The following is a 51,475-nucleotide window of genomic DNA, read 5'->3' on the forward strand; positions in this document are numbered from 1 at the left end:
CTGTCGGCTATATGGACCCCGGCAACTGGGCCACTTCGCTCGCGGGCGGATCACGCTTCGGCTACACGCTTTTGTCAGTCGTGCTGCTTTCAAATCTCATGGCCGTTCTGTTGCAAGCGCTGTGTACCCGGCTTGCGGTTGCTACGGGTCGTGATCTTGCGCAGGCCTGCCGCGATGCCTATCCGCGTTTTCTCGCCTGGCCTTTGTGGTTTCTGGCAGAACTTGCCATCTGTGCCACAGACCTCGCCGAAGTGATCGGAACGGCAATCGGTCTTAATCTGCTTTTCGGTATTCCGCTGGAAATCGGTGTCATCCTGACTGCCGCCGACGTGCTTCTTGTACTCTATTTGCAGAACAAGGGCTTCCGCCGTGTCGAAGCACTGATCATCACCTTACTCGGTGTGATCGCTGTCTGCTTTCTGATCCAGATACTGATGGCACAGCCCCATTGGGGTGAGGTGATCCGCGGGTTTGCACCAACCACGGAAATCATACGCAACCCGGATATGCTTTATATAGCATTGGGCATTATCGGTGCGACGGTCATGCCACATAACCTGTATCTGCATTCAGGCATTATCCAAACCCGTGATTACGGTCACACCTTACCGGAAAAGCGGGAAGCCATTCGCTATGCGACACTCGATTCGACAATTGCACTGACCTTCGCTTTGCTGGTCAACGCATCGATCCTCATTCTTGCAGCGGCCAGCTTCAATGCGACCGGCAATACAGGCGTCGAGGATCTCGATAAGGCACACGCGTTGCTCAATCCGCTGCTCGGTTCAGCGCTTGCCCCGACGCTTTTCGCAATCGCATTGCTTTGTTGCGGGTTAAACTCGACCATCACCGCGACAATGGCTGGCCAGATCGTGATGGAAGGCTTTATCGACATCAAGCTCAAACCATGGCTGCGCCGCGCCATCACCCGCTTTGTCGCCATCGTACCAGCAGCCATCGTCACCATTATGTATGGCTCCGAAGGAACGAGCGAACTTCTGATCCTGTCGCAGGTCGTGCTCAGCTTGCAATTGCCTTTTGCGGTCATCCCGCTGGTTATGTTCACGGCAGAAAAGAAAAAAATGGGGGCGCTCACAGCGCCACGCTGGGTGACCTTGCTTGCCGCAATCACAGCAGCCATCATCGTCGTGCTGAACATGAAACTGATCTACGATTTCTTCACCGGAGCACCGATCTGAAATGGGAAGCGGCTTTCCAGCCCGGAAAGCCGCTGACTTTTTATTTGACGGCTGAATTGCCGCCATCAGCATAGAGTGCTGAACCAGTAACGAAACTTGACATCGGCCCCGCGAGAAATAACGCCGCCTGAGCAATTTCTTCGGGCTGCGCAATCCGCTTCATTGCATGCAGGCCTGCCGCCCATTCTTTCTGCGCATCGTTGCCTGCCATCGGCGTATCAACTCCGCCCGGCAAAAGCGCGTTGGCTCTGATGCCTTGGGACCCATAGTCTGCGGTGATGCCTTTCACCAATCCCATCAAGCCAGCCTTTGCAGCACCATAAAGTGCCATTCCTGGAATGCCGACACTGCTGCCGACAAAGGTTGATGTGAAAATGATTGAACCGCCGCCAGACCTGAGCATTGACGGTATCTGCGATTTTGCATCGAGAAATGCCGATGTCAGATTACCGGCGATCACATTGTTCCAATCATCAAGGCTTGCCTCTGCCATCGGTGCGACGGGACCGACAGTGCCTGCATTATTAAAGGCAATATCAAGACGGCCGAACACGTTCTGCGCTACGGCTATGAGTTTTTCATGTGTTTCAGAATGAGAAGCGTCACCCGCCACATAATACGCTTCACCACCAAGCTCTTTGATAGTATGCGCTACCGCTTCAAGCCCTAACTTGTTACGCGCATTCAAAACAACAGATGCCCCCTCAGACGCAAACAACATTGCCGCAGCACGCCCTATTCCTGATGATGCGCCAATAATGATTGCGACCTTATCTTTTAAACTCGACATAGAAACCTCCTTGATTGGGAGGCCCCGCAATAGATATGCAACACGCACACAACTATCCGTTTCCTGCGATCAAATAAAAATGTCGATTAGCGGATACGGGGAAGAAAAAGTGTCAGTCGGTCTATAAGCCGGGTTTTGTATGGCCGGACTTGCGTCCAACGTGGCAGCCATTCATCTGGGACGGATGTCGCCACCCGCCTCTTGCAACCCACCCGGACGGCAGATCCGGAAACTGATTGCCGATCCTTGCGGACCGGCGCGCCGTCCCTATTCGGTTTTGCTCCCAATGGGGTTTACCGTGCCGCCTGTGTTGCCACCGGCGCGGTGGGCTCTTACCCCACCCTTTCACCCTTACCCCGTCATCCCTGCCGCTTTGACAAGCGATACGGAAGACGGGGCGGTCTGCTTTCTGTGGCACTGTCCCTGGGGTCGCCCCCGCCGGGCGTTACCCGGCATCGTGTTTCCATGGAGCCCGGACTTTCCTCACCTGCCGCCTTTCGGCATATGACAAGCGCGGCTGCCCGACCGACTGACGGCCGCGTATATAACACGTTCGGACTAGCTGGGAACCGTGTTTCGAAAAAATCTGCACACAACAGAAAAGCCGGCAGCGAAACCGCTACCGGCTTTTCGTTCACATCATCGACCTGAAACTCAACGCGGCCGACAAAGTAAATTTAATTATTAGAGGCCAGCCATATAAGACTTAACCGAGCTGCAATATTTTGCAGAGGTCGGGTTCATGCGCTTGGCGCCATGACCGGCATTATACTTGAGGATCGTACCGCACGTCGTGCCGCCGCCAAGCTTCTGTGCCTGAGCGAGATATTTCATACCATACTGGATATTGGTCGATGGCTCATAAAGCCCCTTGGCAGAGCCGGAATAACCCAAGCTGCGCGCCGTGGAGAGTTTAATCTGCATGAGGCCGATCTCGCCAGCCTTGCCACGAACATTTGGCTGAAAATTGCTTTCATGACGCACAACGGCATGCGCAAGCGAGGACGGCACACCATAGGTCGCAGCATAACGATTGATAATCTGGGAATAAGGCTTGCCGGACTTCTCTAAAGACTGTGAAGCCGTACCGTCTGCCTTGGAGCGCTTCGCGCCTTTAGCATTCGGCGCAGAACGCCTGGTAACCACGGAAGCCTTTTTGGCTGTCTGTCTTGGCTCTGCATTCGCGGAGCGCGATTTATTTTCTGCCTTATTGGCTTCAGCCATCTTGTTCTGTGCCCGAGCCTTCAGCAGGTCCGTCAGATTGGTTGGCTCATTAAGCGGAGCACTCATCGCAGAATTAAGACCAAAAGAACTCACGGCGCCAATAAGGGCGCATACAACAACAAATTTTACTTTCATGACCTACCGTCTTGGATTGCTTATGGGCATTGCTGGTCTTGGGGGCAGCAGTGCCGTTTATTTATGATCCCGCTCACAAACTCTTGCCCGCTTATCAAAACTGGGCCCGCTCGTCACAGCCGGGAATGGCAGCTCATTTGACGGGCAAATGCAGCCGAAGATTGGTTCGGGAAGTAAAATAGTCTTACAGGTTGTAATAAACCCTGTCACAATCCGTGATGCGCGCAGCAGTAGAAAACCACCACTACCCAAAGATGCATTCGCTCTAGTTTAATGAAATTGTTACAGAAATATGAAACTTAACCTGTGCCATAAGAGAACAGATCAAAGCTCTTAAGCGGTAACGTTTTGCAATGAAAAAATCAGCCTATAGAGGGTGTCGATCGTGGATACATCGGCCACGCCGTCCACATTCTGTGTTCGAAAACGTCGTTGAAACGCCTTAATCACGGTCTCAGTAGCCTCATCAAACACACCATTGATCTCAATTTTGTAACCATACAGCGCTAGCATGGATTGCAAAGCCTCGACGGGTTGCCCCTGCTCGCCACGCGCGAGAAAACGTCCGCCACGAATGGCTGTCGGTTCAATGTGATGGGCTAGCCCTGCTTCATGCAGGCGCTTCCATGGAAAATTGTGGCCAGGATCTGTCTTGCGTTCTGGCGCTATATCTGAGTGCGCGAGAACATGCTCGGGGCGAATGCCATAACGCTCGCAGATGCTTCGGCAAAGCTCAATGACGGCTTCAATCTGGCGATCGGCGAAGGGCGGGTAGTTTTCTAACTCACCCGGATTGACGATCTCAATGCCGATCGAAGCCGAATTAATGTCGGTTTCGCCTTTCCAGAAACTTTTCCCTGCATGCCATGCGCGCGCCTTTTCAGAAACCATCTGCACTACGCGGCCATCCTCGTGGACAAGGTAATGGGCCGAGACTTCCCTCTCGGGCGACTTGAGAATATCAAGCGCCTCCTGAGCGGTCGCGAGGCCGGTATAATGCAGGATAAGATAGGTCGGCGTCTTGCCATCCTTGCGGATACCAAAATTCGGCGATGCATCGACAGTCGCGGCTGGATAGTCGGGCTTTTCCAAAGCGAGTGCCGTCAGGAGTTCTTCTTCTGATGTATCTGGGCTGCTCATGCGGCTTCCAACTGTTTTTCTACGCTTGCCCAGGCTGCATTGATGGCAGCAAGGCGTGTATTTGCAATCTTGATGAATTCAAGCGGAAGACCTTCCGCAACAAGCCGGTCAGGATGATGCTCTTTGACCAATGAACGATACCGCTTGCGCGCATCCTCAAACGAAACACCCCGCACCAGACCCAGTATGGCGTAGGGGTCGCCCTCGCCTTGGTTGACATGGCGCAGAGCAATACGCTCGAAACCTTCCTCATCAAAGCCGAATATCTCGGCAACACTTGAGAGGAACGCCATTTCTTTCTCATGCACATAACCGTCGGCCGTTGCGATATGGAACAGACCGTCGAGAATGTCTTCCAGCAAATGACAATTATCATCGCCTGCACGGCAAAGGCCAGCAAGCTGACGCGCGTAGCTCTCATAGCCTGCAACGTCCTGCTGTGCGAGATTATAGAGCCGGACCACATGAGCATGCTCTTCGGGTGGAACAGAAAAAATATTCTGGAATGCCCGAAACTCGTCCTGGGTAACAACGCCATCAGCTTTCGCCATTTTGGCTGCAAGAGCGATCATCGCGATGGAAAAAGCAACACGCCTGCGCGTATCTGCATCCCCTTCAAAAACCGTTCGCACAGCCTCAATCACGCTTGAAATAGCGTTCAGCGTTAAGGAAGTGACAAACTCACCGATGCGGCCCCAGATCGACATGAATCGTTTCTATAGAATTCCGTAATGACTGGAAACAACAACCCGTTGCAAAACAGAAAAAACAATGAACTGGAAGAATATAGGCTTGGCAGCGCCGATTATTGCGCTGCCTGACGAGACTCAAACGACCGCTGAGCTGCGCTCGCTGCCGCTTCACCTGCGGCCTGCGCCTGTTGTTCGCTCTGGCCAACAGCCTTGGCTGCCGCTTCCGCATTCGCGCGCGCCCGGTCAATAGCGGCTTTCTGCTCTTCCGGCGTCATAACGCCGGAATTATCCTGCAAAGCCTTTAACAAGTTCGGGCCATCCTGCTCTGGCGCAGGTGCAGACGTTGTTTGCTCTTCCTGAGAAGGAACGGCAGCCTGCTCATCCTCCCCTTTGCCGCAAGCGGCAAGGGCAACCAGAACAATAGCGGAAATCAAAAACAAAAAATGGCGGCTCATAACAAAAGACATAACCGAAGAAAGCCGGCGTTTGAACATGGAAAACGCAGTTATACTGTCTTTATTATCAACCGCTGCGGAATTATCCATCATCTTCGCTCCTTACGGGGCGAATGGCGGCCCGCCAACCGGACCGCCATTCACTTATCAGCAAACAAAGCTGACGCAATATCAACTGAACTGCCCCTTAATTTGCAGGCGGCGTGCCGGTCGTACCTGGCGTTGCCGGCGCAGGAGCAGGTGTCGAAGGTGGGGTCGCCGGTGGGGTCGCAGGTGGAGTCATTGTGTCATTGTTAGCAGGCGCAGCTGGCGCTTCAGGCGAAGGCGATGCCGGTGCCTTGCTGGCATCGTTGGAATTGTCGCTGCATGCTGCAAGCCCCAAAAACGATACGGCAGCAACCGAAGCAATTAAAAACTTCTTCATGATGGCTATCCTTCCCTAAAAAACAGCGTTGTGGGGACTGATCCAACGCGCATTGTTACTCGTGCCTGACCGGTTAACGGCCAATCACCCTATTAAGACATCGTCACATCACTTTTTCGTCCCCGGTGATGCTTGGCGACGCTCTCAACATCACAGGACAAAACGGCGAGTATGCGGAAAGGTTCTCTCAATTAGTCTTACTACTGGTAACAAACCGCCATAATAACAAAGTGGTAACCATATTTTTCCGTCGCGTGCCGATAACCCGAAAGGGTTCAACTTGAGCAGAAACACCGCAGCGGCCTCTCGGGGCGCGCTTTTAAAATAAGGGAACGGGAATTTCCCCCTCTCAATCGCCGCAACACAATCTATTTCCCGCAAGTTTTTGCGAGCATAACTGATGACGTTGATACACGGATCGCGTAACCGTTGTTAAAATTGATTCGCGACACCGGGATCCCTGTATGAACCGTATGGCCAACCGCAGCATTCTAGCCCTTGGCATGTTACTTCTGGCCGGCTGCACCACAGTCGACTACGATTTTGCCGATGTTAAAAAATCCGGCAGTTCGATGCAGCAAATGGCGCGCCCCACAGGTTCCATAAACGCGCCACGTTTTGATGATCGCAAGCCATTTGAATGGACTGGGCGCACTCCGTGGCATTATCCGATCCACGGTACGGATGTTTCCAAATATCAGGTCGATGTCGACTGGAATGCGGTGCGGCGCAGCGGCATTTCCTTTGCCTTTATCAAGGCAACAGAAGGTGGTGATCGCCTCGATGATCGTTTTGCTGAACACTGGAACGGCGCAAAACAGGCTGGCATTCCACGCAGTGCCTATCACTTCTATTATTTCTGCCGTCCAGCCATCGAACAGGCCCGTTGGTACATTCAGAATGTTCCGCGCGATCCCAACGCCTTACCCCCTGTCCTCGACATGGAATGGAATGCGCATTCCCCCACCTGTAAGCTGAGGCCGAACGAAGCCATCGTGCGCAAGGAAATGAAGATTTTCCTCAATGCCGTTGAAAAACATTACGGTAAGCGTCCCATCATCTACACGACCGTCGATTTCTTTGATGAGAATAATCTCAATCAGCTGCACGGTTATCCATTCTGGCTGCGCTCAACTGCGGGCCATCCAACGGAAAAATATGGGCCGCATCCGTGGACCTTCTGGCAATATACCGGCACCGGCACCATTCCGGGTATCAAGGGTGATGCAGATATCAACGTGTTTGCGGGCAGCGCCAGCGCCTGGAAAAAGTGGCTGGAAAGCAACAAGGTCCGTTAACTCGGCATCAAATGAGAGCGCATACTAAGTTTCGCTTCATTTCCATGACGTGATGAGGCACTAGAGCGGCGTGCGTTCGGTTGGACGCACAAAGGACGTTCTACATTATTGAGTTTAAGCGTAGAGCTTTCCAAAAACGATTTCGATTTTTGGGCCGATGCTTTAGATTTTGGAAATAAATGGGGAAGTTCTTTCTCTTTTAATTGTGAGTTCTCTCGATGAAACTTATCGCTTCAGTGATGGCTGCCGCTTTACTGGCATCAACTGCAATTTCGCCTGCGCTCGCCTCTCCGGGTCCAGATGCTGCAACCAATGCGGCCAATCTGCCTAAGCCGGAATGCGAGATCGATTATGGTCAGTGGATGGATAATCTGACCAAGGAAGCGCGCGCAGCAGGCGTGGGTGAAAAGGGCATTGCCGAACTGCACAAGGCCTCCCTTGAACAGAAAGTTCTCGACCGTGACCGCAAACAGACGGTCTTCAACCTGACATTCACCGAATTCTCGAAGCGCCTGATTTCTGAAGCGCGCCTGAAGAACGGCCAGAATAACCTCGTCAAATATGCCGATGTTTTCAAGAAGGTCGAAGACACGTATGGCGTGCCGGGTCCGGTGCTTGCAGCCTTCTGGGGGCTCGAAACCGATTATGGTGCCATTCAGGGCGATTTCGATACGCTGAACGCGCTTGTGACACTTTCTTACGATTGCCGCCGCCCGGAACTCTTTCGTCCGCAGCTGATCGCCCTTCTCAAGCTTTTCGACACCGGCGTTGTCGATGCGGCGACAACAGGCGCATGGGCCGGTGAAATCGGCATGATGCAGCTTCTGCCGAAGGATTATCTTGAACGCGGCGTCGACGGTGACGGCGATGGCAAGGTCGATCTCAAGAACAGCGTTCCTGACGCGATGATGACCGCTGGCCGGATGATTTCCGAACTCGGCTGGAAGCGTGGCGAGCCTTGGCTCGAAGAAGTACGCATCACCAAAGATCTGCCATGGGAAGAATCCATCCGCACCAATCGCAAGCCGCATTCATGGTGGGCAGAACAAGGTGTAGTCGGGCTTAATGGACCGCTTGGCCCTGATGATGGCAATGCATCGCTGTTGCTGCCACTGGGCCGCAAGGGACCTGCCTTCCTGTCTTATGCAAACTTCGATGTTTTTGTGGAATGGAACAAGTCGATCGTTTATGCGACGACCGCTGCTTATTTCGCCACCCGCCTTGCAGGTGCGCCAGCCTTCAATCCCGGCAACCCCGATCAGGGCCTGACGCAGGACCAGATGAAGGAACTCCAGACCAAGCTTCAGGCGCGTGGCTATGATATGGGCAAGATTGATGGCGTCTTCGGTGTGTTAACCCGCGATGCGGTCCGTACCGAGCAATTGCGTCTTGGAATGCCTGCCGATTCCTGGCCAACACCTGAACTGCTCGAAAAGCTTTAATTTCAGAATAAATCAAAGGCGCGGACAATCTCCGCGCCTTTCAACTTTTGCAATCACGCTGGTCGCCATGCTCTCAACCCTGATCGTTGTCCTGCCCGTGTTTGCCCTGATTTTCTCAGGTTGGCTGGCGTTCAGGCTAAAAATATTAGGCCCACATGCAATTGCAGAACTCAACCGCTTCGTCGTCTATCTCGCACTGCCCGCCCTGCTTTTCGACATCATGGCCAATACGCATGGCGGCGATTTGTGGCAACCGGGCTTCATCGGCGCTTTTCTGCTTGGCAGCGCCGTGGCCTTTGCCCTGCCCTTCATCATCCGCCTGCGCGGTAAACAGCCGCTTGCAGACAGCGCCATCGATGGCCTTAACGCCGCCTATCCCAATACAGGCTATATGGGCATTCCGCTATCGATGATTGCATTTGGTTCAGGCGTTCTCGCTGCGACCACAATCACCATCATCATCACCGTTTGCGTGACCTTCGCTTTTGCCATTGTCCTGATCGAAATAGGCCTGCAAACCGAGAAGAAGCCGCTTCATCTTGCTCGGAAGGTTACGCACTCGCTGATCCGCAATCCGTTGCTCGTCGCACCGTTCCTCGGAATGCTGGTGCCTGTAACCGGCTTTGCCATTCCCGCACCTGCTGAAACATTTCTGAAGATGTTAGGCGGCGCTGCCTCTCCATGCGCACTTGTTGCACTCGGGCTTTTCCTTGCCCAGCCGCGAAAGATTGAGCGCGAAAGCATCAATGCCATCGCTTTTCTTGTTTCGGTCAAGCTGGTGGTCATGCCGCTCGCCACATGGCTGCTTGCTGTTTATGCGTTTCAACTGCCATCACATCTGGCACAGAGTGTGACCTTGCTGGCAGCCCTGCCCGCTGGCACCGGTCCCTTCATGCTGGCCGAACATTATCGTCGTGAGGCCGCAATTACGTCGAATGTCATTCTCTATTCGACAACGATTTCGGTCGTGACTCTGTCCGTTTTCCTTGCCTTTATCAGCTAAAACATACCCGACACTGGGTCAAAGCCACCTCCAAAATTGGCGGTTTCGTGGCATTTTCATGAAATGTGAACAAACTTTTACAGTTAAAAATTTCAATGACTTAGGTGGTAAACAGAAGGTTTTTTCCACGATCACCACATATTGCAGTGAGAAATGTTCTTTTGTTTAAGGCCTTTTGCGCTTAGATTCAGGATCTCTACCAGCGCGCATTCGACCTCGTCGGATGCATAAAAGGAGACAGACCAATGGGACTCACGCGATCTTTGAATGTCCTCATGATCTGTGCAGCATTTGCATTTGTTGCAGCGTTGATAGCAGGCGTCATTCCCTGATTAGGAATAGCCTAAGCCATTAGAAGACCTTGGTTTTGAGGATAAATCAATTCTTCTCATCTGAAAGAAAAGCCCGGTTTTAAACCGGGCTTTTCACGTTTCAGGCCACTTGCAATGAAGTTTCTGTTTTAGGCCGAATGCCAATCATGTGGCAGATGGCATAAGGAAGATCAGCCCTGTTCATCGTGTAGAAATGGAAATCCTGCACGCCACGCTCGATCAGATCCATCACCTGTTCGGCAGCAATGGCGGCTGCAACAAGCTGGTGCGTCTGCGCATCGTTTTCCAGACCATCGAAGCGCTCCGCCAGCCATGTCGGAATATGCGTTGCAGAACGTGCACAAAAATTGCGAACCTGCTTGAAATTATGCACGGGCAGAACACCCGGAACAATCGGAATATAGATGCCCGCACGGCGCACGCGTTCGACATAACGCTCATAAAGATCATTATCGAAGAAGAACTGCGTGATGGCGCGCGTTGCGCCATTGTCGACCTTACGCTTGAGCATATCGATATCTGTGGCGAAATCCGGGCTTTCGGGATGCTTTTCCGGATAGGCCGAAACCGAAATATCGAAATCGGCAAGCTTGCGTAAACCGCCAACCAGCTCGGCGCCATTCTGATAGCCGCCCGGTGTGGGAACATATTTCTCACCAATACCGGCAGCCGGATCGCCACGCAACGCTACAAAGCGATTAACACCAAGTTCTGCGAATTCCTGCGCAACACGATCAACCTCCTCGCGGGTCGCATCCACACAGGTGAGATGGGCCGCAGGCTTGATATCCGTCTCTTTCAGAATGCGCGCAACCGTGCGGATCGTGCGCTCCCGCGTCGACCCGCCCGCACCGTAAGTCACGGAGACAAATTCCGGCTTGAGCGGCGCAAGCCGCGTTACCGTTTCCCACAGGCGCTGTTCCATTTCTTCCGACTTGGGCGGAAAGAATTCAAACGATACCCGTGTGGTCTGGCCGATGTCAGATCGGCGTGAAAGACCGTAAAAGCCCATTAAACTGTCTCCGTCATGCTTATATTCTGTGGTGCCGGATCGGCGATCAGCAGGCGTGGGTCGCGGCCAAGCCACAGCTTGACTGTCAATCCATCGTCACCATTGGCAACCTTCGGCCCCAGGGTGCGCGTTTCTGCAGGCTCAAGCCCGGCTTCTTTCATCCAGCCCAGAATCTGCTCATCGCTAAACCCAAGCCGCAAATGCGCATGGTCTTCGCGCAGAAACTCAAGTTTATGCGGAGCAAAATCGACAATCAGCAGCCTTCCACCCGGACGCAGCGCACGCGCCGCCTCGCGGATTGCAGCCAACGGATCATCAAGAAAATGCAGCACCTGATGGATTGTCACCAAGTCAAAATTCTCGCGCTCAACAGGCAATGCATAAACATCGCCCTGCCTTACCTGCGCATTGTTCACCGATCCGAGATCAAGATTGGCGCGCGCCACGGCAAGCATGTCACGATTGATATCGATGCCAAGACCACGCGCATAAAGCGGTGAGAACAGCTCCAGCAGACGGCCAGTACCCGTGCCGACATCAAGCATAGACTGAAACGGTTTGTCGCCCACAATGGTTTTGAGAGCTGCTTCCACCGCATTTTCAGGAACATGCAGCTTACGGATTTCATCCCAACTGCCAGCATTGGCACTGAAATAGGCCGCAGCCTTTTCCTGACGATTGGATTTGACCTGTGAGAGGCGCTCCAGATCGCGTTCAATAAGCGTATCCGCAGCATCAAGTTTCAACAAGAGATTGCGCGCAACCTCGCCGCAAACTGCGTTATCCGAAAGTCGGAAATAGGCCCAGGCACCTTCCTGATAGCGATCGATCAGATCAGCTTCGCCAAGCAGCTTAAGATGGCGCGACACGCGCGGCTGCGACTGGCCAAGGATTGCAGTCAGGTCCGAAACAGTCAAATCGCCCCTCGAAAGAAGCGCAAGGATGCGCAGACGGCTCGGTTCAGCCACTGCTTTTAAAACATCCACCATCTGATCGAGCTGCAAGCGCAATTCGCAATCTCCACATCGCTAAACATATAAAGATATGTTTATGTGAAATTCATTTGCGGTGCAAGCAGTTTTCACGATCCCATACACAGCAAAACTGTCATAGTGTTCGCGTAGCCGTTTGAGCAGAATGACAGCTGGGTTATGATTACATCGAATCTTGCTGCAAGCAGGAAAGGATGACCGCCATGGGTGCAAGCACAGAACGCCAGAAGGCTGTTGCAAAATCGCTTACGCTTTTGCTTCCTGCGGTTCCTTATTCGGATTCAGAACCAATTCGTGCGGCAGCCCTTGCGCCGCATATGAAATCGCTCCCGCCTTCAATTGCCGTATGGCTGGCAACAGTGGCGCATGTCCGCCATGCCCATACCGACTATGACGCGCTGCGTGATGACGGTTACGACAAAGATTCAGCACGTTTCTTTGTGCTTGATGAGATCAATAAAAAGCTGACCGAATGGCGCGCCACACGGCTCGTTACCGCAGATGAAGACGAAAAGGTCGATCTGTAAAATCCGCGTGCCTATTTCTGCACAACAACGAACAGACGCGGAAAACGCAGCAGAACCCGGCCATCCTTGATTTCCGGGTAGTGCTTGTTGATCGCTGATTTATACGAACTCAGATACTGGCTTTGCTCCGCAGCATCCAGTGGATCGAGAAACGGGCGCAGACCAGCTGCCTTCACCCATTCAACAATCGCATCAACGCTTTCCAGCGGGTGATTATAAATCGTGTGCCAGATATCGATGCGCGACGCCTGCCCTGCAAAGGCATTGTAAAATTCTGACACAGGCGGCAGAGGCGCTCTTCCTGTCCTGCCAATTTTATCATTGAAGGCTTCCGATTGCGCAACCTCCCGCATGGCCACATGCACTGGCTCCATCATATTGTCGGGCATCTGAACTGCCAGAAAGGCACCAGGCTGCAAAAGCGATACAAGCCGTCTCATTTCAGCAACGGGATCAGCAAACCACTGAAAGACCGCATTGGAAAACAGCACATCCGTCTGCGCATCCGGCGCGTAACGCGTTGCATCAGCGACCGAAAACTCGACCTCTGGGAGACGCGCCCTCGCCTTTTCGATCATATCCGGCGAGGTATCAAAGCCTGATACTTCCGCATCTGGCCAGCGATTAACCAGAAGCCCGGTAGAATTTCCTGGACCGCAACCAATATCGACCACCTTGCGCGGGTTATCGATCTTAATCTGCGCAAGAAGATCAGCCGCAGGACGGCTCCGTTCATCTTCAAACTTCAGATATTGCTTTGCGGACCAGTCTTTCATTTGCAAACTCCATACAGCAAAAAGGCCGGTGCGATGCACCGGCCTTTGAGTTTTTAACGTGTCAGCGGCTTGTAAGTCACCCGCTTTGGATTGACGCTTTCGGGTCCGAGACGACGAACCTTATCCGCTTCATAATCTTCGAAGTTACCTTCGAACCATTCGACATGGCTGTCGCCTTCGAATGCCAGAATATGCGTTGCCAGACGATCAAGGAACATACGATCGTGGGAGATGATAACAGCGCAGCCAGCGTATTTTTCGAGCGCATCTTCAAGCGCTGCCAGCGTTTCCGTATCAAGATCGTTGGTCGGTTCGTCGAGCAGCAGAACGTTCCCGCCAGCCTGCAACATCTTGGCAAGATGCACACGGTTGCGCTGACCGCCGGACAGATTACCAACCTTGGCCTGCTGATCGCCGCCCTTGAAATTGAACGCGCCGCAATAAGCGCGGGAATTCATTTCAAACTTGCCAAGCTTGATAATATCGTTGCCGCCGGAAATTTCTTCCCAGACATTCTTGTTCGGGTCGAGATGATCGCGGCTCTGATCGACATAACCAAGATGAACTGTGTCACCGATGCGGATTGAACCGGAATCCGGCTTTTCCTGACCAGTGATCATCTTGAACAGCGTCGACTTACCAGCACCGTTTGGACCGATAACACCAACGATACCACCCGGAGGCAGCTTGAAAGTGAGGTTTTCAATCAGCATACGGTCGCCAAACGATTTGGTCAGACCTTCAGCTTCAATAACCACCTGACCAAGACGCTCGCCTGCCGGGATCAGAATCTGGGCATCGCCCGGACGCTGATTGTTGGCAGCTTCAACGAGCTGGTCATAGGCCTTGATACGGGCCTTGGACTTCGACTGACGCGCTTTCGGGCTTGCAGCAATCCACTGGCGCTCACGCTCAAGGGCCTTCTGACGCGAATCTTCTTCACGGCCTTCCTGAATCATACGCTTGGACTTCGCTTCCAGATAGGCAGAGTAGTTGCCTTCGTAAGGAATGCCGCGACCGCGATCGAGTTCGAGAATCCAGCCTGTCACATTGTCAAGGAAGTAGCGATCGTGCGTGATGAGAAGAACTGCGCCTTCATATTCACGTAAGTGCTTTTCCAGCCAAGCAGTGGTTTCAGCGTCAAGGTGGTTGGTCGGTTCGTCAAGCAGCAGCAGATCAGGCTTTGACAGCAGCAGCTTGCAAAGCGCAACACGGCGACGCTCACCACCAGAGAGAGTTGTAACATCGGCATCCGCTGGCGGGCAGCGCAATGCTTCCATCGCCATTTCAACCTGACTATCCAGATCCCACAGATTCTGGCTGTCGATGACATCCTGAAGTGCTGCGCCTTCGTCGGCGGTTTCGTCGGAATAATTCATCATCAGCTCGTTGTAACGGTCGAGAATAGCCGTCTTCGCGGCCACACCTTCCATCACATTGCCAAGAACGTTTTTTTCCGGATCAAGATGGGGTTCCTGCGCGAGATAGCCGCACGTTGCACCGTCTGCGAGCCAGGCCTCACCGGTGTAATCCTTGTCGAGACCAGCCATGATCTTGAGAATTGTCGATTTACCGGCACCATTTGGACCAAGGATACCGATCTTCGCATCTGGATAGAATGACAGATGAAGGTTTTCGATAACCTTCTTTGCACCGTAGGCCTTGTTCAGCCCGGACATATGATAAATGAATTGGCGTGCCATAAAGCGCGTCGTCTCCACGAGTTAGAGAGCGTGAACGGCCATTTGCCGAACCGCAAGGAAAAATTCTGCTGGGTATGTAGGCGAAATAGCGCGCGGAAGCAAATATCATCGCGCAAAGTCGACATGGAAATGTGCTTGAATAAAATGAAACCGGGCGCGGATATTTCCGTCACCCGGTTTCCCCTCTGGCCACCACTCGGGAAAGTATCCTCCCTTTCACCGAACGGCCTGCTAGTTATGCCTTAAAGACTGAAATTCGACGCCTCTGAATTCTCTTCAAAACCCAGCCCACATCCCCTGATTAGGACAGATTTGCCTAGGATTTTGCGGTTTTCAAGCGAAATTTACTCGAAAATTGTAAATGCCTAAAATTAGTTCATTCAACCTCTGGATGCCTTTTTAAACGACACCACCAAAAGAGAATTTGACTATTTGCGCGGCATAAATTCTGATGACCTGATGACATTTCAAACCATCAAACGCTTGCAGCTCTCAGACGGAACCGAACTCCCATATCGGGAGGCGCTGGCTGCCCGGCCAAAAGCCGCCATACAAATCTGCCATGGATTGGCCGAACATTCCGCTCGTTATGCGCGCTTCGCCGAAGCGCTCAATCAGGCGGGCTATCATGTTTACGCCCATGATCATCGTGGGCACGGCGCCAATATTGGCTTCCATGCGCCACGAGGAATGTTTGCGCCCAAAGACGGCGATAGAGTGGCTATCGGGGATGTTCTGGCACTCAACCATCATATTCATGCAGCGCATCCCGGCGTGCCGGTGGTATTATTTGGACACTCCATGGGGGGCTTGATCGCGCTGAATTACGCGCTTGCGCATTCGGATACGATTGATGCGGTTGCCGTCTGGAACTCTAATTTCAATGGCGGCATTGAGAATAGTGCCGCAAAGGCAATCCTTTATGCAGAGCGCATGTTGAAAGGCTCCGACGTCCCAAGCACGATCTTGCCGAAACTGACGTTCCGGGCGTGGGGAAACGCGGTTCCCGACCATCGGACCGCTTTCGACTGGCTGTCTCGCGATCCGGCTGAGGTCGAAGCCTATATCCGTGATCCGCTCTGTGGCTTTGATCCAACCATTGCATTGTGGATCGACATATTCCGCATGATGAAAACGGGGGCGACAAACAGTCATTTTGCAAATATGCGCAAAGAGCTGCCATTCAACCTCGTTGGCGGCATGCAGGACCCTGCAACCGACAAAGCCAAAGCCACGCGCAAACTGGCCGACAGGATGAAAGCCATGGGCTTTAAGAATATTACCTGCACTCTCTATCCTGAAACCCGTCATGAAGGTCTGAACGACATCAACCGGGATGACGTGACGCAAAATTTTCTGGATTGGCTCGCAGAGGTACTTCCGTCTTCCCCCATCTCAGAGTAAAAGCGGCGCACACAAATATCCAGTCTAGCTCACAATTTTTTGAAACGCTTGGTTTACCCGGCAATCAATGTTATGGAGCCCGCCTTGCGCGCCACAGGGCCCCTAGACTGAGATATTAGCAACGATTTGACGGAAAATGCGCAAGGAATGAAGGAAACTCCGCTTGGCAACACCAACGATTTCAGTGGTCATCCCCTGTCGCAATGAAGCTGACAACCTTGCTTTCCTGCTTGATGAGGTTGACAGCGCCATGCTGGGCCGCGCGTATGAAGTGATTGTCGTTGACGATGGCTCGACAGATTCCACCAGCGATGTACTGGCAGGCCGCATCCATGCAGGCAAGCCGCTGCGCCATATCCGTCATGATCGCTCCTCCGGGCAAAGCGCTGCTTTGCGATCCGGCGTTTTCGCGGCCCGCGGCCAGATTGTTGTGACAATGGATGGCGATGGGCAGAACAACCCGGCCTATCTGCCAGCGCTCGCAGATGCTTTGATCAATGCTGGCCCCGCTTTTGGTATCGCCGCCGGTCAGCGCCTCAAGCGCACGGATACCAAGCTCAAGCAGCTTTCTTCGCGCTTTGCCAACAATCTGCGCGGCGCGATCCTGAAAGACAAGACGCGCGATTCCGGTTGTGGACTGAAAGCCTTGCATACCGATCTATTCCGCCAACTGCCATTTTTTGACGGCTGGCACCGTTATCTGCCAGCGCTTGCGCTGCGTGAGGGCTTTGATGTCGTGCATATCGACGTCACCGACCGCGAACGGCGTCACGGCAAATCCAATTACGGTATTCTCGACCGAGGTCTGCGCGGCATTCTCGACCTTTATGGCGTATGGTGGTTGCGCAAGCGTCGCAAGGTTGTGCCACGCGTGACGGAGATCACCCATGACTGATATTTTTAGCAGCGTGGTCCAATGGCTTCATGATGTATTCGTGGCGCAGTGGGACGGCTGGATCATTCTGGGCTTCGTTGCGCAGGCCTGCTTCACAATGCGCTTTGTCGTGCAGTGGCTGGCATCTGAAAAGGCCAAAAAAAGCGTAATGCCTGTGGCTTTCTGGTTCTTTTCGCTGGTCGGCGGCGTTTTGCTGCTCATTTACGCAATTCAGCGCAAGGATCCAGTCTTTATCGCAGGCCAAGGCTTCGGCCTGATTGTCTACATTCGCAACCTTTGGCTGATTGCGAATGAGAAAAAGAGGCTTAGGGCAGCAAATTAATGGGCTTTTGCGGATAGCGACTGGATTTTCGACGTCCGTCCCACTGAGCGATAATCAAGCCCCGTCTCAGCAATGTCTTCGGCTTTGTAGACATTGCGCAGATCAATCAAAACATTACCATCCATCACACCGCGCAATCGCTTGAGATCAAGGGCGCGGTAGGCATTCCATTCGGTCAGCAGCGCTACAACGCCTGCACCTTCTGCGGCCTCATAGGCAGAGCCGCACCAGACCACATCGGGCAATACGGATCTTGCAGCATCCATTGCCTCAGGATCGTGCGCGCGCACGGTAATACCCGCCTTCCGAATCGCTGCAATAATATCCAGCGATGGCGATTCACGAATATCATCTGTATTCGGCTTGAAAGCGACCCCCAACACCGCAACAGTCTTCGTTCCGCTCTCATGGGCCGCGGCAACGATACGCTCTGCCATTGATTGCTTGCGCGCCTCATTGACTGCAATCACTTCTTCGATCAGCGACTGCGGTGCGCCATATTTCTTGCCGGTCGCGGCAAAGGCACGTGTATCTTTTGGAAAACACGAGCCGCCAAAGCCCGGCCCCGCATGCAGAAATTTTGAGCCAATGCGTTTATCCATGCCGATGGCACGCGCAACTTCCTGCACGTTACCGCCGGTCTTTTCGCAAAGGTCGGCCACCTGATTGATGAACGTGACCTTCATCGCAAGAAAGGCATTGGCGGCATATTTGATGATTTCAGCATTTTCCAGCGACGTGATCACCATTGGCGTTTCACGTATATAAAGCGGCCGGTAAAGCCGCTGCATGGCAGCCTTACCACGCTCATCATCAACGCCGACGACGACGCGATCAGGCCGCATAAAATCTTCAATTGCCGAGCCTTCGCGCAGGAATTCCGGATTTGAAACCATAGAGAATTCAACCCCCGGACGCGCGTGCGCAATACGATCACGAATGCGCGCATTGGTGCCGACAACGACTGTCGACTTAATGACAACCACCGCTCCCGGCTTCATAGCGGCGGCAATTTCATCGGCAGCAGCTTCAATATATTGCAAATCAGCCTCGCCATCGCCGCGCCGTGACGGAGTGCCAACGGCGATCAGGATCACATCGGCATCGGCGACGCTTGTCGCCAAATCGGTACTGAATTCAAGCCGACCGTCACGGATATTCCGGCCCATGAGCTCATCAAGCCCCGGCTCGAAGATCGTAACCTTGCCCGCAGTGAGCCGCTCGATGATCGACGGATTCTTGTCGACACAGGTGACGTGAAAGCCGAATTCGGCAAAACACACACCCGACACCAGACCCACATAGCCCGTTCCGATCATCGCCAGCTTCATATGTTCAGTCCTTTAGTTGAGCTCAGAGCCATTTATCATAGTCTGACACCAAAAGGTGCAGTGGCTGTTCGTTTTCCTCAATATTGGAAAAACGTCCGATCGGCTCGCGGAAAATATTATCCGTCAGGTCGTCGTTGACGGTCGAAACTTCTCCGATCAGCACGTCGCCCCCCTCACCCCAGAACGCGTGCCAGTTACCCGGCAAAAGCGTGACACTTTCGCCAGGGCTGAGCTTGAGATGCGCACCAGCCTTTTGCGTCACAAGGCGGCCATCGGTGGCGACCGTCACATCACTTGCTTCATCAACGCTGCCATCCGCGCGCGAATTGAAAAGTTCGAGAACCAGCGTACCACCACCGCGATTGATGATGTCTTCTGCTTTGACCACATGGCGATGCATCGGCGAAATCTGATTCTTGCGCGAGATCATGATCTTTTCAGCATAGAGCATTCCACCGCCGCGCTTGAGGTCTTCAGCATTGCCATTGCGCGTCGTGAACAAAAACAATCCAAGATCAGCAAATTTGCCCTGACCGTAATCCGTAATGTCCCAGCCAAGACGCCCATCGCGAATGGCCTTTGCGTCGCTTGAAGTGCGCGTTTTCAACTCTTCTGGTGACCAGTAAGCGAAGGGAGGCATGACGTAGCCAAAAGAACGAATGAAAGCGTCGCTTTCGCGGATAATCTCGTTAACTTCAGAACGTTTCATGGCCTCTAAGCCTCCCATACAATGAAACCGGATATATTTCGCAGTTTGGTAACTGCCTTTGAGTGCTCTTGGCAATCCCACACGCACACACCCCACACATTTGCAAACTGCTGCGCGTCATTTTGACGTGTCGTCTTTACGCGAAAATCATGTCGCATCCCAATGCGCGTTTAGAACATTTCAATGATTGAATCATGACAACGGAAGTCAGTTTGAACATGATCGCATGAGCAGGCAAGCCATTGAGATAATGGGAAAAGCTGTGCTTCCAGAAGACAACGGGAACATTCCACCGGGCATGCGTCGCTGAGAGAACAGCGCCTGCAGGCTCATGATGATGGACACAGAGGGTTCAATACTATGGACGTTCGCAACGAAATGCTGGGGCTTTTGACTGGGCGCGACCCAAATTTCAGCCTTGAGCAGAAGTTTTACACGGATCCCGATTTTTACAAGCTGGACTTGGAAAACGTCTTCTATCGCGACTGGCTGTTTGTCGGCCACGATTGCGAGCTACCCAAAACCGGTTCTTATATGACCGTTCAGGTGGGTGCCTATCCGGTCGTGATCGTGCGCGATGCACAGGGTGGCATCCGCGCGTTTCACAATTCCTGCCGTCATCGCGGTTCACGCATCTGTTCTGCCGAAAAAGGCACTGCAGCAAAACTCGTCTGCCCTTATCATCAGTGGACCTATGAACTTGATGGTCGCCTTCTCTTTGCGCGTCAGGTCGGTCCGGATTTCAAGCCCGCCGACTATGGTTTGAAACAGGTTCATTGCGAGAGCGTCGCTGGTTATATCTATATCTGCGTTGCTGATGAAGCACCGGATTTCAACAGCTTCCGCAGTCTCGTTGAGCCTTATCTCGCCCCGCATAACATCAAGGAAGCCAAGGTCGCCTTTGAAAGCTCAATTATCGAGAAGGGCAACTGGAAGCTCGTGTGGGAAAACAACCGTGAGTGCTATCACTGTGCGGCCAACCACCCGGAGCTTTGCCGCACCTATCCCGAAGCACCGAGTGCTACCGGCGTGCAGGGCGTTATGGAAGACCCGGAAATCAACCAGCTCTGGAAGAACTGCGCAACGATCGGTTTGCCAGCCCAATTCACCATGTCGGACGATGGCCGCTATCGCATCACCCGCATTCCACTCTTGCGCGATGCTGTAAGCTACACCATGTCGGGCAAGCCGGCTGTCAAAAAGCCACTGAGCGATAAGGTTGCTGGTAACACCAATATCGGCGCAATGCTGCTCTTCAATTATCCATCCACGTGGAACCATCTGATGGCCGACCACGCTATCTCTTTCCGCGTGCTGCCGATCAGCGCCGAAGAGACCATGGTGACAACCAAATGGCTGGTTCACAAGGATGCGGTTGAAGGCGTTGATTATGATCTCAATGAACTGACCCATGTCTGGCTTCAGACCAATGATCAGGATCGTCAGATTGTGGAAGAAAATGCGGTCGGCATCCGCTCACCTGCTTATCAGCCCGGTCCTTATTCGGTCGAGCATGAAGGGGGCGTGATGCAGTTCCTCGAATGGTACACCAACACAGTCACACCTCGCCTGAAGGGTGAAACTGCGAAACTCAGCCGCGTTGCGTAAAATAAAGCCATTGAGAAGTGAGAAGTGAGAAGGCCATGCAGCCTCTGAAATATCTGGACGAGATGCTGCCGTGGAACGACAGGCTGCAAATGCTGCAATGCATCTCGGCCATCGAAGAAGCGCCAGACGTCATGACCTTCTCCTTCAAAACGCTGGAGGACAACTGGTTCCGCTATACACCGGGCCAGTTTGTCACCCTCGAACTGCCGATTGAACGCGCTGATGGATTGGGGCCGGTGCTGCGGACCTATACGCTGTCATCGACCCCTTCGCGGCCCTACCATATCTCGGTCACGGTCAAGGCCCAGAAGGACAGTATCGGCACCCGCTGGATGCTTGATCATCTTCGCCCGCCAATGACCATCAAAGCCTATGGCCCAAATGGTGACTTCTCGCTCGCCAATCATCCGAGCGACAAATATCTTTTCATCTCGGCTGGCTCCGGCATCACACCAATGGTGTCCATGACGCGCTGGCTGTTTGATTGTGCACCGACAAGCGATGTTGCTTTCATCAATTGCGCACGCACGCCCGACGACATTATTTTCCGCAAGGAGCTCGAACTGCTTTCAGGGCGCATGGAGGCCATGCGCCTTGCCTTTATCGTTGAACAATCCTCAGCCCGCCATGTCTGGCCCGGCCTACACGGGCGCATTGACCGCGCCCGACTGGAACTGCTGGCACCTGATTTCATGCAGCGCGAAGTATTTTGCTGCGGGCCTGAGCCATTCATGAATGGTGTGCGGGGCCTTTTGGAGCAATCAGGCTTCAATATGGCCAATTATCATCAGGAGAGCTTTCAGCCTGCGACCGAAATCTCGTCGGTGCCAGTACCATCCGCTCTTGCTGTAGATACTCCAACCGCCCCTACCGCGCCCGCTGTTGCCCCGGCAAGCATTGTCTTCAGCCTGTCGGGCGTTGAAGTCGAATGCACCGAAAACGACACGATCCTGCTCGCAGCGCGCAATGGCGGGCTTAAAATTCCGAGTGCCTGCGAGTTCGGCATCTGCGGCACCTGCAAAGTCAAATGCATCGCTGGCGAAACCGAAATGAACCACAATGGCGGCATTCGTGATGACGAAGTGGCGGAAGGCTACATCCTCGCCTGTTGCAGCCGTCCGCGTGGTCGTGTCGAGATTGATGCCTGAACGACTTGACGGACCAAACCACATAGCGCACCACTATGCCGTTAAATTCAATGGAGTGCCTTATGATTGGTCATGCCCTTCTGGTTATCGATGTTCAGAACGATTTCTGTCCCGGTGGTGCGCTGGCTGTTGATAAAGGTGATGAAATTCTACCTGCAATCAACCGGCTGATTGATGAGAGCGAACATGTCATTCTGACACAGGACTGGCATCCGGCCGGCCATTCCAGCTTCGCCTCCAGCCACCCCGGAAAAAAGGCTTATGATAATGTTGAGATGGCTTATGGGCCACAAACATTATGGCCTGACCACTGCATTCAAGGCACCCATGGCGCTGATTTTCATCCCGATCTGCAACGGGACCGCGCGCAGCTTGTCGTCCGCAAGGGCTTTCGTGTGGGAGTGGACAGCTATTCAGCTTTTTATGAAAACGACCGTCAAACACCAACCGGACTTGCGGGATATCTGCGTGACCGCAATATCGCATCATTGACACTTGCGGGACTTGCAACCGACTTCTGCGTCGCCTTTTCGGCCCTGGATGCCGTATCACATGGATTTCAGGTGCGTGTCCGGCTTGATGCCTGCCGCGGCATTGATATTGGCGGCTCAATGAATGCGATGCTTGAAAAAATGCAAAAGGCAGGTGTTGAACTCATCAACGAACCCACCCTTGCATCGCATTTCATCTGATTATTTTTCGATCTCGCCATCCGGCAAAACGACATAAATCAGCACGGCAATGATGGTGATAAAGAAGCGGAATGCAGATTCGATGCCGTTCCAGGTTGACGACATCCACATGCCGAACCATTCGCCACCAATCGACATAAAGCCAACCTGCCAGACGAGGAAACCAAGCGAGAGCCCACCAATGGCCCACTTCTTGGAACGGTTGAAGCTTTTTGCATCACCGCTCAAACAGCCACACATGGCAAAAGCACCGATCCAGCAGAGAATTGCAGTCAACGTTTCTGCTGCAATAATCATGATATAGGCAGCATTGTGCAGGAAATTGCTTTCAATCGCCCGATACTTGATTGTTGCATCCGGGAAGATCGTATCCATCAGAAGCACGTGCTGAACGAAGGCAAAATTGCTGCCGTAATCAGTGATATTGCCGAAAGAAACGAGTGTTGCAAAAAAAGCAATCGCCGCGACAAAGACGGTTTTGCTTAAACGGGTGACGACCATGGAAAACCCCTCTCCAAAAAAGTCGTAGCCACAGCCTTTTTGAAGCTGACAGCTTATGAAGATACGCTCAGACGGGCCATACCGTGAGTGGAGCAACGCTTGCCAACTCTTTTGATTCGGTCAACAAAAAAGGCGGCAATTGCCGCCTTTTATCGCTATTTATCATTCGCAACTCATTGAAGGGCTGTCTCGTCAGCCTCTTTCTGCCATTCAGGGTTTTTCTTGTTATAACGGATTGAGGATATGAAGGAGAGACCAATCAAAACTGCACCGATAAGACCAGTAATAACTTCCGGAATATGGTAGAGTGTCTGTACATACATGATCACTGCCAGCACCAGAATGGCGTAAAATGCGCCGTGCTCCAGATAGCGATACTGGCCGAGCGTCTTACGCTCCACCAACATAATGGTGAGCGAGCGCACATAAAACGCACCAATACCAAGACCAATGGCAATCACAAACAGGTTCGTCGTCAGCGCAAAGGCACCGATGACACCGTCGAACGAGAAGCTGGCATCAAGCACTTCCAGATAGATGAACGCGCCAAGCCCACCCCGGTGAACCATGTCCACCTGCTCTTGTGAGGCATCAAGAACAGCACCCAGCCCCTCAACCGCAAGGAAGGTCAGCAAACCAAACAGCGCAGCCACAAGGAAAGTGTGCGAGTGTTCGGCATCAAGCTGGTAGGAGAAAAACAGGATAAGTGCGACGGCAACACCAATCTCGATCCCCTGAACCGAAGCAAACTTCGACATGCGGCTCTCAATGGCCTTGACCCAATGCACGTCCTTCTCGACATCGAAAAAGTATTTCATGCCAACCATCATGAGGAATGTGCCACCAAAGGCGGCAATGCCCGTGTGAGATTCTGCAATCACCCGCGCATATTCATCCGGTTGCCAGATAGCAAGTTTGAGTGCGGAAAGAGGGTCTGTCCACATAGCAACTGCGACAATGGCAAGCGGGAAGATGATACGCATGCCAAAGACAGCAATCACAATGCCCCATGTCAGAAATCGATGCTGCCACTTCGGCGTCATGTCGCGCAGGATACGCGCGTTTACAATAGCATTGTCAAAGGATAGCGAGATTTCCAGAACACTGAGCACCGCGCAGATGATAAAAACGGAAATCATGCCACCGACCGTGCCCGTCATCGAATATCCGAGCCAGAGCGCGCCGAGAAAGCCTATGACCGTAAAAACGGCAGGCCAGATAAAATATTTATAAGTGGTCATCGCAAACCATTTGATTATGTGTTGATAAGACAGGTCGACATATCAACCTGAAAAGAAGCCAAGCCAACGGTGCCCCTCCTGCGGCGCAACGCTTATGTAAGAAACGTGCGCTCCGCGAACAAGCAAGACTGTGGTCAAATTTTGTTCACGAAAAAACGCAATATTCAAAATTACGTGATCGATTGATCATCCACCACGAATCCATCAAAAAGTCACATAGCAATTTCCGGGTTTTGTCATAGACTTAAATAAATCGCGTATATCTGAGATGACAAGGAATACTGCCATGATCACAGGACCACAATGTCGCGCAGCACGGGCGCTGGTGGAATTTTCGCGGGATCGTCTTGCCCAGCTATCCGGTATCGACGCGCAGGTCATCGAATATTTCGAAAGAAAAATCAGTGCGCCCACTGACGAACAGAACAAGGCCCTTCAAGATACGCTCGAAAAGGTCGGAGCACAGTTCATCTGGGAGAATGGCGGCGGACTTGGCGTGAGACTGAAATTCAACCGCTCAGAATCAAAACGCATTGCAAGCCTTGAAAACGAAGGCGGCGTCTCTGGTTATGACGATGTTCCCTGATCATGAAAGGGGCGACCGTCTTGTCGCCCTCCCCCCTGAAAATTAATCACTTTTCTCAAGCAGAGTTTCTACTTTCATTTTCCGTGCCACCTCGGTTGATTGAATAATGCTGGCAGCGCCCACGTAAAAACAAGCAAAATAACCCCTGCCGCTGATCGTCAATTGAGTAAAACTGTGTAACAATCGAACTTTTCAGTTTATTTACCGCCACGATTAACATATTGATGTTAATGAGCCTTTTCTGGAAATACTTTAATTTATTCTAAATTACGCTCCCGGGGGATTAGACCAAAATGAAGCTGAATTCAGGCAATGGTGGCAAGAGTTTTGCGGGTATGACTATGCGTAACATCCTTTTAGCAAGCACATTTGCCGTAATGCCAACGGCGTCTGCATTGGCGGCCGACATTATAGCGCCGGCACCTGTTCAAACAGAAATACAGGATCAACAGCGCTGGCGCGTGATCTTCAGCCCTTATGTATGGGGTGCATCACTGAATGGTAATGCTGGCTTACTCGGTCGTTCCACCACTGTGGACGTTCCTTTTAAGGATATTTTCAACAATCTCGATATGAGTTTCATGGGCAATGTCGAGATTAGCAACGGCACGTTTGGCGCTTATTTTGATGGGCAATACACCAAGACCAGCCAGGACGAAGATGTTCTCGGCAGACAGCTTGGACTGGACATTGTCTCTACAACGCTGACCGGTGGTGTTTTTTATCGTATTTATCAGCATGATCTGGATGGTCTGACCTATTTTGGCAAACAGCGCGTTTTTGCGATTGAGCCAACGGCGGGCGTTCGCTGGACGCAGCTGAAAGCAACATTGAGCGTGGGGCCTTACACCGAGTCCCGCAAGAAAGACTGGACCGATCCATTTATCGGAACACGCGTACTTTACGACATTAATGATCGCTGGAATATCGCCGCAGAAGCAGATATCGGCGGCTTTGGTGCCGGAACGAAACTGAGCGCCAATGGTCAGATTTACCTTGGCTACCGCACCAAGCTGTTTGACTTACCTACAATATGGCGTGTCGGCTATCGTGCGCTTCATCAAAATTACCGCGACAACGATACGCGTGAAAAGTTCAAATATGATGTGACGCAGCATGGGCCAGTGGTTGGTTTTTCAGTTGTATTCTAAGCTGAAAAAACTCAGACCAATAGGAAGCCGCCTGTAATAACGGGCGGCTTTTTGTTTAGAAAGAAATAAGCACATCCCTATTTCGTCCTTGCAACATATTCCTTTCTGGCTTCAACTAAGGCCTTATAGGACTGGGACTTGGCTTTCTGATTGTTCACAAAGGCTGCCCGTCCTGACATATCTCAAGCAATGAGAAACGGATGTCTCTGATTTTTGAACTTTCAGTCTATGCTTCTTTCATCATCTTTTTACTGCTGGGGGTGTGTTGCTACGCTACGGGCCATATTGCGCTCCACCTGCTTTCCCAGCATGCAAACCATGATGTGTTGTCCGTACCAATCGGTGCATTCATAAGCACAATCGCAACGGCATGGGCATTATCGCTGGGGTTTGTTGCCGCCGATATCTGGACCGCAAACTCCAAAGCGGACCAAGCCACCAGTGAAGAAAGATCATCGATTTCACGACTTGTTGGCGCCGCAAGCCCCGATATTCTCAATGTACCTGCCTTGCGCAGCGCGCTTGTCGATTATCGCGATGCAGTCGTGAAAGACGAATGGCTGAAACACAGCAATATCGAGCCGGCAGTAGCGGTCGAAATCGCATTGCAGAACATCCGCCGCGAGATTGTCGACCTCGCACGAACGGATATTCCGACACCCATCATTTCGCAGCTCGTCCATGATTTCGATGAATTGCAGGACGCGCGCAATACGCGCTTGTCCGTAGGGTCGACCTCTGTCGATATGTATAAATGGTATATGCTGCTGTTTCTGACGATCCTCACGGCCATCACCATCGCAGCCACCCATGCAGATAGAGTGGTAGCTGGCATCAAATCCTTGATTATCTATTCAACCACCGCTGCATTTTGTCTGTGGATCTTGGCAATCCATGCCAACCCCTATCAGGGAATTGAGCGCATACAACCCTCACTGTTGTTCACAAACCATAAGCTGGGATAATCCGCCATCATTACATGCTTCCCAAATAGCCGCCATTTAAGGCCATTGATGCTAGCGATCGGCGCAACAGTTTTGTTCGCAGCCATTCCGCAGGCCAATGCTGCAACCTTTCGGGTTTGCCACGGCTATGACTGCTCCTATAAAACCAAAGTCATCCTCACTGCGAAGGACTTGAGCCGCATTGAGCGCCTGTTGCGGCAAGGCGCTCAATCCCCTGCCGACGAGCGCAAGGCGCTGCGGCAAGCCGTGGCACTTTTTGAGGAGCGCAGCACACTCACAATCGGAGTGCGTGACAAGCCACGCATGCAGTTTGGTCGGGCGCGCATCAAGGGGCAAATGGATTGTGTTGACGAATCAACGAATACAGACAACTTTATCCGCTATCTTCATTCTCGCGGTTGGCTGAAATATCATCAGCCCGCACGCAAAACGACGCGTGGCAGTTTCTTTGATGGCCGCTATCCACATTGGACAGCCGTCATTGAGGACAACAGCGGTGTGAAGTGGGTGGTAGACTCTTGGTTTGAAGCAGGCGGCGGCCTGCCAGACATCATGCCTTTGAGCGAATGGAAACGCCGTGGCTATGGCGGCGAACGATGAAAACTCATGAACATGTGAACGAAGTACCATTTGAAAAGCAGGGGGTTATCAATGTCTATTCTGAAAAAATCATTTACAGCCGCATGCACCAGCGTGCTCGTCGCTGCCAGCATGCTGGCGGCACCGGTCGTGGAAGCGTGCACACGCGTGGTCTATCTTGGCGCCGATGATCAAATCATCACAGCACGCTCGATGGACTGGAGTGTCGATGTTGGCACCAACCTCTGGATTTTCCCGCGCGGCATGAAACGCAGCGGCGAAGCTGGTCCAAACTCCATCCAGTGGACCTCAAAATATGGCAGCGTCATCTCATCAGGCTACGATATTTCCACCACCGACGGAATGAACGAGGCCGGTCTCGTCGCCAACGTGCTATGGCTGGTTGAATCCCAATATCCTAAATATGACGGCACAGGTCCGGGGCTTTCAATCGCAGCCTGGGCGCAATATGTTCTCGATAATTTCGCCACTGTCGATGAAGCTGTCACAGCGCTAAGCGCCAATCCCTTCACAATCGTCACCGATTATGTTCCAGGCGAAAACAGGCTTGCAACACTGCATCTTGCAATATCGGATGCATCCGGCGACAGTGCAATTGTGGAGTATATCGACGGCAAGCAGGTCATTCACCACAGCCCAAAATATCAGGTTCTGACCAATTCGCCGACCTTTGACGAGCAACTCGCCCTTCATTCTTACTGGACGCAGATTGGCGGCACCGTGATGCTGCCGGGCACAAACCGGGCTTCGGACCGCTTCACGCGCGCGTCATTTTATATCAATGCCGTTCCAAAAACCAACGATGCGGTTGAATCCATCGCAAGTGTGTTCAGCGTCATCCGCAACGCTTCCGTCCCTTACGGCTTAACGACACCGGACCAGCCCAATATCTCTTCGACACGCTGGCGCACGGTGTCTGACCAGAAACGCAAACTGTATTTCTTTGAATCAGCCCTCACGCCGAATATTTTCTGGGTTGATCTGAACACAATTGATTTTTCTGCCGACAAGGGAAAAGTGCAGAAACTTGATCTTGGTCCTGATCAGCGCAACATTTTTTCAGGTGTTGCAAACAAGGAATTCAAGGACGCAGAACCTTTCAAGTTCCTGGGAATTTAAAGCGCGCTATGATTCAATCAAATCGAAACGCATTCTAAAGCCCATCCAAAAAATCTGAACCAATTGCCTTTTCACGCGTTAACTCATCACAACAACCAGAACGGAGGAAATCCAATGGACTGGAACCGCGTAGAAGGCAATTGGAAGCAAGCAAAGGGTAAGATCAAGGAGCAGTGGGGCAAGCTCACTGATGATGATCTCGACCAGATCAACGGTCGCCGCGAACAGTTGGAAGGCAAGATTCAGGAGCGCTATGGCATCGAGAAGGACCGGGTAAAATCGGATATCGATGACTGGTATAAACACCAGAGCTGGCTCTCGTGATAACAGCGTATTGAACATAGAATAAAGCCCTGCCCTTTGGCGGGGCTTTATTCTTTAAAACCCTTTTTAATTAGAGCATTTCCAATAATTCAATCCAAACAGGAAACACTCTAGCAGCGATCAACGCGTTGAAGGGATGCAGACAGCCCCATCAACGAAAAACTATAGCGGGTCTGAGTGCCGCGCGCGGATGTGGCTTGCACATTTACCGTGCGCCCTGACCGCATGGCGCTGACAATACGTGCCTCATCGCCTTCATTCTGTGCCCAGGCGCGGTTTCCTTCGCTAAAGAATGGAAACTGTGCACCATCGACCATCACTTTCACTTTGCTATTAGGCTTCAGGTCATATCCCATCACAAGTTGCGGGCTATAACTCGCGCCAATCTTGGAAATGATGATGAAATTATCGCCATGCCGGACACCTGCGGGAAGGAAACTCGACGGCACGGTTAAAGCATAGCATTTATTTCCGGGCAACTGCGTGTTTTGATAAACGCCCCAGTCCCTGAATTCGCCAATATGGCTTGTTTTAGCCGAAGCCGCGAGAGAATTCGCCACCAACCCTGCAAGCGCCAACGCAACAGTGGTTGTCATTTTATTCATTGCCTAAAACCTCCATATCCAAGAAATCACGCACCATGAAAAATTGTTTCATTGCGTTACTATTTCCTTAACAGACTCCTAAAAACTTGTTGACCGAGTGCAATCGTCACACCGAACACCCAATCCAGATGCTTACTGACGTTGTCCTTCGACAAGGCGTGCTAAAAAATTGCGGAAGGATGAGCGGAGCATAAAGCGAAATAATATGGTCCGCACGTGGCTAGGCCGCCGCTTCTGCCCTCACCGATATTCGTGAGAATAAATATAATCGGCTCGTGATAGAGCCGCGCAAGACTGGCTTCAAGTCTGATGCTGTCATTGCGAAATGGTCCAGCGCCATCACTCTACCCGCTATGGCCTGGCTGGACGCTCGCAGATCACGCCACGCTCTGAAAAAAGCTGTGCTACAACGCGCCAAGTACAAATTAAACGCGTCCACCCAATGCCGAAGACAAATCAGTCAGTTCCTGACCACCGGCCATAAGGCTTTGCAGCTCATCCATATCCACGTCGCTTCTTGTGCGTGTGCCAAGCGTGGCGCCACGATTAAGCACCGTGAATTTATCGCCAACGGCATGGGCATGACGCACATTATGGGTGATGAAGATCACACCAAGTCCACGCTCACGCACGAGATTGATATATTTAAGCACCATGGCCGTCTGCCGAACACCGAGCGCCGAGGTCGGTTCATCAAGGATCAGTACTTTCGCGCCAAAATAGACCGCACGTGCAATTGCCACACATTGACGCTCGCCACCCGAAAGCGTACCGACCGCCTGCTGAGGATCGCGCACATCGATGCCGATCCTCTTCATTTCCTCACGCGTCACATCTTCGGCCAATTGTGTATCGAACCATCTAAGCGGCCCAATGCCCTTGGTAGGCTCGCGCCCAAGAAAAAAGTTTCGCATCACCGACATGAGCGGAATCATGGCAAGGTCCTGATAGACCGTAGCAATACCGTGATCCAGTGCATCGCGCGGACTGCCAAAAACAACCTGTTTGCCTTCGACAAAAAACTCTCCGCTCGTCGGCTTATGCACGCCGGAAAGCGTTTTAATCAATGTCGATTTACCGGCACCATTATCGCCAAGCAGGCAATGCACCTGCCCCGGCTCCACACTCAGTGAAACACCGTTAAGAGCAATAACCGGCCCGAAATGTTTGACAAGATTGCGAACTTCAATGATCGGGGCTGTCATATTTGATACTCCCTATCAGCGCAGTTTCAGGAAAAGTGGGAACCGGTTTTCCGTTCAAAACTGCGTGAGTACTGAAACCTATCGCTCGCCAGTGGCGCGCTTGCGAATGAAATTATTGAAGAGAACGGCAATCAGCAGCATTCCGCCAAGGAATACGAGATACCAATCCTGATCAATCGTCGTGTAAGTCAGACCAATCAACACCATGCCAAATATGATGGAGCCGAAGAAAGCGCCGATAGCGGAACCATAGCCGCCGGTCAGCAGACATCCACCGATGACCGCTGCAATGATCGCCTCGAACTCTTTCTGGAAACCGCGTCTTGCATCGGTCGAGCCCGCATCCAGCACGGTCAGAATTGCAACAAGGGCTGCGGCCATCGCCGTGCACATGAACAGGATTGTTTTCACACGACGAACCGGCACTCCGGAATTACGCGCTGCGAGCGCATCCCCCCCAGAGGCGAAAATCCAGTTTCCAAATCGGGTGCGCACAAGAATATACGTTGCAAGAAAAGCAATGCCCACAAACCACAACACTTCAACAGGAACACCCGTTACGGTCGGTTGTCCATTCGGAAACTTCGCTATCATGCCATTTTCTGCAAGCCAGGCGAACAATCCCTGAAAAGCATCGCCCGAAAACAATCCCGCAAGCGTACTCGTGCCGACGGCTTCCTTCACGCCGCGCAATTGTGTTGCGCCACCCGTTGCCCATTTAAGGCCAACCAGAGAAAGACCGCGCAGGATAAACAAAAATGCGAGCGTGACAATGAAGGACGGCAGGCCAGTTTTAAGCACAATCTGCGCATTAATGCCCCCCACGAAGGCCGCGAAAACCAGCGTCAGAATGATCGCAACAATCAGCGGCACCTGAAAGACAACAAGGGCTGCAGCAAATATCAGCCCCGCAAAGGCTATCATGGAACCGATCGAAAGATCGAACTCACCGCCGATCATAAGCAGCGCGGCGGCAATCGCCAGAATACCGAGCTGAGAGGCAGGTGCCATGAAATTCATGATACCCGCTGTGGTAAACATCGCCGGATTGGCCGTCGAAAGGAAGAAGATCGTTATCAGGATAAGACCTGAAACAGCACCCAGTTCGGGGCGACTGAGCATACGTTGCAGTGGGCTGGCATTTTTCAGCCGCTCATCCTGTTGCGCAGCCGCAATCACGGGGTCATGCGTGCCGGCCTGAGCAGGCAGCTCAGATGAAGTTGGCTCATTCATGCTTTCCTCCTTCAAGCGCATCGATACAAATACGCATTACTACAATTTGTTGGAGCACCGTTTTGATTCAACTTGAGAAAACCGCACTCCAGACAGTGCGCCACGAAGGCCGCAAGCTTATAGGTAAAGATACCCATTCCCGCCCATTTCCATGGGCGGGTGCGGCATTTCAAATGGTTCAATCAAAACAGGAAATGCCCTAGCGAATGCCCTTGGCAGACAGTTCGACCACCTGCTTGGCCTTATCCTTAGTAATCAGGTTTGGTCCTGACGGCACATTGCCACCCGGCATCAGACCGTATTTCGCGTTGAGCGCCAGGAATGCAACGGGAAGATAGCCCTGCAAAAACTGCTGCTGGTCAATCGCAAAATCAGCTTTTCCATTTTCCACGGCTTCAAGAAAGCCCGCCGACATGTCAAAGGTAGCAACATGAATGCCATCGCGACCACTTTCTGAAGCGGCCTTGACCGCCGGTTCACCGGCAAGGGTCGCATTGAGCGTCAGGATTGTATCAACAGCGGTGTCGGATGCCAATGCCGCACGAACTTTGGATTCGTTTTCCGTCGGATCAACCGAGGTTGGCAGAACAGTCACATCACCAAAGCCTTCCTTGAAGCCTGCGCAGCGTTGATCAAGTGAGACGTTGCCGACTTCATGATTGACACAAAGACCTTTCTTACCACCCGACTTTTTGAGCGCTTCACCGGCAACTTTACCCGCATCGAACTCATCCTGACCGACATGCAGCAGCGCACCAAGTTTTTTGGATGGTTCCGAACCGGCATTCATAGAGATAACCGGAATGCCAGCAGCAACCGCTCTCTCAATCGACGGCCCAAGTGCATCGGCATCCGGGATAGAGACGACGATGCCCTGCGGATTCTGGTTGATTGCAGCATCAATCAGCTGCGCCATCTGCACCATATCGAAGGTTTCGGGCGCACGGTAATCCACCTTTGCACCGGTATCTTTCGCGGCTTCCGTAACGCCATTTTTTACAACTGACCAGAACGGATCGGATGCCTGGCCATGGCTGACCACGACAATGCTTATGTCCTGCGCCTGCGCTGTATACGACGCAGCCATCAATGCAACACCAGCAACCGCCGACTTTAAAAGAGCTTTCATCTGCATTCCTCCCTGCCCGGCACTCCCCGCCGGTTTGTTAATTAACCCGCATGCTCGTCAGAGCTGATTCCGGGGCTGCCTCCACGCATGTGTCCCGGCAATTTCACTCTGACATCTACACTTTAATAGAATTAAACATTCATTATAAAATTTTCGTGGAATTATAATTCCATTTCTATTGCCTCATGTCAATCACATAAGCTACAGTCGAAACGTAGCGGCAATTTTACTCTGGGAGGAGAGAATAGAGCTGGCCCGGGGAATCTGGACAGGGGGATAAGTGAAATTTCTGCCTGACTTCGGCTTAGATGCCGGGAACAGGAGATATCATGACGAGACGACCGCGCCGGAACCACAGCCCGGCTTTTTGAGGCAAAAGTGGCGCTTGCTGCGATCCGAGGTGGGCAGACTCTGGTGGAGTTGTCCCAGCAGTTCGACGTGCATGCCAACCAGATCAAACAGTGGAAAGACCACCTCCTTGAGGGGGCGACAGGCTTTTTCGGCGATGAAGCGAAGACGGAAGCGGCGGGTCGGGCCGTCGATGTGAAAACGCTACACGCCAAGATCGGCGAACTGACGCTGGAGAACGATTTTCTATCCGGTGCGCTCGACAATGCGGGATTGCTGGGCGGAAAGAAATGATCGACCGCGAGCACAAACTGTCGATTGTGAGGCAGGCCAGGCTCCTCGGCTTGAACCGTGGCAGCGTCTACTATTCGCCGCGCCCAGTGTCCGACATCGATCTGGCTCCGATGCGCCGGATCGACGAACTGCATCTCGAATATCCATTCGCGGGAAGTCGAATGTTGCGAGGGCTTTTGAGAGGAGAAGGGCTGGAAACCGGGCGGCTCCATGTCGCCACGCTGATGAAGAAGATGGGCATCGAGGCGATCTATCGCCGCCCGAACACGTCCAAACCAGCACCAAGACACAAGATTTATCCTTATCTTCTGCGCAAGCTGGCGGTTACCCGGCCCAATCAGGTATGAGCGATGGACCTGACCTATATCCCCATGGCGTGTGGTTTTGTCTACCTCTGCGCCGTCGTGGGCTGGTTCAGTCGTCGGGTTCTGTCGTGGTGATTGTCGATCACGATGGAGGCGGCTTTTGTATCGAAGCGGTAGAGAAAGCGCTGGCTCGCTATGGAAAGCCGGACATATTCAACACCGATCAGGGATCGCAGTTCACCTCCATCGACTTCACCGCCACGCTGAAGAAAGCTGAGATTGCCATCTCGTTGGACGGCAAGGATGCATGGTGAGACAATGTCTTCGTCGAGCGGCTTTGGCGGTCGTTCAAATACGAGGAAGTCTACCTCCACGCCTACAAGACCGTATCCGAGGCACGCGCGGGAATAGGTCGCTATCGGAGCTTTTACAATACCCGACGCCACATTCATCCCTTGACTGGCAGACCCCGGATCAGGCTTACTTCAACGCGCTGGCACCGATGATGGTGGTGGCATAATCGAGGCCGAAACCCACTTAACGAAACGCCCGAAACTGTTCAAACAATCCGAGCCAGCTCTTTCATCCGCATAATTTCGGACTGGAACAATCTTTCAAGAGCTTCTTTCGACATGAATGCCCGTCATGGGTTTTCTGCGATTTCAAACAGCATCAGATTAAGCTTGCGAACCATGTAGCCAACTTGCCGATGATCAGATTGTTTGAGGCTGAAAGCAAGGTGACGCGAACCAATATTGCGTCCCAACTGTGCCGGGAGACGCGTGCGCCAATAAAAAATATTTCCGCGTCGCTGAAGATTCTGAACCTGATGTCTGACTGCCATGTCATATCCGTCATCTGAAGCCGACATACAGCCGATTTCCAGAGAATCAGCATGTCATAGCTCTGTGCCACAGTTAAGTGCACATCCGGCGAATATGAGAAGATTGAAGAACTCCACCTGTGTGGAAAGAGAAGAAAAATCAATATGCGTATGATTTTTCTTGTGACTCATGGCTGGGGCGCCTGGATTCCCAGCCAAGTCAAATTCCTCAATGATTTCAATAAATCATTTTTCACAATCGCCGAATGTGTCATAGGTTTGTGCTACAGTTGGTGCACGGCGTCAAGGGGCGGTGCATTTAGAAGGTACAGGCGGAAATTATTTCCGTCAGAGACGAAAAACGCGACACCGCTCATTGAGCAATGCCGCGCCAGAGATATTTCCGCTAGGATGCTAAACCAGTCTGGTTACAACATCCCGTAGTGACGATTTCCAATGCGGTGCAGACCAGTTGAACACCTCCTGGAATTTCGCAGTCGACAGGCGTGAGTTGGCAGGACGCGCAGCTTTGGTCGGATAATCGGCTGTCGCAATATCCGTAACGGTCGTGGTCGGCCCGCCAAGCTTGGCACTTTCACTGAATATGGCGCGTGCAAAGCCACTCCAGTTCGTGTCACCCGTACCAGCCAGATGATAAACACCATAAGCGGAAAAGTCGGGGGTTGCTGCCAAATGATCAGCCACCTGAATAATTGCATCAGCGATGTCGAGCGCACTGGTCGGGTTACCCCATTGGTCAGAAACAACCGAGAGAGCATCGCGCGTTTCAGCAAGCCTCAGCATCGTCTTGACGAAATTTTTGCCGAAGGGACTGTAGACCCAAGCCGTCCTTAAAACGATGTGCTGAGGATTAGCTTGTGCAACCAGACGCTCACCCTCAAGCTTGGAGCTTCCATAGACACTACGAGGTCCCGTGATATCCGTTTCGACGTATGGTTTGTCAGCGTCGCCCGCAAAAACATAATCCGTCGACAGATGGATGACGGGAACGCCGCAGTTCTTCGCCGCTTCGGCAACTGCTTCAGCGCCAGATGCATTCACCGCAAAAGCAAGTTCTGGCTGGTCCTCTGCCAGATCCACCGCCGTGTAGGCGGCGGCCGAGACAACAAGGTCCGGCTTGATCGTCTCAATGGCACTAAGCACGGATTCCGGTTTAGCCAGATCCAGTTCTGGGCGACCAAGTGCGATCACTTGCAGATCAGAACGTTGAGATGCCTTCTCAAGAAGGCTCTGGACAACCTGCCCTTCCCGCCCGGTGACGACGATTTTCATGTCTTGGCCTCTTTACTCGACGTGCCACCGAGCCGTTCGCCAGCATAGGTACCGCTACGGATGGGCTCCCACCACCAAGCATTGTCGAGATACCACTGGATGGTCTTTTCAAGCCCAGTTTCAAAGGTCTCCTGCGGCTTCCAGCCAAGTTCACGCTCAATCTTCGAAGCGTCAATAGCATAGCGACGGTCATGACCGGGGCGATCCGTTACGAACGTGATGAGGTCTCCATAGCTCTTACCGTTTGCACGGGGCCGTTTCTTATCGAGAATGGCACAGATCGTTTCCACTACATTCAGATTGGTGCGTTCTGAACGCCCACCGATGTTGTAGCTTTCACCCAACTTTCCCGTCATCGCAACGAGTGCTAGAGCGCGCGCATGATCCTCGACGTAGAGCCAGTCACGCACATTTGCCCCTGCTCCATAAACCGGCAGCGGTTTTTCATCGAGCGCATTGAGAATGACAAGCGGAATCAATTTTTCCGGGAAATGGAATGGACCATAGTTGTTCGAGCAATTGGTCAGTACGACTGGCAGACCATAAGTTTCATGCCATGCACGCACCAGATGATCCGAAGAAGCCTTTGACGCTGAATAAGGAGACGACGGCTTATAGGGTGTCTCTTCCGTGAAAATACCGCTGTCGAAAGGGAGGTCGCCAAACACCTCATCGGTCGAAATATGGTGAAAGCGGAAGTTCGACTTACGTGGTTCCGGCAGTTCGCGCCAATAGCCAAGTGCCGCATTGAGCAAGCGGAACGTGCCTATGATATTGGTTTCAATGAAAGCCGCAGGACCGTCGATGGAACGGTCAACGTGGCTCTCCGCAGCCAAATGCATGACTACATCAATCTCGTTGGTGCGCAGGGCTTCTAGAGCGCTTGTGTCATCACAAATATCGGCCTGAAGAAAGCTGTAATTCGGATGATTTTCAATCTGGCGTAGCGAGGCCAGATTACCTGCATAAGTCAGCTTATCCAGATTGACGACATTGACCTTGGGATCAGCGGCCAGATGGCGGCACACTGCAGAACCGATGAAACCTGCACCGCCCGTAACAAGAATGTTCATATCATTCCTCAAGCAAAAACTTCTGCGTCGACCAGAAGAGGTGCGTTCCGATCCTTCTCCGAGAGTTGAACTTCTGAAGGCGATATAGGCCAATCGATGCCAATAGCCGGATCATCGAATCTTATCGTGCGATCATGCGCAGGCGCATAATAGTCAGTAACCTTGTAGATAACCTCGGTATTCTCAACGAGCGTTATGAAGCCGTGTGCGAAACCTTTCGGCACCAGAATCTGGTTCCATTTTTTTTCCGAGACTTCCAACGACATCCACTTACCAAAAGTCGGAGAGCTTTTGCGAATGTCGACCGCCACATCGAGGATAGCTCCCCGTATCACACGCACCAACTTGTCCTGCGTATACGGCGGCAACTGATAATGAAGACCACGCAGAACGCCTTTCGCTGCAGAAAACGAATGATTGTCCTGCACGAAGTGTAGATTGATCCCAGCATTGCCAATCGATTTGGCATTATAAGCTTCCGAAAAGAACCCACGATCATCGCCAATTTTTCGCGGAATAATTTCCAGAACACCATCAAGTTCCAACGGACGAGCGATCATCGTTCGCTTCCAATTTCCTCAACACGACGACGCAGATAGGCGGCATATTCGGTCTGCCCAAGTTTTTCCGCCCGTTCAAGAACGGCATCGCTATTGATCCAGCCCTTCTCGAACCCGATTTCCTCGGGGCAAGCAATCTTGATACCTTGCCGTTTTTCGATTGTGCGCACAAAGGACGATGCGTCCTGCAAACTTTCATGCGTGCCAGTATCAAGCCAGGCATAACCCCGTCCTAACTGTCTGACCGTCAAATCTCCGCGCTGAAGGTAGATATTGTTGACTGCCGTAATTTCCAGTTCACCGCGTGCAGAAGGTTTGAGCGAAGCGGCAATATCCACAACATCATTATCGTAAAAATAGAGCCCCGTGACTGCCCATGAGGACTTCGGTCGACTAGGTTTTTCCTCAATCGATATTGCCTTACCAGTAGCCCGGTCGAACTCGACAACGCCATAACGCTGCGGATCTTCCACCCGATAGGCAAACACCGAGCCGCCCTTGGTATTGCCCGCAGCGCTTTCGCATAAATGGGACAGACCATCGCCGAAATAGATGTTATCACCCAGAATCATTGCCACATTGTCGTTACCGATAAAATCGCGACCGATGATGAAAGCTTCCGCCAGACCGTTGGGTTGAAGCTGTTCCGCAAAAGAAAAACTCATGCCGAACTCGCTGCCATCCCCAAGCAGCTTCCGGAAAAGAGGCAAATCATGCGGCGTCGAAATGATCAGAATATCCCTGATACCCGCGAGCATGAGCACGCTCAGCGGGTAATAAATCATCGGCTTATCATAGATCGGAAGAAGTTGTTTCGAAACGGCTATCGTCAAGGGATAAAGACGCGTACCACTGCCACCGGCTAGGATAATGCCTTTCATCTACGCTCCATTGCTAGTTGTATCATCAAAAAATTAAGAAGTAATAGGTCCAGCACGGACAACCTCTCGTACATCAAGGGGCTAAGTGCAATTTTTACGTACTAGATTAAGCAAAAATTCGCTACCTATGTTGTGCTTTTTGATAATATTCCTTTTTCTTTCTAAACAAAAATCTCCTTATGAAACAGTAAAGCTGAAGAAATCATTTATGTTTTGCGCAGGAGACAATGCCATCAGCGCCTCATCATTAGGCCGTTCTTTGTTTCTACTTAGGGCATTCATCCTGTAGAATTCCTGCATGTTTGTTTTTTATAGCGAAGGAATCTTCGTTGCCCCAGTGCATCCAGAAAAGTATTTCAAAATTTCAGTATGCGCCTAGCCTAGCCCGATAGCCTATTGCTATTATTAAAAAAAGCAAGTTCCCGATTGAACTGCCCCCCATTTCGACCGGACAGTCGGCATAAGCAGAAAGGCTCAAGCACAGGCTTGGGTATAGGCTTATGTCTAACGAGTATCGACATGTCGAATTGCTGACAGGTGATGTCCGCCGTCGGCGGTGGCCAACCGAGCAAAAGCTGACGATCATCGAGCAGAGTTTCGAACCAGGCGAAACGGTATCTTCGGCCGCTCGCCGCCATGGTGTTGCGCCCAATCTGCTTTACCGGTGACGCAGACTCTTGAGTGAGGGAGGTGCTACAGCCGTGGATTCTGACGAGCCGGTGGTCGGCAATTCGGAAGTGAAGAAACTGGAAGATCGCGTCGGCGAGCTGGAGCCCATACTCGGCCGTAAGACAATGGAGGTCGAAATCCTCCGCGAAGCCCTTTCCAAAGCGGACTCAAAAAACGTATGGCCCGCCCCGTTTGCAATAGGATTATTAGGGTGTTCTGATCAGTCTGCGTCAACATATACGGTCTCATGAGCACCCCCATGGCCAAGATGGACATCCGGCTCTTCAGATCGACGAAACGCATCGTCGGTCGAGATGCAGCTTCGGCAATATCCTCAGCATCCCGATCATCATTTTTCTGGGCTTTGATATACGGGCGAACATATTCCGGCGACATCAGCCGGACCTCGTGACCTCGTCCCGTAAACAAGCGGCCCAGATGATGAGCTCCGCAGCACGCTTCCATAGCAACTATGCAGGCGGGGAGTTTCGTTATGTAATCAATCAGTGTCTGGCAACGCATCGTTCGACGTGTAACTATTGCTCCGGTAGCGTCGACACCAACGACGCTGCAAGAGTTCTTGCCCAGATCAAGGATCATTATGCTCATAGGCCCGTTCCTTTCTTTTTTCGCACCACGGCATCATAACAGACGCTGGGGATAGGGGCGGGCCATTCCATAAACGGATATCGCGGCCGATCTTGTTGCCGAAGGACGGTTCGCGATGAAGGCCGTCGCAGACACGTTGGGCGTCTCACGTTCCAACCTCATCGAACGGCTGAAAGGCAAATCAAAGCCGCGTGGGCTTTACCACAAGGTCGAGGATGCAGAGCTTCTGCCCACCATTCGCAGGCTGGTGGATTAAAGGCCGACCTACGGCTATCGGCGGATCGCCGCGCTCCTCAATCGCGAAAGGCGAGCCGCCGATAAGCCTGTGGTCAACGCCAAAAAGGTCCATCGCATCATGGGCAACCACGCCATGCTACTGGAGAAGCATACCGCCGTTCGCAAGGGCCGCATCCATGACGGCAAGGTCATGGTTATGCGATCCAATCTGCGCTGGTGCTCGGACGGTCTGGAGTTCACCTGCTGGAATGGCGAGGTCATTCGTCTCGCCTTCATCATCGACGCATTCGACCGCGAGATCATTGCCTGGACGGCAGTTGCCAATGCGGGCATCTCCGGCTCAGACGTGCGTGACATGATGCTGGAGGCGGTCGAGAAACGCTTCAACGCAACCAGAGCCCCACATGCAATCGAACATCTGTCGACAATGGGTCGGCTTACACCGCGAGGGATACGAAGCTATTCGCCCAGGCGCTCAACCTGACGCCCTGCTTCACGCCGGTGGCCAGCCCGCAGTCGAACGGAATGTCCGAGGCATTCGTTAAAACCCTGAAGCGGGATTACATCCGTATCTCGGCACTACCGGACGCCGAAACGGCGCTCCGTCTCATCGATGGATGGATCGAGGACTACAACGAAATCCATCCCCACTCCGCTCTCAAGATGGCTTCCCCTCGGCAGTTCATCAGGGCTAAATCAATCTAGCCGACGTGTCCGGTGAAACGGGGTGCACTCCACCGATTACGTCGGACAGTTCACCCACGCACACTGCAAGGGGCGGAGCTAGAGCCTATTCTGGCTAATATCAAACAGGTTTTATAACGTTTAGAAGATTGTCAATCGAGCTTTCAACTAAAGGGCGAATGTCTTTGCGCCACAGCGCGAAGGCAACGTTAGCTTCGATGAAGCCAGCCTTGGAGCCGCAGTCGAATGTCAATCCCTGATAATTGAAACCGAAGAATTTCTGAACGTCGGCAAGTTTTAACATCGCATCAGTCAACTGGATTTCGTTGCCAGCCCCCTTTTCCTGCTTGCTCAGGAATTCAAAGATTTCCGGTTGTAGAATATAACGGCCATTGATATAAAGATTTGATGGTGCCGTGCCTTTGGCAGGCTTTTCGACCATCTGTGTGATCTCGAAACCACTGCCAATGACTTCGCCTCTGCCAACTATACCATATTTATGCGCTTCGTCCGGGTCGCATTTCTGCACGGCAATGACGTTGCCGCCGGTTTTTTCGTAAAGCTCGACCATCTCTTTCAGACAGCCTTTCTTCGACTGCATGACCATATCAGGTAACAAGAGAGCGAACGGTTCGTCATCAATGAGTTCACGAGCGCACCAGACCGCATGGCCTAACCCCAGCGGAACCTGCTGGCGAGTGAAGCTAGCCGTCCCTGGTTGCGGCTGAATATTCTGAAGATGTTCTAATTCCGCTGTCTTGCCACGTTCGGCAAGCGTAGTATAAAGCTCAACTTGCGCATCAAAATAGTCTTCGATAACCGCTTTGTTGCGTCCAGTGACGAAAATCAGATGTTCGATACCAGCTTCACGTGCCTCGTCTACCACATATTGGATAACGGGCTTGTCCACCACAGTCAACATTTCTTTGGGAATAGACTTAGTGGCGGGTAGGAAGCGGGTGCCAAGACCTGCAACCGGAAAGACAGCCTTGCGAATTTTTCTAATGGAGCTCATCCCTCTCCTCAATTAACAGCGACGATTGACATAATAAGGCTAAACCTTGCGTTTAGATAAGAGAGTTCAATTAGGACAATTAAGACATCAGTGGGAACACATTAAATGTCCAAACGAATTGTCTTGTGAATTCGCACCCTGTTTTGGACAGAGATAATTCCCTACAACCAATCCTTGTGAGAACTCACATGGCCCTTCCTTCATGTTGATTTCGCCTCAATTCATTGATTTTATGAGGATTATGAAATATTGGGGTGACTGGGGGATACGATGATATACAGCAAACGAGACTTTGGTAGGTTAACGTGAATTTCGATAGTTATGATCTGGTAATTGTAGGTGCGGGGTTCTTCGGAGCAACCATCGCGGAGAGAGTAGCGAATGAATTAGGACGGAAAGTCTTAATCATTGACAAACGAACTCACATTGGCGGAAATGCATATAGTGAAAGTAATTCGGAGACAGGAATCGAAGTACACAAGTATGGTGCGCATCTTTTTCATACGCCTAATAAGGTAATTTGGGACTATTTGAATAATTTTACCAAATTTACTGATTATAAACATCGTGTATACACGTCATATAAAGATCAGGTTTACTCAATGCCGATCAACCTGAGCACTGTGTGTCAGTTCTTTGGTCGTCGTATGTCGCCTCTGGAAGCCCAACAATTAGTCTTAGAGCAATCGCGCGAGCTAGGTGATAACCAGCCACAAAACCTTGAAGAAAAGGCGATCTCGCTGATTGGTCGTCCTTTATATGAAGCGTTTATTCGCGGCTACACAGCGAAACAATGGCAAACGGATCCACGCGAACTTCCGGAGCATATCATTACTCGCCTTCCCGTCCGCTATAACTTCGATAATCGTTACTTTAACGATGCCTACGAAGGCCTGCCTGTCGATGGTTACACAGCAATCTTTGAGAGAATGCTGGCAAATCCCATGATCCACATTCAAACTGGCATTGATTATTTCGAGATAAAAGAACAAATTCCTGCAGGAAAGCTAGTTGTTTATACGGGTCCTATTGATAAATTCTTTGATTATAAAGCGGGTGAACTGGGGTGGCGCACCATCGATTTTGAACCAGAAATTCTGCAGACGGGTGATTTCCAAGGCACTGCTGTCATGAACTACGCTGATGAAAATGTTCCATTCACCCGTATTCTTGAGTTCAGACATTTTAATCCCGAACGTGATTATCAAAGAGAAAAGACGATTATCGTTCGTGAGTATTCACGCTTTGCCCAGCGCGGAGACGAACCTTATTATCCAATTGATACGCAAAGAGATAAGAAGACTTATCTCGCCTACAAAGAAATGGCAGATGCCAAAAGTGATGTAATTTTCGGTGGGCGTCTTGGAACTTATCGCTATCTGGACATGCATCAGGCGATTGGAGCCGCATTGAAGTGCTTTGATAACGAAGTCAGGTCTAAGCTGCCTTGAAAATGAAAGGTTGCCCAAACATCTTGTGGATTGGAAATCGAATTCTGCAGCAGGTAGATAACTCGATTTCCAACCGGGTGGTTTTGTCATGAGTAAAGCTAGGACAGAAGTTGATGCTGTGGTAGTGACATATAATCGGCTGGAAAAGCTACGTGAGTGCCTGGAGGCATTAGGACGTCAGACTGGAAGGCTGAGACACATCCACGTCGTCGATAATAACTCGACCGATGGCACACGTGAGTGGCTTGTATCAAATAGCCAGCGTCTGAATCTTGTTTTGCATTTGCTGGATTATAACGGTGGCGGAGCTGGCGGATTTAATGCAGGTATTCGGGCTGCCACGAAGGTTGGTGCTGATTGGGTATGGGTAATGGATGACGATGTAGTTCCAGAGCCTGATTGTTTGCAAGCGGCGATGGAAAGCCCTTTTTTTATACAGCATCAAGCAGGCTTCCGAACAGTTGGCTTTTTATCAAGCCGGGTAGAGTGGACCGATGGCAGCTTATGTGTAATGAATATTCCTGTTGCAAGATGGCCCTGGAACAGCACATTTCGGGATATGCCCTCATCTCTTCCATGTATATCATGTTCTTTTGTTTCATGTTTCATAAGCCGAGAAGCTATTCAGAAAGTTGGCCTACCTTTGAAGGAGTTTTTTATATGGCATGATGACACAGAATATACCCGTAGGATATCTGATCATTATGATTGCTTTTATATCGATACTAGTGTGGTAAAACATGTCACTCCGTATAACCTCCTTCCCACCTACAGCGAGGTTTCAATGCAAAACCTTTGGAAGTTTAAGTGCGATATAAGAAATGTTGCTTCGGTCGAAGCGCGGGTTGGCAGAAAGATAGATAAAATCATTGCGCTTCGTTATGTTTTGAAAAATGCGTGGATAGCGTTCCGCGCAACGAAAAGTGTATCGACGTACGCGGTGCTATTATATAGTGGGATGCGAGGCATCTTTTGGAATTATAAAAAGCATATAGAATTCCTATGACTACTGTTCTGTCGGGGAATTTTTGGATTATAGCCAGAGTGGCAAATGAATATTCTTTTTTTGATACTTGGGCATAGTCAACCACATACAATTGTGGATCTTACGGAAAACTTAATCCGGGGAGATCGCAATAATCATGTTGCAATTCACTACGACGCAAGATCTTCTGTACATGATTTTTCTCTTATTAAAAGACTGTTACAACAGAAGGACAAAGTCCAAGTCATTAATAATAGGGTACAATGCCGCTGGGGGAGTTTCAGTTTAGTCGAAGCAGTTGTCTCTAGTCTTGAAGAATTGGAAGCCTGCGTTGGTTTGCGATCTTATGACTACGTTTTTCTTTTAAGTGAATCCTGTCTTCCTAATCGTTCCCTGGCGCAGTTACATCGATATCTTTGGGAAAATTACGGTACGCAGTTTATCGAAGTCGCTGGTGAAAACTGGGTTAAAGATGGACTCCGTTCCGAGAGATATAAATTTTATTTCCCGTTTTCCCCTTCGAAGAAAAATTCGATTTTACAAAAAAACTTAATTAGGTTTCAAAAGCTCTGTGGCATTGAACGAACAGTGCCTCAAAACTTGGGTATTCGGTTCGGATCCCAGTGGTGGGGATTGACCGGAGAAATGTGCAGAAAGATTATCGATTATCTGCACAACAACCCAGAGCTAGTCTCATTCTTCAAAAAAACATATATTCCAGATGAAATGGTGTTCCCGACTTTGGTCAATCATTTGGGGGAGATGAAGTCTATCTCTGGCTTTAACCTTACAGCTTATCAATTCGATGAAAACGGTAAGCCGATAGTTTATGGTAATAGTGATGTTGAGAAAGTTATGAATTTAAAAAGCTTTTTCTTTCGAAAGGCTTGGCCAGACGCAAATATACTGAGGGAGGCTTGTTTTTCTGTGGCCCTTGGTAACGATGATGGTTGCGATTTCGGGACCATTTCCTGTTCAAAACCAAATTTTTTTGTATCCGGTGATCGATAATGGGATTCCGCGAATTTTTCCATCGGCTTTCGGTTAAGTGCCCAAAACTAACGGTCCTCTTCGAACCATTTCGTCAGCCGGTGCGGGCGTTGGTTCGAAAAATTCATTATCGACATATCATAGCTGCGAGTCGTGCCGCACAACTAGAATTCATTCAAGTAGCAGAGACAGATGGAAATGGAAAAACTGTTGCGCTTATGAGTGTTCGTAATGAAATGGATCGTCTGTCCGCTTGTCTAGAGTATCATAGGCATTTAGGTGTGAGGGAATTCTGTATCGTCGATAACGGATCAACGGATGGTAGTTTTGAATTTCTTAAAGCCCAGTCTGATGTTAATCTTTATCGAACACACGAAAGTTACAAAACGTCTTATTATGGTATAACGTGGATAAATGCACTCTTTCATAAGCATGCGAAGGGGAGATGGGCGCTCTTTTTAGACGCAGATGAATTAATTTACTTGGGAAATGAAGAATATAAAATTGATCAATATGTTGATTTTTTATCAAGTATTGGGCAATCATATTTATATGCTCCAATGATTGATCTATACTATTTCGACGATGAAAAGATCAAATCAGTTAGAGGGTATCATGATTTGGAGATTGCCCTTAGAGAGTCCAGACATGATATCGACGGCTATGAGTCAGGCCGCATGCTAAATAATGGTTTTTTATCCTTAAGAGGAGGGCCAAGGGGGCGGATCGCGCAGGAAACCGGGGGCGCGCAGCCTCTTTTAATCAAGTTCCCTTTAGTTCAGCACGATGATCGCCGTTATTTTACAGCATCTTCTCACGAGTTTATGCCAGATTCATATGAAACCCATAAAGAACATGGATGGCTTATTCATCTTAAATTGGGAACGCAGGTAGCTCGTCGGCACAGTGATCCAGATATTGAACGCGAACATTACGGAGCCGGCGGAGAAAGAGTGTACCTAAATAATTTGCGGGATATTCCAAAAGACGCCAGTGCACAGTATTTCGACGGAATGAAAACACTGGCTCGGTTGCGCGGCAAGATCGTAGCAGAAGACAGGCAATGAACTTTTCTGTTCTTATGTCCGTATATCACTGTGAGAAACCTGACTATCTGGAACGTAGCCTTGAGAGTATATGGACAGAGCAGCAGTTAAAGCCTAGCGAGATTGTTTTGGTTCTCGATGGTCCAATCACTGATCAATTACAAACCGTAATCAGTAGGTGGAAGGCGCATATCGGAGAAGCACTGCGGATCATTCCTTTGAGAGAAAATATCGGATTGGGGGGCGCTTTGCGGGCAGGGCTAAATGCTTGCTCATGTGATTTGGTTGCCCGCATGGATGCGGATGATATAGCGCTCAATACGCGTTTTCAAAGACAAATCGATTTTCTGGTGAGGAACCCGCATATAGATATATTGGGATCCTGTGCCTATCTTATCAATGATAGGGAAGAACAGATTGGTAAAAGAAGTGTGCCTGTCTCTGACGCTGAAATAAGGCGATTGGTTTGGACTTGTCCGATAATACACCCTTCGGTCATTTACAGGCGTAAACGAATCCTAGAAGCTGGATCTTATGATGCATATATCGCGCCCCGACAAGAGGACTATGATTTATGGATTCGCGCCGCACGTAACGGTCTAACTTTTCATAATCTATCGGAACCTCTGATCCTCTATAGGGTGAGCAGAGAAGATAAGAATAATTGGCGGGTCGGATGGAATCGGCTTAAAATTGGTTGGTCAGCTGTCACGGAATTTGATCGCCGAGCTATATCCTATTTAGGTATTATTTATCCTTTAGTCAGAAGTTTAACACCTAGGTATCTTCGCTGTTATCTTGTGAAAGCTTCAAAATTTTGGGATCCTCGTTAATGGTCGGCTCCCCAATTTAGCCAGACTGACCTGCCACTGAGAATTTCCTCCAGAATGGATTAGAGTCCGGCCCAATAAAGGACGGACGAATGAAGAAGCAGCGATTTACGGAAGAGCAGATTATTGCGGTGCTGAAGGAGCAGGAGGCAGGCATGAAGGTGGCCGACCTGTGCCGCAAGTATGGGATTTCGGACGCAACATTTTATAACTGGAAAGCCAAATACGGCGGTATGGAGGTGTCCGAGGCGAAGCGCCTGAAGGCACTCGAAGAAGAGAACGCCAAGCTTAAGAAGCGTAAGCGGGTAAGCCACCCCACGTATCTTTTGTCGGCTTGATGGGTGATTTTGCGTATGAATCATACGGAGAGTCCTATGAATGACGATATGAATCATTCCCAGATATTTGAGATTTTGACGGCGGAACCCGTGCGAAGCCGACGGCGGCCGCGTGACTGGTCGGATGACGAGAAAGCGCGGATTGTTGCCGCGTCATTGCAGCCCGGGGCTAACGTCTCGGCGGTTGCACGGTCTGAAGGACTGGATCCCTCGCAGCTTTATGGATGGCGTCGTAAGGCGCTTGCATCTGGTGTTGTTTCACCGGTAACAGCGGGACCGGCCAGTCCGGCCAGATTTGCACGTGTTGAAACGACGTGTAGCGCTTGGATCGATATAGTTGTCGCCGACATGGTGGTTCGCGTCGGTTCAGCCTTCGATCCAGATCATCTGGTGAAGGTTCTACGGGCGGCTCGCAAGGTATGATCTCCAGCGGTGTGGTGGTTTATGTGTCCTGTCAACCCGTCGACTTCCGCAAGGGAGCCGCTTCGCTTATGGCAGTTGTCCGTGATGGCGGTCTCGACCCGTTCAATGGTGCCCTTTATGTCTTCCGGTCAAAACGTGCTGACCGGGTCCGGATTGTGTGGTGGGATGGAAGTGGCGTTTGCCTTTATTCGAAAACGCTTGAGGAGCGTGGCTTTTGCTGGCCGGGCCTGTCGGCAGCGAGGATACGTCTGGACCATTCCCAGCTCATGGCCTTGCTGGCCGGAATGGACTGGAAAAAGATCCGCTCGAACAGAACAAGACGCCCCTTGCTGACGGGGTAACAGTGCCTGCGGCAAGATGATTCATGATGCAGTTCAGGTTGGGAAAACGGCCGCTTTTATGCTCTACTCAGCCTCATGGATTTACCGCTTCACAATCTGCCGGATGACGTTGACGCACTGAAAGCTATGGTGCTCGCAATGGCTCATGAGCAGGCTGCGAAACAAGCCCGGTTGAAGGCTGCTGAAGCTGAGATTGCCCGGCTGGAGGCAGTGGAGAAGAGCGCCAACGAACGGATTGCCAATCTGACATCCATCATGAAGGTTTTGCAGCGCACCCAGCACGGCCGGCGCTCCGAACGATTACGCCTTGGTGTTAGCGATGAACAGGTATCGTTTGCTTTCGAGGAAGTGGAAACTGGTCTTTCGGCGATCCAGAGCGAACTTGACGATGCGGCCAGAGACAAGCCGAATGACAAGCCGAAACGGGCATCGCGTCCGCGCAAGGGTTTTGCGGCTCATCTCGAACGCATTGAGGAAGTCATCGAACCGGAGGTTCCGGCTGGTTGCGAGGGGCTGGAAAAGATCCTGATCGGCGAGGATCGCTCGGAACGCCTGGACGTCGTGCCCCCGAAGTTCCGGGTTATCGTGACACGCCGCCCCAAATATGCATTCCGGAACCATGATGGTGTGGTTCAGGCGCTCGCGCCTGCACATATCATCGAGAGTGGCCTGCCGACAGAGCGCCTGCTCGCCTATATAGCCGTTTCCAAGTACGCCGATGGCCTTCCACTTTACCGTCAGGAGGCAATCTATTTGCGCGATGGCGTCGAGATCAGCCGGAGTTTGATGGCGCAATGGATGGGGCATCTGGGCTTCGAGCTTCAGATATGCGCCGATTATATCCTGGAACGGGTCAAGGAAGGTGAAAGGGTCTTCGCCGATGAGACGACCTTGCCCACTCTGGCTCCCGGTTCTGGAAAAGCCACCAAGGCATGGCTTTGGGCTTATGCACGCGATGATCGCCCCTATGGTGGGAGCAGTCCACCAATGGTGGCCTATCGCTTTGAAGACAGTCGGGGCGCAGAATGCGTGGCGCGGCATCTTGCTGGGTTCAGCGGAATCCTGCAGGTGGACGGATATGGCGCCTATACGAGCATGATCAAGGCGCAAGCCAAGGCTGGGCGCAATGAACAGATACAGCTCGCAGGCTGCTGGGCACATCTGCGCCGCAAATTTTACGATCTGCACGTCAGCGGGATCTCGCAGGCTGCAACAGATACGGTCATCGCCATGACCAAATTGTGGAAGATCGAGGATGAGGTTCGCGGCAAGAATGCCGACATCCGCGCCGCGTTCCGTCAGGAACAGTCCGAAACCATTGTCGCCCGCCTCTTCGACCTGTGGGAACAGGAACTGGGTAAAGTCTCGGGCAAGTCCAAAACAGCCGAGGCGATCCGCTACGCGCTCACCCGGCGCGAGGCCCTGGAGCGCTTCCTCACCGATGGCCGGGTCGAAATCGATAGCAACATTGTCGAGCGTGCGATCAGGCCACAGACAATCACGAGGAAGAACAGTCTATTTGCCGGAAGCGAGGGCGGCGGACGGACCTGGGCCACACTGGCGACGCTGCTCCAGACATGCAAAATGAATGCCGTCGATCCGCTCGACTGGCTATCCCAAACCCTGAGCCGCATCGCTAAAGGCTGGCCTGTAACCGAAATCGAAGGCCTTATGCCTTGGAACTTCAACTCTAACGCCATCGGCTGACCGCTTACTAAGAAGCTGTTGGCCGAGCAGATGCTCGATGCCGCCGCACTCCGCGAGCTTCTCGCAAAAAAATGGTAGGGCCTGCCGCCAAGCGTGACGCCGTTGCACATCTGAAGGACATAATGGGTCTTTCGGAGCGGCGGGCCTGCCAGATTGTGTCGGCTGATCGCAAGATGATCCGCTATCGGTCCTGCCGACCGCCGGAGGTCGAATTGCGGGCGAAGCTGCGCGATCTCGCCAACGAGCGACGGCGCTTCGGCTACCGACGGCTGTTCGTCCTGCTCAGGCGGGACGGAGAGCCATCCGGCGTCAACCGCATCTATCGGCTGTATCGCGAGGAAGGGCTTTCGGTTCGCAAGCGGAAGGCTCGACGAAGGGCCGTCGGCACGCGTGCGCCGATCCTGGTCGAGGCGAAAGCAAATGCCCGTTGGTCTCTCGATTTCGTGCACGACCAGTTTGCATGCGGGAGACGGTTCCGGATTCTCAATATCGTTGATGATGTGACGCGGGAATGCCTGGCAGCAATCCCGGACACCTCAATGGTGAGCGCGACGAACATCCCACCTTTTCTTTTGTGAATGATGCCGCGAGATAAGCTCCTTCATTGATAGGAGCGGACCGGGATGATTGGAGATCGCGCTGATGCCATGCTTGAAGACAT

The 51,475-nt window shown here is 51.6% G+C and carries 49 protein-coding genes, 1 other RNA gene and 6 pseudogenes (1 of these 56 only partly in view); 31 read left to right on the forward strand and 25 right to left on the reverse strand.

What is annotated here, in order from left to right:
- Nucleotides 1-1,199: the 3' portion of an Nramp family divalent metal transporter gene (locus tag OPR82_RS13655; RefSeq protein ID WP_265985487.1), read on the forward strand. Its footprint begins 172 nt before the window's first position; only the last 1,199 of its 1,371 coding nucleotides appear in the window; its start codon lies off the left edge, out of view; the stop codon is at nucleotides 1,197-1,199.
- 40 nt (nucleotides 1,200-1,239) lie between these two features.
- Here OPR82_RS13655 and OPR82_RS13660 read toward each other — a convergent pair whose 3' ends face one another.
- The 6 genes from OPR82_RS13660 to OPR82_RS13685 all read right to left on the reverse strand — a co-directional run bounded on the left by OPR82_RS13660 (nucleotide 1,240) and on the right by OPR82_RS13685 (nucleotide 5,725).
- Nucleotides 1,240-1,989 carry an SDR family oxidoreductase gene (locus OPR82_RS13660; protein ID WP_265985431.1) on the reverse strand — a complete coding sequence of 250 codons (750 nt, stop codon included), beginning with the start codon at nucleotides 1,987-1,989 and terminating at the stop codon, nucleotides 1,240-1,242.
- Between the two features lie 108 nt (nucleotides 1,990-2,097).
- Nucleotides 2,098-2,522: RNase P RNA component class A (rnpB, locus tag OPR82_RS13665), an RNA gene on the reverse strand.
- 151 nt (nucleotides 2,523-2,673) lie between these two features.
- Nucleotides 2,674-3,348: a lytic transglycosylase domain-containing protein gene (locus OPR82_RS13670; protein WP_265985432.1), complete on the reverse strand. Its 675-nt coding sequence runs from the start codon at nucleotides 3,346-3,348 to the stop codon at nucleotides 2,674-2,676.
- A 333-nt stretch (nucleotides 3,349-3,681) separates the two neighbouring features.
- Nucleotides 3,682-4,488 (reverse strand): N-acetylmuramoyl-L-alanine amidase, encoded by an 807-nt coding sequence (locus OPR82_RS13675; protein ID WP_265985433.1) that lies wholly within the window; start codon nucleotides 4,486-4,488, stop codon nucleotides 3,682-3,684.
- Nucleotides 4,485-5,195: a J domain-containing protein gene (locus OPR82_RS13680; protein ID WP_265985434.1), complete on the reverse strand. Its 711-nt coding sequence runs from the start codon at nucleotides 5,193-5,195 to the stop codon at nucleotides 4,485-4,487. The genes OPR82_RS13675 and OPR82_RS13680 overlap by 4 nt, the downstream gene beginning before the upstream one ends.
- Nucleotides 5,196-5,293: 98 nt before the next feature.
- Nucleotides 5,294-5,725 (reverse strand): hypothetical protein, encoded by a 432-nt coding sequence (locus OPR82_RS13685; protein ID WP_407673264.1) that lies wholly within the window; start codon nucleotides 5,723-5,725, stop codon nucleotides 5,294-5,296.
- Nucleotides 5,726-5,838: 113 nt separating this feature from the next.
- On the opposite strand from OPR82_RS13685, the gene OPR82_RS13690 reads away from it, so the two are divergent.
- The 4 genes from OPR82_RS13690 to OPR82_RS13705 all read left to right on the forward strand — a co-directional run bounded on the left by OPR82_RS13690 (nucleotide 5,839) and on the right by OPR82_RS13705 (nucleotide 9,802).
- The gene (locus OPR82_RS13690) at nucleotides 5,839-6,078 is read left to right on the forward strand and encodes a hypothetical protein (RefSeq protein WP_265985436.1); all 240 of its coding nucleotides are present in this window, start codon (nucleotides 5,839-5,841) and stop codon (nucleotides 6,076-6,078) included.
- A 445-nt stretch (nucleotides 6,079-6,523) separates the two neighbouring features.
- Nucleotides 6,524-7,357 (forward strand): glycoside hydrolase family 25 protein, encoded by an 834-nt coding sequence (locus tag OPR82_RS13695; protein ID WP_265985437.1) that lies wholly within the window; start codon nucleotides 6,524-6,526, stop codon nucleotides 7,355-7,357.
- Nucleotides 7,358-7,575: 218 nt separating this feature from the next.
- Entirely contained in the window at nucleotides 7,576-8,799 is a 1,224-nt protein-coding gene (locus OPR82_RS13700) for a lytic murein transglycosylase (RefSeq protein WP_265985438.1), read from the forward strand.
- Between the two features lie 67 nt (nucleotides 8,800-8,866).
- A complete protein-coding gene (locus tag OPR82_RS13705; protein ID WP_265985439.1) occupies nucleotides 8,867-9,802 on the forward strand; it encodes an AEC family transporter in 936 nt (311 codons plus the stop codon).
- Between the two features lie 432 nt (nucleotides 9,803-10,234).
- Here the strand turns inward: OPR82_RS13705 and metF are convergent, their stop codons facing one another.
- On the reverse strand, nucleotides 10,235-11,146 hold the full coding sequence (gene metF, locus OPR82_RS13710) for a methylenetetrahydrofolate reductase [NAD(P)H] (RefSeq protein ID WP_265985440.1): 912 nt from the start codon (nucleotides 11,144-11,146) through the stop codon (nucleotides 10,235-10,237).
- Entirely contained in the window at nucleotides 11,146-12,135 is a 990-nt protein-coding gene (locus tag OPR82_RS13715) for an ArsR/SmtB family transcription factor (RefSeq protein ID WP_265985488.1), read from the reverse strand. The genes metF and OPR82_RS13715 overlap by 1 nt, the downstream gene beginning before the upstream one ends.
- 206 nt (nucleotides 12,136-12,341) lie before the next feature.
- Between OPR82_RS13715 and OPR82_RS13720 the strand changes: the two genes are divergently transcribed.
- Nucleotides 12,342-12,665: a DUF2293 domain-containing protein gene (locus tag OPR82_RS13720; protein ID WP_265985441.1), complete on the forward strand. Its 324-nt coding sequence runs from the start codon at nucleotides 12,342-12,344 to the stop codon at nucleotides 12,663-12,665.
- Nucleotides 12,666-12,676: 11 nt separating this feature from the next.
- Here the strand turns inward: OPR82_RS13720 and tam are convergent, their stop codons facing one another.
- Nucleotides 12,677-13,441, reverse strand: a complete 765-nt coding sequence (gene tam, locus OPR82_RS13725) for a trans-aconitate 2-methyltransferase (protein WP_265985442.1) — start codon at nucleotides 13,439-13,441, stop codon at nucleotides 12,677-12,679.
- 53 nt (nucleotides 13,442-13,494) lie between these two features.
- Complete coding sequence (ettA, locus tag OPR82_RS13730; protein WP_265985443.1) at nucleotides 13,495-15,144, reverse strand: energy-dependent translational throttle protein EttA; 1,650 nt, start codon at nucleotides 15,142-15,144, stop codon at nucleotides 13,495-13,497.
- A 459-nt stretch (nucleotides 15,145-15,603) separates the two neighbouring features.
- Here ettA and OPR82_RS13735 point away from each other — a divergent pair, with 459 nt between their 5' ends.
- The 3 genes from OPR82_RS13735 to OPR82_RS13745 all read left to right on the forward strand — a co-directional run bounded on the left by OPR82_RS13735 (nucleotide 15,604) and on the right by OPR82_RS13745 (nucleotide 17,765).
- Nucleotides 15,604-16,548, forward strand: coding sequence for an alpha/beta hydrolase (locus tag OPR82_RS13735; RefSeq protein WP_265985444.1), 945 nt, complete (start codon nucleotides 15,604-15,606; stop codon nucleotides 16,546-16,548).
- Nucleotides 16,549-16,711: 163 nt separating this feature from the next.
- Nucleotides 16,712-17,443: a glycosyltransferase family 2 protein gene (locus OPR82_RS13740; RefSeq protein ID WP_265985445.1), complete on the forward strand. Its 732-nt coding sequence runs from the start codon at nucleotides 16,712-16,714 to the stop codon at nucleotides 17,441-17,443.
- Entirely contained in the window at nucleotides 17,436-17,765 is a 330-nt protein-coding gene (locus OPR82_RS13745; protein ID WP_265985446.1) for a lipid-A-disaccharide synthase N-terminal domain-containing protein, read from the forward strand. The genes OPR82_RS13740 and OPR82_RS13745 overlap by 8 nt, the downstream gene beginning before the upstream one ends.
- Here OPR82_RS13745 and OPR82_RS13750 read toward each other — a convergent pair.
- Nucleotides 17,762-19,096, reverse strand: a complete 1,335-nt coding sequence (locus tag OPR82_RS13750) for a UDP-glucose dehydrogenase family protein (protein ID WP_265985447.1) — start codon at nucleotides 19,094-19,096, stop codon at nucleotides 17,762-17,764. The genes OPR82_RS13745 and OPR82_RS13750 overlap by 4 nt on opposite strands.
- Before the next feature lie 22 nt (nucleotides 19,097-19,118).
- Nucleotides 19,119-19,805 carry a D-lyxose/D-mannose family sugar isomerase gene (locus OPR82_RS13755; protein ID WP_265985448.1) on the reverse strand — a complete coding sequence of 229 codons (687 nt, stop codon included), beginning with the start codon at nucleotides 19,803-19,805 and terminating at the stop codon, nucleotides 19,119-19,121.
- A gap of 360 nt (nucleotides 19,806-20,165) precedes the next feature.
- On the opposite strand from OPR82_RS13755, the gene OPR82_RS13760 reads away from it, so the two are divergent.
- The 3 genes from OPR82_RS13760 to pncA all read left to right on the forward strand — a co-directional run bounded on the left by OPR82_RS13760 (nucleotide 20,166) and on the right by pncA (nucleotide 23,253).
- Entirely contained in the window at nucleotides 20,166-21,413 is a 1,248-nt protein-coding gene (locus OPR82_RS13760; protein WP_265985449.1) for an aromatic ring-hydroxylating oxygenase subunit alpha, read from the forward strand.
- A gap of 35 nt (nucleotides 21,414-21,448) precedes the next feature.
- Nucleotides 21,449-22,561: a hybrid-cluster NAD(P)-dependent oxidoreductase gene (locus OPR82_RS13765; protein WP_265985450.1), complete on the forward strand. Its 1,113-nt coding sequence runs from the start codon at nucleotides 21,449-21,451 to the stop codon at nucleotides 22,559-22,561.
- A gap of 62 nt (nucleotides 22,562-22,623) precedes the next feature.
- The gene (gene pncA, locus OPR82_RS13770; RefSeq protein ID WP_265985451.1) at nucleotides 22,624-23,253 is read left to right on the forward strand and encodes a bifunctional nicotinamidase/pyrazinamidase; all 630 of its coding nucleotides are present in this window, start codon (nucleotides 22,624-22,626) and stop codon (nucleotides 23,251-23,253) included.
- Here pncA and OPR82_RS13775 read toward each other — a convergent pair whose 3' ends face one another.
- Both OPR82_RS13775 and OPR82_RS13780 read right to left on the reverse strand, forming a co-directional pair.
- Nucleotides 23,254-23,754, reverse strand: a complete 501-nt coding sequence (locus OPR82_RS13775; RefSeq protein WP_265985452.1) for a DUF2165 family protein — start codon at nucleotides 23,752-23,754, stop codon at nucleotides 23,254-23,256. It abuts the gene before it with no gap.
- A gap of 173 nt (nucleotides 23,755-23,927) precedes the next feature.
- The gene (locus OPR82_RS13780) at nucleotides 23,928-24,995 is read right to left on the reverse strand and encodes a DUF475 domain-containing protein (RefSeq protein WP_265985453.1); all 1,068 of its coding nucleotides are present in this window, start codon (nucleotides 24,993-24,995) and stop codon (nucleotides 23,928-23,930) included.
- A gap of 286 nt (nucleotides 24,996-25,281) precedes the next feature.
- Here OPR82_RS13780 and OPR82_RS13785 point away from each other — a divergent pair, with 286 nt between their 5' ends.
- The 6 genes from OPR82_RS13785 to OPR82_RS13810 all read left to right on the forward strand — a co-directional run bounded on the left by OPR82_RS13785 (nucleotide 25,282) and on the right by OPR82_RS13810 (nucleotide 29,740).
- A complete protein-coding gene (locus OPR82_RS13785; RefSeq protein WP_265985454.1) occupies nucleotides 25,282-25,581 on the forward strand; it encodes an XRE family transcriptional regulator in 300 nt (99 codons plus the stop codon).
- 341 nt (nucleotides 25,582-25,922) lie between these two features.
- Complete coding sequence (locus OPR82_RS13790) at nucleotides 25,923-26,732, forward strand: hypothetical protein (RefSeq protein WP_265985489.1); 810 nt, start codon at nucleotides 25,923-25,925, stop codon at nucleotides 26,730-26,732.
- A gap of 200 nt (nucleotides 26,733-26,932) precedes the next feature.
- Nucleotides 26,933-27,697, forward strand: coding sequence for a bestrophin-like domain (locus tag OPR82_RS13795; RefSeq protein ID WP_265985455.1), 765 nt, complete (start codon nucleotides 26,933-26,935; stop codon nucleotides 27,695-27,697).
- Between the two features lie 48 nt (nucleotides 27,698-27,745).
- Complete coding sequence (locus OPR82_RS13800) at nucleotides 27,746-28,297, forward strand: hypothetical protein (protein WP_265985456.1); 552 nt, start codon at nucleotides 27,746-27,748, stop codon at nucleotides 28,295-28,297.
- A 51-nt stretch (nucleotides 28,298-28,348) separates the two neighbouring features.
- Complete coding sequence (locus OPR82_RS13805) at nucleotides 28,349-29,416, forward strand: linear amide C-N hydrolase (RefSeq protein WP_265985457.1); 1,068 nt, start codon at nucleotides 28,349-28,351, stop codon at nucleotides 29,414-29,416.
- A 114-nt stretch (nucleotides 29,417-29,530) separates the two neighbouring features.
- The gene (locus tag OPR82_RS13810; RefSeq protein WP_265985458.1) at nucleotides 29,531-29,740 is read left to right on the forward strand and encodes a CsbD family protein; all 210 of its coding nucleotides are present in this window, start codon (nucleotides 29,531-29,533) and stop codon (nucleotides 29,738-29,740) included.
- A 110-nt stretch (nucleotides 29,741-29,850) separates the two neighbouring features.
- On the opposite strand, the gene OPR82_RS13815 is transcribed toward OPR82_RS13810, so the two are convergent.
- From OPR82_RS13815 to OPR82_RS13830, 4 genes are all read right to left on the reverse strand, one after another.
- Complete coding sequence (locus OPR82_RS13815) at nucleotides 29,851-30,345, reverse strand: invasion associated locus B family protein (protein ID WP_265985459.1); 495 nt, start codon at nucleotides 30,343-30,345, stop codon at nucleotides 29,851-29,853.
- 425 nt (nucleotides 30,346-30,770) lie between these two features.
- Entirely contained in the window at nucleotides 30,771-31,550 is a 780-nt protein-coding gene (locus OPR82_RS13820) for an ATP-binding cassette domain-containing protein (protein WP_265985460.1), read from the reverse strand.
- 78 nt (nucleotides 31,551-31,628) lie between these two features.
- Nucleotides 31,629-32,783: an ABC transporter permease gene (locus OPR82_RS13825; RefSeq protein ID WP_265985461.1), complete on the reverse strand. Its 1,155-nt coding sequence runs from the start codon at nucleotides 32,781-32,783 to the stop codon at nucleotides 31,629-31,631.
- A 199-nt stretch (nucleotides 32,784-32,982) separates the two neighbouring features.
- Nucleotides 32,983-33,912, reverse strand: coding sequence for a sugar ABC transporter substrate-binding protein (locus tag OPR82_RS13830; RefSeq protein WP_265985462.1), 930 nt, complete (start codon nucleotides 33,910-33,912; stop codon nucleotides 32,983-32,985).
- 329 nt (nucleotides 33,913-34,241) lie between these two features.
- Between OPR82_RS13830 and OPR82_RS13835 the strand changes: the two are divergent.
- A pseudogene (locus tag OPR82_RS13835) lies at nucleotides 34,242-35,379 on the forward strand (IS3 family transposase).
- Nucleotides 35,380-35,502: 123 nt separating this feature from the next.
- Here OPR82_RS13835 and OPR82_RS13840 read toward each other — a convergent pair.
- The 5 genes from OPR82_RS13840 to rfbA all read right to left on the reverse strand — a co-directional run bounded on the left by OPR82_RS13840 (nucleotide 35,503) and on the right by rfbA (nucleotide 39,489).
- On the reverse strand, nucleotides 35,503-35,730 hold the full coding sequence (locus OPR82_RS13840) for a DUF6538 domain-containing protein (protein WP_265985463.1): 228 nt from the start codon (nucleotides 35,728-35,730) through the stop codon (nucleotides 35,503-35,505).
- Between the two features lie 366 nt (nucleotides 35,731-36,096).
- Complete coding sequence (gene rfbD, locus OPR82_RS13845; protein WP_265985464.1) at nucleotides 36,097-36,975, reverse strand: dTDP-4-dehydrorhamnose reductase; 879 nt, start codon at nucleotides 36,973-36,975, stop codon at nucleotides 36,097-36,099.
- Entirely contained in the window at nucleotides 36,972-38,048 is a 1,077-nt protein-coding gene (rfbB, locus tag OPR82_RS13850) for a dTDP-glucose 4,6-dehydratase (protein WP_265985465.1), read from the reverse strand. The genes rfbD and rfbB overlap by 4 nt, the downstream gene beginning before the upstream one ends.
- Nucleotides 38,049-38,056: 8 nt before the next feature.
- On the reverse strand, nucleotides 38,057-38,608 hold the full coding sequence (gene rfbC, locus OPR82_RS13855; protein WP_265985466.1) for a dTDP-4-dehydrorhamnose 3,5-epimerase: 552 nt from the start codon (nucleotides 38,606-38,608) through the stop codon (nucleotides 38,057-38,059).
- Nucleotides 38,605-39,489 (reverse strand): glucose-1-phosphate thymidylyltransferase RfbA, encoded by an 885-nt coding sequence (gene rfbA, locus OPR82_RS13860; RefSeq protein WP_265985467.1) that lies wholly within the window; start codon nucleotides 39,487-39,489, stop codon nucleotides 38,605-38,607. Before rfbA ends, rfbC begins: the two co-directional genes overlap by 4 nt.
- A gap of 500 nt (nucleotides 39,490-39,989) precedes the next feature.
- On the opposite strand from rfbA, the pseudogene OPR82_RS13865 reads away from it, so the two are divergent.
- A pseudogene (locus OPR82_RS13865) lies at nucleotides 39,990-40,331 on the forward strand (transposase); the annotation flags it as partial.
- Nucleotides 40,332-40,425: 94 nt separating this feature from the next.
- On the opposite strand, the pseudogene OPR82_RS13870 reads toward OPR82_RS13865, so the two are convergent.
- Nucleotides 40,426-40,767: pseudogene (locus OPR82_RS13870) on the reverse strand (IS110 family transposase); the annotation flags it as partial.
- Nucleotides 40,768-40,840: 73 nt separating this feature from the next.
- On the opposite strand from OPR82_RS13870, the pseudogene OPR82_RS13875 reads away from it, so the two are divergent.
- Nucleotides 40,841-41,709, forward strand: a pseudogene (locus tag OPR82_RS13875) (IS3 family transposase); the annotation flags it as partial.
- Between the two features lie 100 nt (nucleotides 41,710-41,809).
- On the opposite strand, the gene galU reads toward OPR82_RS13875, so the two are convergent.
- The gene (gene galU / locus OPR82_RS13880) at nucleotides 41,810-42,703 is read right to left on the reverse strand and encodes a UTP--glucose-1-phosphate uridylyltransferase GalU (RefSeq protein ID WP_265985468.1); all 894 of its coding nucleotides are present in this window, start codon (nucleotides 42,701-42,703) and stop codon (nucleotides 41,810-41,812) included.
- Between the two features lie 305 nt (nucleotides 42,704-43,008).
- Here galU and glf point away from each other — a divergent pair, with 305 nt between their 5' ends.
- The 10 genes and pseudogenes from glf to OPR82_RS13930 all read left to right on the forward strand — a co-directional run.
- On the forward strand, nucleotides 43,009-44,154 hold the full coding sequence (glf, locus tag OPR82_RS13885) for a UDP-galactopyranose mutase (RefSeq protein WP_265985469.1): 1,146 nt from the start codon (nucleotides 43,009-43,011) through the stop codon (nucleotides 44,152-44,154).
- An 88-nt stretch (nucleotides 44,155-44,242) separates the two neighbouring features.
- Nucleotides 44,243-45,160: a glycosyltransferase gene (locus OPR82_RS13890; RefSeq protein ID WP_265985470.1), complete on the forward strand. Its 918-nt coding sequence runs from the start codon at nucleotides 44,243-44,245 to the stop codon at nucleotides 45,158-45,160.
- A gap of 45 nt (nucleotides 45,161-45,205) precedes the next feature.
- Nucleotides 45,206-46,150 carry a beta-1,6-N-acetylglucosaminyltransferase gene (locus OPR82_RS13895; RefSeq protein ID WP_265985471.1) on the forward strand — a complete coding sequence of 315 codons (945 nt, stop codon included), beginning with the start codon at nucleotides 45,206-45,208 and terminating at the stop codon, nucleotides 46,148-46,150.
- Nucleotides 46,150-47,196 carry a glycosyltransferase family 2 protein gene (locus OPR82_RS13900; RefSeq protein ID WP_265985472.1) on the forward strand — a complete coding sequence of 349 codons (1,047 nt, stop codon included), beginning with the start codon at nucleotides 46,150-46,152 and terminating at the stop codon, nucleotides 47,194-47,196. Before OPR82_RS13895 ends, OPR82_RS13900 begins: the two co-directional genes overlap by 1 nt.
- Nucleotides 47,193-48,008, forward strand: a complete 816-nt coding sequence (locus tag OPR82_RS13905; RefSeq protein ID WP_265985473.1) for a glycosyltransferase — start codon at nucleotides 47,193-47,195, stop codon at nucleotides 48,006-48,008. The genes OPR82_RS13900 and OPR82_RS13905 overlap by 4 nt, the downstream gene beginning before the upstream one ends.
- A gap of 89 nt (nucleotides 48,009-48,097) precedes the next feature.
- Nucleotides 48,098-48,301 (forward strand): annotated as a pseudogene (locus tag OPR82_RS13910) (transposase); the annotation flags it as partial.
- A gap of 78 nt (nucleotides 48,302-48,379) precedes the next feature.
- Nucleotides 48,380-48,766: a transposase gene (locus OPR82_RS13915; protein WP_265985474.1), complete on the forward strand. Its 387-nt coding sequence runs from the start codon at nucleotides 48,380-48,382 to the stop codon at nucleotides 48,764-48,766.
- Nucleotides 48,763-49,107, forward strand: a complete 345-nt coding sequence (tnpB, locus tag OPR82_RS13920) for an IS66 family insertion sequence element accessory protein TnpB (RefSeq protein ID WP_265985475.1) — start codon at nucleotides 48,763-48,765, stop codon at nucleotides 49,105-49,107. Before OPR82_RS13915 ends, tnpB begins: the two co-directional genes overlap by 4 nt.
- Nucleotides 49,108-49,182: 75 nt before the next feature.
- Nucleotides 49,183-50,814, forward strand: coding sequence for an IS66 family transposase (gene tnpC / locus OPR82_RS13925; protein WP_265985476.1), 1,632 nt, complete (start codon nucleotides 49,183-49,185; stop codon nucleotides 50,812-50,814).
- Between the two features lie 9 nt (nucleotides 50,815-50,823).
- A pseudogene (locus OPR82_RS13930) lies at nucleotides 50,824-51,356 on the forward strand (IS3 family transposase); the annotation flags it as partial.
- Nucleotides 51,357-51,475: the final 119 nt, after the last annotated feature.

Origin of the sequence: Ochrobactrum chromiisoli (genome assembly GCF_026241335.1) — a bacterium.
Lineage (GTDB): Bacteria > Pseudomonadota > Alphaproteobacteria > Rhizobiales > Rhizobiaceae > Brucella > Brucella chromiisoli.

Coding starts and splice junctions, on each gene's coding strand:
- OPR82_RS13715 (WP_265985488.1), bottom strand. CDS start 12,135: ATGGTGGATGTTTTAAAAGCAGTGGCTGAACCGAGCCGTCTGCGCATC.
- OPR82_RS13805 (WP_265985457.1), top strand. CDS start 28,349: ATGTCTATTCTGAAAAAATCATTTACAGCCGCATGCACCAGCGTGCTC.
- OPR82_RS13755 (WP_265985448.1), bottom strand. CDS start 19,805: ATGAAACGTTCTGAAGTTAACGAGATTATCCGCGAAAGCGACGCTTTC.
- tnpC (WP_265985476.1), top strand. CDS start 49,183: ATGGATTTACCGCTTCACAATCTGCCGGATGACGTTGACGCACTGAAA.
- OPR82_RS13670 (WP_265985432.1), bottom strand. CDS start 3,348: ATGAAAGTAAAATTTGTTGTTGTATGCGCCCTTATTGGCGCCGTGAGT.
- OPR82_RS13800 (WP_265985456.1), top strand. CDS start 27,746: ATGCTAGCGATCGGCGCAACAGTTTTGTTCGCAGCCATTCCGCAGGCC.
- OPR82_RS13760 (WP_265985449.1), top strand. CDS start 20,166: ATGGACGTTCGCAACGAAATGCTGGGGCTTTTGACTGGGCGCGACCCA.
- OPR82_RS13890 (WP_265985470.1), top strand. CDS start 44,243: ATGAGTAAAGCTAGGACAGAAGTTGATGCTGTGGTAGTGACATATAAT.
- OPR82_RS13765 (WP_265985450.1), top strand. CDS start 21,449: ATGCAGCCTCTGAAATATCTGGACGAGATGCTGCCGTGGAACGACAGG.
- OPR82_RS13915 (WP_265985474.1), top strand. CDS start 48,380: ATGAATGACGATATGAATCATTCCCAGATATTTGAGATTTTGACGGCG.
- OPR82_RS13820 (WP_265985460.1), bottom strand. CDS start 31,550: ATGACAGCCCCGATCATTGAAGTTCGCAATCTTGTCAAACATTTCGGG.
- rfbC (WP_265985466.1), bottom strand. CDS start 38,608: ATGATCGCTCGTCCGTTGGAACTTGATGGTGTTCTGGAAATTATTCCG.
- OPR82_RS13720 (WP_265985441.1), top strand. CDS start 12,342: ATGGGTGCAAGCACAGAACGCCAGAAGGCTGTTGCAAAATCGCTTACG.
- OPR82_RS13685 (WP_407673264.1), bottom strand. CDS start 5,725: ATGGATAATTCCGCAGCGGTTGATAATAAAGACAGTATAACTGCGTTT.
- rfbB (WP_265985465.1), bottom strand. CDS start 38,048: ATGAACATTCTTGTTACGGGCGGTGCAGGTTTCATCGGTTCTGCAGTG.
- tam (WP_265985442.1), bottom strand. CDS start 13,441: ATGAAAGACTGGTCCGCAAAGCAATATCTGAAGTTTGAAGATGAACGG.
- OPR82_RS13795 (WP_265985455.1), top strand. CDS start 26,933: ATGTCTCTGATTTTTGAACTTTCAGTCTATGCTTCTTTCATCATCTTT.
- OPR82_RS13695 (WP_265985437.1), top strand. CDS start 6,524: ATGAACCGTATGGCCAACCGCAGCATTCTAGCCCTTGGCATGTTACTT.
- OPR82_RS13780 (WP_265985453.1), bottom strand. CDS start 24,995: ATGACCACTTATAAATATTTTATCTGGCCTGCCGTTTTTACGGTCATA.
- OPR82_RS13775 (WP_265985452.1), bottom strand. CDS start 23,754: ATGGTCGTCACCCGTTTAAGCAAAACCGTCTTTGTCGCGGCGATTGCT.
- OPR82_RS13815 (WP_265985459.1), bottom strand. CDS start 30,345: ATGAATAAAATGACAACCACTGTTGCGTTGGCGCTTGCAGGGTTGGTG.
- OPR82_RS13745 (WP_265985446.1), top strand. CDS start 17,436: ATGACTGATATTTTTAGCAGCGTGGTCCAATGGCTTCATGATGTATTC.
- OPR82_RS13785 (WP_265985454.1), top strand. CDS start 25,282: ATGATCACAGGACCACAATGTCGCGCAGCACGGGCGCTGGTGGAATTT.
- OPR82_RS13700 (WP_265985438.1), top strand. CDS start 7,576: ATGAAACTTATCGCTTCAGTGATGGCTGCCGCTTTACTGGCATCAACT.
- rfbD (WP_265985464.1), bottom strand. CDS start 36,975: ATGAAAATCGTCGTCACCGGGCGGGAAGGGCAGGTTGTCCAGAGCCTT.
- OPR82_RS13790 (WP_265985489.1), top strand. CDS start 25,923: ATGCGTAACATCCTTTTAGCAAGCACATTTGCCGTAATGCCAACGGCG.
- OPR82_RS13825 (WP_265985461.1), bottom strand. CDS start 32,783: ATGAATGAGCCAACTTCATCTGAGCTGCCTGCTCAGGCCGGCACGCAT.
- OPR82_RS13735 (WP_265985444.1), top strand. CDS start 15,604: ATGACATTTCAAACCATCAAACGCTTGCAGCTCTCAGACGGAACCGAA.
- OPR82_RS13895 (WP_265985471.1), top strand. CDS start 45,206: ATGAATATTCTTTTTTTGATACTTGGGCATAGTCAACCACATACAATT.
- OPR82_RS13905 (WP_265985473.1), top strand. CDS start 47,193: ATGAACTTTTCTGTTCTTATGTCCGTATATCACTGTGAGAAACCTGAC.
- OPR82_RS13750 (WP_265985447.1), bottom strand. CDS start 19,096: ATGAAGCTGGCGATGATCGGAACGGGCTATGTGGGTCTGGTGTCGGGT.
- OPR82_RS13900 (WP_265985472.1), top strand. CDS start 46,150: ATGGGATTCCGCGAATTTTTCCATCGGCTTTCGGTTAAGTGCCCAAAA.
- metF (WP_265985440.1), bottom strand. CDS start 11,146: ATGGGCTTTTACGGTCTTTCACGCCGATCTGACATCGGCCAGACCACA.
- tnpB (WP_265985475.1), top strand. CDS start 48,763: ATGATCTCCAGCGGTGTGGTGGTTTATGTGTCCTGTCAACCCGTCGAC.
- pncA (WP_265985451.1), top strand. CDS start 22,624: ATGATTGGTCATGCCCTTCTGGTTATCGATGTTCAGAACGATTTCTGT.
- OPR82_RS13830 (WP_265985462.1), bottom strand. CDS start 33,912: ATGAAAGCTCTTTTAAAGTCGGCGGTTGCTGGTGTTGCATTGATGGCT.
- rfbA (WP_265985467.1), bottom strand. CDS start 39,489: ATGAAAGGCATTATCCTAGCCGGTGGCAGTGGTACGCGTCTTTATCCC.
- OPR82_RS13680 (WP_265985434.1), bottom strand. CDS start 5,195: ATGTCGATCTGGGGCCGCATCGGTGAGTTTGTCACTTCCTTAACGCTG.
- OPR82_RS13660 (WP_265985431.1), bottom strand. CDS start 1,989: ATGTCGAGTTTAAAAGATAAGGTCGCAATCATTATTGGCGCATCATCA.
- OPR82_RS13675 (WP_265985433.1), bottom strand. CDS start 4,488: ATGAGCAGCCCAGATACATCAGAAGAAGAACTCCTGACGGCACTCGCT.
- OPR82_RS13810 (WP_265985458.1), top strand. CDS start 29,531: ATGGACTGGAACCGCGTAGAAGGCAATTGGAAGCAAGCAAAGGGTAAG.
- OPR82_RS13705 (WP_265985439.1), top strand. CDS start 8,867: ATGCTCTCAACCCTGATCGTTGTCCTGCCCGTGTTTGCCCTGATTTTC.
- OPR82_RS13840 (WP_265985463.1), bottom strand. CDS start 35,730: ATGTCGGCTTCAGATGACGGATATGACATGGCAGTCAGACATCAGGTT.
- ettA (WP_265985443.1), bottom strand. CDS start 15,144: ATGGCACGCCAATTCATTTATCATATGTCCGGGCTGAACAAGGCCTAC.
- galU (WP_265985468.1), bottom strand. CDS start 42,703: ATGAGCTCCATTAGAAAAATTCGCAAGGCTGTCTTTCCGGTTGCAGGT.